The following is a 55982-nucleotide window of genomic DNA, read 5'->3' on the forward strand; positions in this document are numbered from 1 at the left end:
CTGTCTGTCTGCTTCTTCACTGTCACGAGATATTCTTCGTGCTGTTTTTCCAGCCCACTTTTTAGGGTTGTAATATCAGCGAGGCGGGCACGGGCAGGCTCTGAAAAATATTCGCCGAGTTTATCTAGCACGCCGATCAGGCCGATCAGGTTTTTAATGACAGCCTTATCATACTCCGCGCTGACGCGGCTAATCTGCTCGGCCTTTTCACGGGAGTCGCCAGTACAGAACGGACAGCAGCCGTCGGATAGCGCGGAGAATTTCTCATACCCCCGGGTCTGCCACTCGATCCACTCTACGCTGCTTTTACTTTGGATGTACGGCTTATAAGATTCCAAACCGTCGGGAATGTGCTGAAGCTTGTTGCCAGCGGATAAGCCTTTCATACCGGTAGACGTTTTTGCAATCCCGGTACTACTCAGCTTAAATGCGGCGCTGAGTTCCCCCAGGTGCGTGATGAATTCTTCAAGCCCGACGTTATCAGCAAACTGCTGCCGTATGGCCACGACCATGGCTTCGATTTCGCGTTCTGTCTCGTGATACGCTTCACTTTTGATGAAGATGTCAAAACTATTACTTACTAACTCGTCTGGTTGAAAAGTGAATTGATCGACATATTTTTCATTAAAGCACATGACGTTTTGCAGGCCATCGACACCAGTTACCCTAGGCTGTACTGCATCGGGATTAGAACCACGGTATCTAAACGGAAGCAGGTCGCTGAGACCCTGTTCATCCCCGTTTACCGTACACTGAATCGCGCGGGAAATGGTGCTTTTTCCGGTGCCGTTAGGCGCAAATTTAATATTTAGTTTTTTTTCTGCCAGAGTTATATTTGCTTTATCGATGTTATTACAGCAATTAATTTCAATTTCCATACCTAATCCTTTACGGCAAAGACACTGAGCAGGCCCCGTATATTGCAGGCCCGATTAATTATTTAAGCTGAAGCCAGAACATATAAGCACCGTTTCATTTTTGAGTAAAGCACTCCGGGATTCGCCCTTGGTACCGCAGCGCCGGAGCAGTTGTTTTATAGAGCGTATGTACGGCGCTTGTGATGTATGTCCGCTTCGTGCCAAGAGCGGACATTTGCACCCTCAGTACCCGCACCAGACTAAGCCGGCTCAGCAATGTCGGCGTTGCTGATACTGACAGACGTTATGCCGTTTTAAAGCGACGTTTCCGGTGTATCACCATGAGAGCGACAATTACCGCCACCGCAATTGTCGCGGTCCCCCGGAAGACGACTGATGAATCTCCTAGGATGATTTCCATGAATGATGATAAAAACTGGCCGGAGAATATAGCCATAGAAAGCCAGGCAAGGTTACGTCCCCGGACGCGAGCGTGACTCTGCTCGACTGTCATATGATTCACAAGCGGCACCGACAGACCAAACCCACAACTCATTAAAACCCCGCCAGCGATGTAGAACACTACATTATCAGCGAATGAAAATATGAAATGTCCGGCAGCGTAGCAGCTAAACGCCGTGTACAGATTTCCGTACTCACGTAAACGCGCTATGAGGCGCGGCATCATCGCAGCAGCCCCGACGGCGACCAGTGAGATAAACGACAGAAAGTATCCGGTTTCTGCTGCCCCAATAGCCATGCAGCTAAACACCTGCGGAATGATGATAATGCTGGTGAAGAAGCAAATCATGGACAGCAGGGCTGCAAAAAGCACAGGCGCTAATCGAGTCGCACTCACCGATTCGCTTTCTCCGGCGTTTTCATTCATGTTTTCTGTCCCAGAGGACAATTGTTACGGCACAAACGCCAGCTGCATAACCAGAAGAACCTAGGCAAAAAGATGAAGCAAAAACGGCCACTGCCAGCCAAGGGTTGCAAGTAATCCGCCTATAAACAGAAAAATGACACCGCCCAGCTCAATCAACATTCCCTGCGAAGGTATCATTTTCAGGCAAGCCTGACCGCTATGAAACGAGGAAATCAATCCGGTTCCTGCTGACATGACGATGGCGGTATCTGACTGAAATCTGGATGTATCTTCTTCCAGATCTACTTAAAACTCGTTCTGATAACCATACCGAGAAATAACTGTCAATCCATCCATATCTAGGGTTTGATATAGTAAAATTACCTATATATAGTTTTTTTAGTTTTCATCTCACTTGGACGCCATTTCATGAAAAGTCACGAGTACATTGTGATTTGCGGTTTTAACCGCAGTAAAGTCGGCCGATATATTGCCATTGTTGCCTCAGTTATATCGTTCGTTCTGATTTTACTAGCACTCACACTAATCGAATGGCTGAAAAACTTTCACATTAACAGCCACATACCTGCCTCAGTTTTTTCACTTATTAGCGCCGGTGGGATCTACATGGGGTTGTATACATGGTTTGATAAAAATCTCTGGCATAACACCTACCTCGGGAAATTTTTATGTGTGCCAAATCTTGCAGGCCGCTGGAATGTTGAAGGCCATACCCGATCTGAAGGTGGTAAACCCTGGGAAGGTGAGCTGAGAATTGTCCAGTCATGGGACAAAGTCAGAATTCATCTGAAAACTCAATCATCGCATTCGGATAGTGTGACAGCCTCCATCATTCATGACGAGGGAATTGGTTACCAGCTGCTTTATAACTACCGCAACCAACCCAAGACAGGTGAAGAACACCTGACTTCACATGTTGGATTCGCAGAGTTCAGGTTCGACGACGGACTCAAATCTGCTGAAGGCCATTATTTTAACGGTCAAGGCCGGGCTACTTACGGAACAATGACAATCACTAGGATCGACAATGTCTAATTCATTTAGTGCGCGAATTGAACGCATGAAGTCTCGTCGTAAAGGGACATTCGATCAATTAAACGTAGCCAGAGAGTCAATCAGTAACCAGAGGATTGATGGACTGGAAAACTATGCTTTGCTAGAAGGTTTCCTGGATTTAAATGAAAGTTGGGAAACCAGGGGAAAACAAGATTCTGCAACCCGCTATGTTATAGGTGCCATGCAACCGGTTGATAACCGCTATACCGAAATTTCTTTTGAAACTGCCAAGCGTATTGAGAACCAACTGGTAAAGAAATTAGATCTTAATCTGGAGTTTCGTGTCCAAGGCTCTGTACCACTGGATATTCATATTAAAAGTTTCAGTGATGTGGATCTGCTGATTATAGACACTCAGATGCTTATTTATGATAGCGACGGTATTGGCCGCTACACCCCTACGAACAAAAATGATGGGGATGTCATCCTTGAACTCAGGGATGCCGCTAGGGATGCCCTGAAAGCAACTTTCCCTGCGGCAGATGTTGATGACAACAACGCCAAATCTTTGAGAATAACGGGAGGGTCTTTGCAGAGAGAAGTGGATGTGGTGCCAAGCATCTGGTGGGATACCAAAGAGTACCAACATACTAAAGATGTAGATCAACGTGGGGTCACTATTATAGATAAAAACACACGTCAACGTATCTACAACCTACCTTTCCTCCACATCAAACGAATTAAAGACAAATGCGATCAATGTAATGGAGGATTGCGTAAGTCTATTCGTTTTCTTAAGACACTAAAAGCGGATAGTGAAGCTGAGGGTACTAAAATTGAACTCAGTAGTTATGATATTGCCTCGCTGATGTACCACGCAGATGGTAACAATCTCCGACATAGCCAATACTACGAGCTGGCTGTCCTTGTAGAGACTCACAGATGGCTAAATTATCTTGCACAGAACCCTAATGCTGCAATGCTGCTCTACGTTCCAAATGGCACCAGAAAGATAATTGACAAGAATGAAACTTTTGCCGAATTGCTTAAACTGACGGGAATGGTCAATAGTATTGTCACTGAGGTGCTGCGTGAAATAACCGGCCAGCCTACTGAATATTACACACCCGCCAAAGGAATTTTACTTATAAAACAAGCGGTTTACTAACAGGATGCTATCAAGATCCACTTAATAAGTGGATCTTGAATCATCCGCGACTATTTGCCGGACAGCGCTAGTCATTCCGGCTTAAGCGCTATTATGAGATTTATTTCCAGTTTAGTATGAGTCTCCGTACTAATCGTTGATTGAAGAGACATACATGCTGGATAACTCTTAATGGGGTCAGTTTGGATATCGAAAATTATTGTACTATAAGGGCTTCCCCGGCATGTCAACGCCGGTGTTTACGGTTTCTGTCTGCACTATAGTAAAAAAATAAAGGGGAGAGACTGCGGTACTATAAACGGTCATGATGAATCGTCATCGATTCGGACCCTGATGAAAGACGCTCGTGAGGCTCTAGTTCGTTAGTCGGGTACACTTGCCCTGTACAATAAGCAGATATACCTCACGGGGTCTAACCCTTTATCATCAACGAGTTGCAGAACAGATGGTCATACAGCTTTGTACTTTAGCTAGCTGAGTACAACCTGAAATCATCACCGTAATGCAATGATGCCCAGCACAGTCTTGCATTTTTGGCAGCGATGGCAACAACAGCGCGCCAGTATCCTCTGCGTTCGACCAGTGAGCAGACCCAACGACTGAATAAATCAGTCCTTTTCTCCGCCCCGATCAGTACCGAGCGGGCACCCTGAACCAGAAGTGTTCTCAGATACGAATCGCCAGCTTTCGTTATCCTGCCAAGCTTCGACTTTCCGCCGCTGCTGTACTGCGATGGTGTCAGTCCCAGCCAGGCTGCCAGCTGGCGCCCATTCTTAAAATCATGTGCATTACCGATACTGGCGACCAGCGCACAGGCCGTTGTGGGGCCAACGCCCTTCAATTCCATCAGCCGCTGACTGCGATGATCTGTTTTGGCCATGCGGGACAAAATTCGGTCATATTCAGCGATGTTATCTTCAATGCGAGCAACGTGCTCCAGCAAATCATCAACACATTGCTGAACCTGAAGTGGTAAAGAATTCTTCTGCTCAAAAACTATGTGGCGCAGGGCATCTGTACTTTGTGGGGCGATAACGCCGAATTCAGATATCAACCCCCGGAGACGATTATATGTTGCTGTTTTCTCTTCGATAAAACCCTGTCGGGTACGATGCAGACACTGCATTGCCTGCTGGCTCTCATCCTTAACCGGCACAAACCGCATATGTGGGCGACGAACCGCCTCGCAGATAGCCTGAGCATCAGCTGCATCATTTTTCCCTGATTTACCAGCCATGCGGTAAGGCGATACAAATTTAGCGGCCATCAGACGCGGCTCATGACCATACTGCCGAAACAGTCTTGCCCAGTAATGAGCCCCGGAGCACGCCTCCATCCCGATAACACAGGGCGGCAAACCAGCAATCAGCCCGGGAAGAGCTGCGCGGGTTACTCTGGATTTAACCAGAACGGTTTTGCCATTCTGGTCAACGCAATGAACAGCGAACACATTTTTAGCAAGATCGATACCGACAGTAGTAATGGTCATAACGAATCCCTCCGGGGTTGTGTTTACCCCATGATTGCACAAGAGTTAATCAGGCGCATAATCAGGGGAAGTCCCTTCCATTCGTTAAGGCTGATTTTTTGTAAGTACCCCACTTAAACGCCCCATTCTCTTTCAGAGACCCTCTGGCACATGGATTAGGTTTTCCGAAAGCGAACTTCCGCTCTTCGCTCATAGATGCCGGTCAAACATCCCGCATTCAGCATGTGAGGCGGTAGCCTCATCTCTGATGTACTGAATAACAGTAACGTCTTGCTGGTGTGTCTATCCCGGCTTTACCATGACGTATAGCGATAGGGTCAGTGGGTTCGTAAATGCTCAACGGCACTCTCAGTGAGAGTCAGTACCGATTTAACGCTGATGCTTATTCTATCGATAATGGCCTGCCGGGGACCATGACGCCATGCTTCGCTATCATAAAAGGTGTCCTGGGCAGTTTTCAGGTGAGAGAGGCTGTTATAAGCCCTGATCAGATAGTAAGCATCGTCGTCATGTGCTGATATACCATAAGAAATAACATCCATTCCCACTGAACGGTGAAGTGGAACACTCACTTCTTTCATTATTCTATGAAAGTCTTTTCCAGTACCGGGTTTGAGGGTGTACAGCAAAAATTCGACAGTTTTCATCTTCGATATCCTATTCTGTTTTTCTCATCATAGCGAATTATGGCGACGTGTAGTCGTGAAACCGAACAGAAGAACTGGACTGCCAGGCTGTCCCCAGCAGTTATGGCTCTGAATGTCTCATGCGTGCCAGGAGCGGACGTTGCTAACATAGAGATGCTCTAATCTGCAAGGAGCAGCTCCCCCTTTATCAGACAATCTTGTCTGACGCTCCGGACAGAAATATGCTGGTTTTATCTGTTCAGAACACTGAACTATGTTCGGGAAATCACAGAGTCAGGCTAACGGAATAGAATAGTGAGCGGTGTCTTAACCCCTTAAATCGTAAAAGCACCGGTTGATAGCTGATGATGAACGCTTCTCTGATTTAACCAAGCATCGGCATTGAGAATGAATCAAAAAAGTGAAAATATCAAAGGGTAATAGCCTCCGTTTGAACCGGACACCTCACCAGTAAGACATAGTCATAGAGCTATGTTTAAGGAGTGTCCTGTGCAAAGAATCGAAGTGATCACTGGCGAGCAAAAACGCCGTCGTTATACTCCTGAAGAGAAAGCCCGTTTTGTTGCGCTCGCCATGCAGCCCGGCTACACCGTCTCACTCGTTGCCCGGCAATATGACATCACACCCAGTCTTCTTTTTAAGTGGAAACGGCTCATGAACGAGGGTGGAAAGTCTGCGATCGTCGCTGGCGACGAGGTCGTCAGTGTCTCCGAGGTCCAAGCGCTGGAGAAAAAAGTCAAACAGCTTGAACAAATGCTGGGCCGCAAGACGATGGAAGCCGAAATCCATAGGAACGCGCTTGAGATAGCCTAGGCAAAAAAGTTGATATCGCGCATGCCATTGCTGCCACCGGACGATACCTCCTCATCCGAATAGCAGAAGTGCTCTGCGTATCGCGTTCGAATCTTTATGAACGGCTGCTAAAGAAGCGCCAGCAGCGGCCAGCCCGCTATAGCAAAGATGATGACGCCCGACTGTTACCGCTTATCCGCCAGATATGCAGCGAGCGGGCGACAAACGGCTACCGTCGCGTGACGGCACACCTCAATCGTGCGCTGAAGGAACAAAACTGGCGGGTTAACCACAAACGCATTTACCGGATCATGCAGGCGAATAACCTGTTGCTGGCAAAATCTGGCCATAGAAAGCCAGAGCACAGTCATACCGGCAACGTCGTGACACTCAAGCCGGATACGCACTGGTGTTGAAATCCGCTGCTTGAATCGGGAAGTCGTGCGGGTAGTGTTCAGCCTTGACTGCTGTGATCGCGAAGCCATCTGCTGGTCGGCGACAACAGGTGGAATAAACAGCGTTATGGTGCAGGATCTGCTGACAGAGAGTGTGGAAAAGCGCTTTGGCAATACGCTTTACCTGCCACATGCCGTTGAGTGGCTGACCGATAATGGCTGTTGCTACATAGCGGACTCAATAAGAACGTTCGCCACCTCACTCAGGTTCATCGTGTGTACGACGCCAGTGCGCAGTCCGGAGAGCAATGGGATGGCTGAATCGTTCGTTAAAACGTTCAAGCGTGACTACGTGTATGTTAATGACCTGCCGGATGCCATGACAGTGATGTGAAAACTGACGGAATGGATGGAAGACTATAATAACTGGCATCCCCATAAAGGGCTGAAAATGCAGTCACCAAGGGAATACAGAAGTTCGCTGCTAGCTATAAATTAACCGTGTCCGTTTTAGCGGGGGCAACTCCACAAAGAGGACGTGGAGCTAAAATATTTGCACGGATAAAAAACCATACTTAACTATTAGTATTACATTAAAAAAATACGGACTCTTTATCAGCAGTCCGCTAAAGTCTATTCAAGGAAAAAACATGTGGCATATCAAGCATTAAAAATTAGTATATAGTGGCAGATTTTATCAAGGTATATATTCCTATAGATACCCTAAAATGATTATCTATTAATCCCCTAATTTAGCGGTCATATGCACTCGATTACCAGTATACGCAGAGAGAATTTTGTATGACGTTTGTGCTTCTTTTGCTTTAGCAGCAATTTTTGCTTCTGCACTGTCAAGAGTGGAAGCAGTTACGCTGACCGTCTGCGCCATACCAGAGAATGAGACAACAGAGAGAAAACCAGCTGCTGCGAGAAGTTTGATATTTTTCATAGTGATAACCCTAGTAAAGTTAATGTTCATCATAAGAGCATACTGCTCGTTTCCTGTTGATGAGCATTAAAAACCCTGCAACTACTATAGGGTCAATACTTTTTATTGTATTTTTTATATAGCGCTGACTGTCTTGAACATCCACTTATCGAGAAATTTTTCTTAAACAATAAAATTCACTCATAATCAATAAGATATGGCAATTTTTATATCGTTTTACACTGAAGATATTTTTTCTTACCCCATTTATATAGGTTTCAAAATATGTCTTTGCAGGTAATTGGAGGCTGGAACTCACGCATTCCTATCCCCTTCCCTTCAAACAACTCTAGCTTTACTCTGATCAAAAGAATAAATACCCAGACATTAAATCACGTGACATGAAATGCCAAAACTGTCTAAATAAACTGGACTGACCCCAGGATTAGATATAACCTTCAATTAGTAATGTCGGTTGGTTTTTCTTCATATTTCCCGTTTCGCCAGCCTGCTGGAAATTCAGCTGGAGTCTGGTAATCCAGCGATGAATGTGGACGGCACTCGTTATAATCCTGCCGCCAGTCATTAATCGTTTTCCTGGTGTGAACTGATCCTACCCACGTAATGTGGACACGGCCCTAAGCAAGGTTCTGGTTTTCAAATTGTTCAGGACTGAGCCCACCACAGGCACTGTGGCGACGCCAGCGATTGTAATCGCACTCAATATAATTAAATACAGTTGTTCTCATCATTTCCCGGCTGATAAAGCGTTCACCGTGGATGCATTCCACTTTCAGCGAGTGGAAGAAGCTTTCCACACACGCATTGTCGTAACAGCAGCCTTTCGCGCTCATGCTCCCGCGCAGATTATGCCGCTTCAGCAACGCCTGATAGTCCGCTGAACAGTACTGGCTGCCACGGTCAGTATGAACAATGACATTTTTCGGGCGTTTACGCCGCCACAGCGCCATCTGCAACGCATCGCAGGTCAGTTGTGCCGTCATTCGCGGTGCCATTGACCAGCCGATGACAGCTCGCGACCACAGGTCAATCACCACTGCCAGATACAGCCAGCCTTCATCGGTGCGTAAGTAGGTGATGTCTCCCGACCACTTCTGATTCGGGCCGCTGGCGTAAAAGTCCTGCTTCAGCAGGTTCTCAGACACAGGCAAGCCATGCTCACGATAACTGACCGGGCTGAACTTGCGGGCTGCCTTTGCCCGAAGCCCCTGGCGACGCAGGCTGCCAGCTATCGTTTTGATGTTGTAGGCCGGGAGCTCATCCGCAAGCCGTGGCGCACCATACCGTTGTTTTGCATCAGTGAATGCTCTGAGAACCGCGGCATCACAGGCCAGACGGAACTGCTGTCGCGTGTTTATCTGATGACGCCGGGAGCACCAGGCATACCAGCCGCTACGGGCCACGCGCAGCACCCGGCACATGGCTTTGATGGTGAACTCAGCCTGATATTTTTCGATAAAAACATACTTCATTTCAGGAGCTTCGCGAAGTATGTCGCGGCCTTTTGGAGAATAGCCAGCTCCTCTGCCTGCTCCGCAAGCTGGCGTTTAAGCCGGGCATTTTCAGCATCCAGTTCGCTTTCGCGTGCAGATGATGTCAGTTGTTGCTGTTGTTTTTTTCGCCAGCCATAGAGTTGCGATTCATACAAACTGAGTTCGCGGGCAGCGGCAGCGACGCCAATGCGTTCAGCAAGCTTCAGAGCTTCCTGGCGGAATTCGGGAGTGTGCTGTTTACGCGGCTTTTTACTGACGGTTACTGATTTAGTCATGTGAGCTACCTCTGGTTGAGAGTTTACTCACTTAGTCGCGTGTCCACTATTGGCGGGTATCTGTGCCAACAGCTCTCAGGCCAAGGGCCGCGTTAAGCGCGCCAACCTGACGCTGCAGGAGCGGCTGGTTAAGGAGATGTGCCTGGAGAATATCACCTGCATTGATGCCGCCAACGCCTGGATCGAAACGTTCATCAGCGACTTCAACCACCGCTTTGCCAGACTGGCAAAATACCCGAAAAACCTTCACCGCACGGTCTAGAGAGCCACCTGGAACTGGACGACATTTTCGCCTGGCAGACGCTTCGGACGCTCTCAAAAGCACTGACTTTTCAGTATGAAAAAATCCTTTATCTGGTTGATCCCACTGACGAAAACTCACGCATAGTCGGAGAAGAAATCCTCGCTTTTGATTATACGGACGGTACGCTCAAATTCCGCCATGGAAACAGAACACTGAAATATCAGATGTTCGATAAGCTGGACTGCATCAGTCAGGGGCGCATCGTTGATAACAAAAGGCTTGACGCGGTGCTGAAGCTGGCGAAGGAAAAACAGGATGAGCTTGAAGCCGCAGGAAAAAGAAAGGCGCAGCCAGAGTATGCCTAAAAGGCGGGCACAGATTCAGGCTCAGCTCAGAGCCATCAATCCGGTTCTGGGTAAGCGTCGTCTGAGTACCGTCTGGTCCCGAATCCAGGATCCTGTAACTTAAGCACCCACTTATTTTGCAGGTGGACACCTCATGCGCGCTAAAGAAAGACTTCCCCGGAAACACTATTCCCCTGAATTCAAAATGGAACTGGTCAGGCTGGCTCTTGAAGAAGAAGGCAGTATTGCCGCACTGGCCCGGAAACATGACGTCAATGATAACCTGCTCTTTAAATGGATAAGGCTCTGGCAGCGTGAAGGGCGGGTCTGTCGGCCCCGAAAAAACTCATCGTCGCTTCCTGCCCTGATACCCGTGCAGCTTCAGGCGGGCTCTTCTCTCCCAACCTTCGAACTACCATCCTGCTCTCCTCCCGCTACCTGCCACATAAAATGTCGGGGAGGAGAAATAACACTGACTCATCCCTCTGCTGAACTCATGAGCACTGTCCTGCGCGAACTGATGCGGGGGCCGGTATGATAAATCTTCCCGCAGGCACAAAAATCTGGCTGGTTGCCGGTATCACCGATATGCGCAACGGCTTCAATGGCCTCGCCGCAAAGGTGCAGACCGCGCTGAAAGATGACCCGATGTCCGGCCACGTCTTCATCTTCCGGGGACGCAGCGGCAGTCAGGTAAAACTGCTCTGGTCCACCGGCGATGGTCTGTGCCTGCTGACAAAGCGACTGGAACGTGGTCGCTTCGCCTGGCCCTCAGCCCGCGATGGCAAAGTGTTCCTGACGCCGGCGCAACTGGCGATGCTGATGGAAGGTATCGACTGGCGACAGCCAAAGCGGTTACTGACATCCCTGACCATGTTGTAGCGCTCTTTATCCTGGTTGTCGCAGAATAAGCCTGGTAAAATACAGGCTTATGAACGATACCTCTTCTGACGACATCCTTCTGCTGAAACAGCGCCTGGCCGAACAGGAAGCGTTGATCCACGCCCTGCAGGAAAAGCTGAGCAACCGGGAACGCGAAATAGACCATCTGCAGGCGCAACTGGATAAGCTGCGCCGGATGAACTTCGGCAGTCGTTCCGAAAAGGTATCCCGCCGTATCGCGCAAATGGAAGCTGACCTGAACCTGCTGCAGCAGGAAAGCGATACGCTGACCGGCCGGGTGGATGACCCGGCAGTGCAGCGCCCGCTGCGTCAGACCCGCACCCGCAAACCGTTCCCTGAGTCACTCCCACGGGATGAGAAGCGGCTGCTGCCGACTGAGCCGCGTTGCCCGGAGTGCGGTGGTTCGCTGAGTTACCTGGGTGAGGATGCCGCCGAACAGCTGGAGCTGATGCGCAGCGCCTTCCGGGTTATCCGGACAGTCCGTGAAAAGCATGCCTGCCGTCGGTGCGATCGCATCGTTCAGGCCCCGGCTCCTTCGCGCCCCATCGAACGGGGGATCGCCGGACCGGGGCTGCTGGCCCGAGTGCTGACCTCAAAGTATGCAGAGCACACACCGCTGTATCGCCAGTCGGAGATCTATGCCCGCCAGGGTGTAGTGTTGAGTCGTTCTGTACTGTCGGGCTGGGTGGATGCGTGTTGTCGTCTGCTGGCACCGCTGGATGAAGCCCTTCAGCACTATGTCCTGACCGACGGCAAACTCCATGCTGACGATACGCCTGTCCCGGTGCTGTTGCCGGGCAATAAGAAGACGAAGACCGGGCGCTTATGGACGTACGTTCGAGACGACCGCAACGCCGGATCAGCGCTGGCCCCCGCAGTGTGGTTCGCTTACAGCCCGGACAGAAAAGGTATCCACCCTCAGACCCATCTTGCAGGCTTCAGTGGCGTACTGCAGGCTGATGCCTACGCCGGGTTCAACGAGCTCTACCGCGACGGCCATATAAAGGAAGCCGCGTGCTGGGCCCATGCCCGCCGAAAAATCCACGATGTTCACGTCCGTACCCCGTCAGTCCTGACGGAGGAGGCGCTGAAACGGATCGGCGAGCTGTATGCCATCGAGTCGGAGATCAGAGGTAAAAGAGCAGAGGAACGGCAGGCAGTCCGGCACCAAAAAGTGCTGCCGCTGCTGGCGTCACTGGAGGGGTGGCTGCGGGAGAAACAGAAAACCCTCTCAAGGCACTCAGAACTGGCGAAGGCGTTCGGGTATGCGCTGAACCAGTGGCCGGCGCTGATCCGCTATGCAGAAGATGGCTGGGTGGAGGTGGATAATAACATTGCCGAAAACGCCCTACGACGGGTCAGTCTGGGGAGAAAAAACTGGCTGTTCTTCGGCTCGGATCATGGTGGTGAGCGCGGTGCGTCACTGTACAGTCTTATCGGGACGTGCAAATTAAACGGCGTGGATCCGGAACGCTATCTGCATTATGTACTTGATGTCATCGCCGACTGGCCTGTGAACCGGGTGGGTGCTCTGCTCCCGTGGCGGGTTACTCTGCCTGCCTGACCAGCTTCACTTCGTCAATACGGTTCTCACTGCACGCTTACGGTTCTGGCTGAACCCTCTCTTTTCAAATCAAGCCTGAAAAAATGAGCTCACTGCCCTTTTTTCTTCATCAGAAATCAGCAGAAAGTGACATTTAAAACCGGGAAATCAGGGTGACATTATCAATAAGGAAAGACAGCGAGTATAATAGTTGTAATATCCGCACCTCCCCAGAACATCTGAATTTGTCTTTGACAGAAAGAACCGCGCTTCCGGCAGGAAGCCGGCCCCCTTGAAAACTCTCTTATCCTGTTAAAAAGCCTGATATGGTTCGGAGTTAGTCGGTGTTTCCTCCGGCAATAGTGCAGTTGGCTTCACAACAGCGTACATTATCACATCAGATTTATGCCAAAACGGCGTAACGCACTGGCCCACAAAAAGAAAATAAGGACGGTTACGACGCAGCAGCTACCCAGCGTGATCCAAAAGCCAAATCGCTGACAGAAAACAGGGAATAGTAAAAACATAGGTAGTGTCGGCACTACATACCAGAATGTATACCACGCATGATTGGCTATTTTTTGCTGACTCTGTCCTTCCAGCTTCATCCACACGAGCACAAGCACAGTAACCAGGGGAAGCGCGGCGACAAGACCACCAAGCCGATCACTACGCTTGGCAACTTCAGAGATAAAAACAACCATTCCGGCGGTGATCGCGTACTTAATCAGTAGCCATAACATCATAAACCCTCACTAATCCTGTAAGTTAACGGCCCTGCACCGACCTATCTCCCCAGCGCAATCCCGGTTTCGCGGTGTCTGTTACGGCCGTATTTTCTCATGCCTCGTCAGCCACGGTGAGGCTCTTTCAAGAGCTGGGTTGTATGAAAACGAAAAAACACAGCCAACAATAATTTACAAAATAACTTATTGACCCTGTATTTACTACAGGGTTTTTAATGCACATCAACAGGTGAGACGGCGATGATGCCGGTATCACCAGATGACCAGATAACCCAAGGAATATGACCATGAAAAATATCAAACTGCTTGTTGCTGCCAGTATGCTCTCCGTAGTCTCTTTCTCTGGCTTCGCCCAGTCAGTCAGTGTTACTGCTGACACACTCAGCAACGCGGAAGCGAAAATTGCCGCTATCGCCAAGGAATCCGGTGCTTCGTCCTACCGCATCACCAGTGCTGACCAGAACAACTTTGCCCGCATGACTGCAGTCCTAGATAAGTAACCCGGGACTGTACTACCCTGAACCTGACCAGTTAACGCAAGAGATGGTCGCAGAGCAAATAGCCGGACTGGCTGTCCCCCAGTGGGATGCATCTGGTTCCGCTGGCGACCTCACACGCAATCCCTCACTGTAACGTTTTCTGATCTCACCACGCTGGCCATAACAGATTGCCCTAGCCACTGCATTACGACCTTCTCTCCGGTTAAGCTGAGTCAGGATACGTCGGCGATAATACTCATCATAAATATAATTAAGAAGGTATAAATTGCTTCATTCGGCGCACTATTGTAAACGTTTTTGGCGGGACAGGATGTACTTGTGTGTACGAAACCGAGGGCCAACAATAAATATTGATTTAATGCAAAGGCCCATATAAGATTGATTTACAAGGTGATGGTGCTCCACCTTTCCCAACCGCCGGTTTTTCAACACCGGATGATGGCGCCTGATATACAGATGAAGTTGTCCTCTTATAGGCATGTATGTCAGGTATAGCTATGCAAAATAAAACCACATTACCGCTTACCGCAGAATCTCTCTCTTTTCAAAGAGATAATCCGATTTATGTCTTCGGTCATCGAAATCCTGACAGCGATGCTATTTGCAGCGCGCTGGTTGTGGCTGACTGGCTTAATTACACCGGTCGTCCCGCAACGCCCTGGCGCCTGGGGGATATCACCCCGGAAACCCGTTATATCCTCAACGCTGCGGGTGTTTCACAACCCGATTTACTCACCGTCGATCTGACAGATAAAACCGTATGGCTGGTTGATTTTACGGATGCAGAGCAGGGACCGTCTTCGCTGATGGACAGCAACGTCATCGGCATCATTGACCATCATCGTATTGGTACCCTTGTTACCCGCAATCCACCGGATGTCTGGGTGCGGGCGGTAGGATGCTGCGGAACAGTAATTCTCTCAATTCTCATGCATGACATTCCGATGCCGCTGACTGCCGCTCAGGCTGTGTTGCTGATGGGGGCGATCCTCAGTGATACCGTTGCGCTGACGGGTCCCACCACCACCACTCAGGATCAGGAATCCGTGGCTGTTTTGCGGGAAATCGCCGGTATCGATTATGACCAGTTTGTGACAGGGCTGCTGCGAGCCAAAACAGATATAACCGGGCAATCCGCGTCGGTTTTACTCAATCGTGACGCCAAAAATTACCGGATCCATGATGTGCCGCTGTTGTTGTCACAAATTGAGGTCCGCGACATGGCTGATATTACTCCCCTGTTGCCTGAGCTACTGCAGGAAATGGATAAAACCTGCAAGGACAGCGTGCTGGACATGGTGATCCTGATGGTGACAGACATTACCAGCCGGAACTCCGTTTTGCTTTTTTCAGACAGCAGCCTGACAGGCTCCCGCCAGGTATCGCTGCCCGGCATGACAAGCCGGAAAAAAGAAATCCTCCCCTGGCTGACCAACCGCTTCGCTTCTTATAAGAGGTGATTTATGCAAATTTACCGGCATGCCTTGTTACTTGTACAGAATGAAACCGATGGTCTGCTGTTGCTTGAGCAGGCAGAACGTCTGGCAAAAGAGATGGGCACCCGTATTACTGTCGGGCATCTCAGTGCTGACTATAGGGAACTGGATTATACCAGTGACTCATTAACCAAAGACCGTCAGTCCCGCGAAGTTATTGATGCAAAGGCAATGCTTAGCCGTCTGGTGGAGTCCAGCAGTATTGATATCAACGTCAGGTCCATCGTCAGCATCCATCGTTTCCGGGACGTTGAGGCCGTTGTTCAGCATGAAGATATCGATCTGGTCATGCTGGGGCATGAAAACCGCCTGTTCGGGGTTTTTTCCTCCTTTTCTTTCGAATTCATCAATCACCTTTCTGTTGATGTTCTGATTAAACATATTCCAGCCCCTTAAAAGAAGGTCAAACTTATGAGCTTTGAAATTGAATGTATCATCGCAAGAGAAATTCTGGATTCCCGCGGTAACCCGACCGTAGAGGTTGAAGTGACTTCTGTAGGGGGCAGTATGGCCCGTGCCTCCGTTCCTTCCGGTGCCAGCACCGGCTCCCGTGAAGCCATCGAGCATCGCGATGATGACAAGACACGTTTTGGCGGTAAAGGTGTTCAGGATGCGGTCCAGTGCGTCAATACCGAAATTAACGATGCCCTGCAGGGCTACGATGTACGCCGCCAGAAAGAAATCGACAACTGTCTGATTGCCCTTGATGGCACAGAAAACAAAGGCCGGCTGGGTGCTAATGCGATCCTTGGCGTATCGCTGGCAGTATCCCGCCTGGCGGCACAACTATCCTCTACCCCGCTCTACCGCTATCTGGGTGGCGTCGGCGCGAATCTGCTGCCGGTTCCCTGTATGAATATCATTAACGGCGGAGTTCATGCCCGCTGGCAGGGCGCTGATTTTCAGGAGTTTATGATTGCACCATGGGGAGCCTCTTCCGTACGCGAAGCTATTCGCTGGGGCAGTGAGGTCTACCAGGCCCTGCGTCAGGTCCTGCTGGAAAAAGGTTTATCCGCCGGCGTGGGCGATGAAGGCGGTTTTGCACCGGCCGTTTCCTCAAACCGTCAGCCGCTGGAGCTTATCGTGGAGGCAATTAGCAAGGCGGGATACCGCCCAGGCGAAGATATCGTTATTTGCATGGATCCGGCCTCCAGTGAATTCTACGTCGATGGGAAATATACCCTGCGTACCGAAAATACCCGGCTCAGCGCCGACGAAATGACCCGCTACTATGAGCAACTGGTGAAGGATTTCCCGATAGTCCTGATTGAAGATGGCCTTGCGGAAGACGACTGGGCCGGCTGGCAGCTCCTGCACCGCGCGCTCGGCGATAAAGTTGAGCTGGTTGGCGATGATATCTTTGTGACCAATGTGAAATATATCCAGCGAGGTATCGATGAAAACCTGGCCAATGCCGCATTGATCAAACTGAACCAGATAGGCACCCTGAGTGAAACCATCGAAGCCGTCCAGTTGTGTCAGGATAACAACTGGGGAACCTTTATTTCGCACCGGAGCGGGGAAACCGTGGACAGCTTCATTGCAGATATGACCGTCGGCCTGCGGGCTGGTCACCTGAAAACCGGTGCACCCAGCCGTGGGGAGCGCATTGAGAAATACAATCAACTGATGCGTATTGAAGATGAATTAGGTGATGCCGCCATCTTCGCCGGTAAAGCCGCCTTCAAAAAACGCTGATTCCGTCACCCTTCCCGTATGCTCAGATACGGGAAGGGGTAGGGTGGTTCTGTGAACGGAAAAATACTCATACTGTAACAGCAACGGGGATCCAGGCAAACTGTCTGGTTTTCCTGATCGCTGATGCCTTTTTTAATATACTGCCGGATGATACCAGTGCCGTTGTAATCGCGCTGTTCATCGGGAGCGGTGCCCATCTTCTGATGCGTCACCTCCTTGACCGGAGTCCAGGTAAATCCGGGTAATCAGTACAAACAACTCAACGGGTTCAGGTCCTTCCGGTTCAGTTGTGGGTGACAGACAGGTAGTTGTTATGGGGAAAATTATTTTACTCCGCCATGGCGAAAGTTAGTTGAATCGCAAAATCGTTTTACCGGATGGGAAAATGTCCCGCTGATGCTGAAAGGAGTGGAGGAAACCCGGCGCGCAGCAAACCTGATAAAACGGTCCGGAATCAGTGTGCCACTACAATCATAGATGGAGCCTGCACATCCGTTCTGAACCGGGCAATTCATTCGCTCTGGCTGATAATGGAAGCGCTGAATCAATTGTGGTTACCGGTGGACAAATCATGGCGGTTAAATGAACGTCATTACGGTGCGCTTCAGGGAATGAACAAAGATGAAGCCACTCAACAGATTGGCCAGAAAATCGTTTATCACTGGCGGAGGAGCTATCGTGGTATCTCCCCTCCGTTGCCGGATGCACCTGCTTCACTTCATCGTGAGGCACGTTATCGTCATGTGTCCCTGACGGATTTGCCGGGGGGAGAAAGTCTGGAAATGACGCAACGAAGGTTGTTGCCTTACTGGCACCACGTCATTGTCCTGCGCGTCGCCAGTGGCGAAACCATGTTGCTGGTCAGTCATGCTAATACACTGCGTGCGCTGACCATGTTTATTGAGCAGATTGATGAAAATAAGGTTCCCGATCTGCATGTCCTGACGGGAATCCCCGTACTGTATGAAATGAATGAAAAACGGGCCATCACCGCACGTTATTCCCTTGAATGACGGTCTGATGGTGCCCTGATTTCAGCGAGGTGGTATGTACAAATCATTATTCGCGGTGGTGATAGGCGGATCGATCGGCTGTGTGATCCGCTGGATACTGTCCATGCGTCTCAATGCACTTTTCCCCAATCTTCCACCTGGTACCCTGGTGGTTAATCTGGTTGGCGGATTTATCATCGGTATGGCACTGGCCTTTTTTGTCCGGCAGCCTCACCTTGATCCCGCCTGGAAGTTTTTTATTACCACCGGCATATGTGGCGGTATGACAACCTTTTCCACCTTTTCTGCTGAGGTGGTGGTGTTACTTCAGAATGGCAATTATGCATGGGCTGTCATTTCCGTACTGACGCACGTAACTGGCTCGCTTCTGATGACTGCCACTGGTTTCTTTGTGATGACACTGCTGTAAAAGCATATGCGCCATACACTTAACCGCGCCATGTCTCCGGCAGATTTTCATTTTATCGCCATAACAACATACCTGACCTGCCGGGTCAGGTATTTCCGGAGAAGGGTGTATGGAGATGCTCCCTGAGAATATCGTGAAGGGACTTTCCGAAGCCGAGGTGCAGACCCGGCTGGGTCAATGTGGCTATAACGAAGTGCGTGAACAGCCTCCGGACCAGGTGCGTGCTATCCTCAAACGTCTGCTGGGTCCCATCCCCTGGATGCTCGAAATTGCGCTGGTACTTGAAGTGGTTCTGGGAAAGACGACTGAACCAGTGCGCGCTCAGACAACGACGAACCATCCATTCACCTCATTCGGAGGTCACAGATAGTCGCTGTCTCACACGCCGAATCCCCTCCTGAGTTCACCACGATCCAGCAGGTCATGGCGGCGTCCGGCGCCATGATCCTAGCAGTCGCAACCGGCAGCGACGGTCATCCCCATATCCGCGGGTTGCAATCATTAGTCGAAGCACTAGGCGATGATACGGCAGGACTCGTCAGGGATACGGTTTCCAGTGAAAGATTAGACTTATTGCTGCCGGCAGTAGTGTCAGCGTTGCCAGTGTGGCTGAAAGCAGCCCACCAATAATGGCAAATGCCATCGGTCCCCAGAAAACATCCCGGGCAATCGGCAGCATCCCGAGAATGGCCGCCGAAGCGGTCAGCATGATGGGGCGTGAACGGTGCAGCGCGGCGACTTTGATCGCCTCATCCGCAGTGAAACCATTTTTCATCCCCACATCCACTTCGCTAATAAGAATGACGGCATTACGGATGATCATCCCGGCCAGTGCAATGATCCCCAGCAGCGCCACAAACCCCATCGGTATGCCAAAAGGCAGCATAGCCACAACTATCCCAGGCAAACCAAACGGTGCCATCAGCAGGGCCAGCAGCATCGACGAAAAGCGTTGTAACTGAATCATCAGCAGTAACAGCATCACCATCAGCGTGACAGGCAATACCGCATACACTGAGCTGTTTCCTTTCTCCGATTCCACAACCACTCCACCTTCCTCCACACTGTAACCCGGCGGGAGACTCTCCCGGAAACCGGCAACCACCGGAGAGAGTGCCGATGACACGGTCTCTGCACGAACGCCGGGCGCGGTATCCGACTGAACCGTGATAAACGGCAACCGCTGCCGACGCCAGATAACCGGATCATCCAGCGTCCATTCTGGCGTGGCGACCTGTCCCAGGGGAACTTTATTCCCGGTCGATGATGTCAGCATCAGAGCATTCAGTAACGCCGGGTTTTGTCGTGAGGCTTCATTTCCCCGCAGCACCACATCAATCTGGCGGTTACGGTCGCGCAGGGTGGTCACGGTGGTTCCGGAAAACAGCGTGGCAAGCGTTCCTGCCAGTGACTGAGACGTCATGCCGGTGGCACGCGCCTGCGTCTGATCCACCCGCAGACGGATGACCCGCTCCGGTTCACCGGACGTCAGATTGACACCCCGGGTATCGGGATTGCGGGCAATCATCCCTGCCAGTTGCGTGGCCAGTTCACGTACACGGGTATTATCCGGCCCGGATACCCGGTATCTGACCGGCCAGCCCACCGGAGGGCCCAGCTCCAGTGTGGATACCCGGGTTGTGAGCGTACTGAAATCTTTCGACAGGATCTGCTCAAGCTGTTTCTGCAGCCGGTTTCTCGCCGCTTCATTTTTCGCCACTACGACCAGCTGGGCAATGTTCTCTTTCTGCAGCAGAACATCCATCGGCAGATAAAAACGCACAGCGCCGGAACCGATGTAGCTTGAGTAATGGTCAATATCAGGATTATCGCGCAACTTCGCTTCAAACTTCAGGACGTCGCGGTGCGTCTGTGCCTGGCTGACATTCTGCGGCAGAGTCAGGCTCACCAGCAGCTCCGGGCGATCGGACGCTGGGAAAAACTCACCCTGCATCAGCAGGGCTCCGCCCCCGGACAATATCAGTATCGCCAGGGCACAACCGAGTGTCTTGCGCCGGTGCTGCATCACCCGGTCGAGCAGGCGGGTATAATGACGGTGAAAGAAACTGTGCTTATGTGACTGATGTGAATGCTGTTCCGGCAGTAACCAGACGCCGGTAAGCGGCGAGAAAAGAACCGCAACCAGCCATGAGCTCAGCAGCGCTGTCAGTACCACCACAAACAGGGAGTAGCAGTATTCTCCTGCGCTCGATGCCGCAAATCCCACCGGTATAAATCCGGCAATCATCACCAGTGTCCCCGTCAGCATCGGGAACGCGGTGGTACGAAATACCTGCGTGGCGGCCACACTCAGGGCATCGCCAGCCTCAAGCCGCGACACCATGGCTTCTACGGTGATCATGGCATCATCAACCAGCAGTCCCAGTGCAATGATCAGGGCACCGAGGGAGATTCGCTGTAGCCCTATTCCGGCCAGTTCCATCCCGGTAAATGTCATGGCCAGCACCAGCGGAATGGCCACGGCGACCACCAGACCTGCCCGGCTGCCCAGCGAAACAAAAGAAACGGCCAGCACAATAATAACGGCCTCAACCAGCACCTGGACGAATCCTCCCACCGCGTCACTGACTACGGCCGACTGGTCTGCCACCTTCTCCACACTGATCCCGTAAGGAAGATGCGTGCGGATCCTGTCCATCGTCGCGTTCAGCGCCCGACCAAAATCAACAATATTTCCACCGCGAGCCATCGAAATCGCCAGCCCGAGTGCTGGTTTACCGTTAACCCTAAACTCCGGTGAGGGCGGATCTGCCTGCTGCAGTGTGACCGTGGCCAAATCGGTGAGTGGGATAAAACGGTTTCCGGTATGCAGCACAATTTGCCGCAGGCTGTCCACGGATGTGAAGGCGCCACTGACTTCCACCGACATATTTTCCTGTGATGTCCGGATACGTCCGGCGGGCGTGACGGCATTCTGTGCCTGCAGAGCCGCCGTCACCTGCTGAAGATCGAGTCCCATTCCCGACAGTTTCAGTGGATCAAAAGCAATCACCACCTGTTGTTCGCTGTCACCCAGCAGCGTAACTTTCCCTGTTCCCGGAACAGCCAGCAGAGATGTCCGGATATCATCGACGGTATCGCGTAACTGCCGGGGAGTGAAGCCGTCCGACGTGAAGCCATAAATTGTGCCGTATGTATCATCGAATTCATCATCCACGGCCGGGGTGGTGGTGCCGTCCGGCAGGGATGCCCGGATGTCGTCCATCTTTTTCCGCACGCTATACCAGATACCCGCAACCTCTGACGGCGGTGTGTCATCACGCAGGTTCACAAAAATCACCGACGAGCCCGGACGCGTGTAACTCTCGATATAATCCAGATGTGGGATTTCCTGGAGCTTCTTCTCCAGCGTGTCGGTGACGAAACTGACGGTATCTTTTACCGTTGCGCCCGGCCACTGTGCCGACACCACGGCGGTCTTAATGGTAAACGCCGGATCTTCGCTGCGCGGCAGATTTAGAAAGCTCATGACGCCTGTCACCGTGACCATCAGCATCAGAAAAGCCACCAGTTGTCGGTGGGCCAGTGCCCAGGCAGAAAGATTAAAACCGCCGGAAGCGTGCATAACATTTTTCATTTTTGGTTCTCCGTCAGCACGTTTTCCCCGTCACGTAACTGACTGACCCCGGCAGTGACCACCTGTTCACCGGCTGTCAGCCCTTTGCGGATGAGCACCGAATCGGTCATATAGGCCGCAATGTCAACGGGTGTCAGGCGCAGGCGATTTTTGCCGGTGTCCACCACGAACACTGCCGGTTTCTGTTCTTTCCTCGTCAGGGCAGATGCCGGTACCTGAAACACTTCACTGCCGCCCAGGGGTAATGACCCGGTGACCGTCGCCCCCATAGCCATTACCGCGGGTGCATTCTCAAGGTCATAGCGTACCCGCCAGGTCCGGGTCTGTGTGTCGGCCTGCGGGCTGATGTCACGCAGCGTTCCGGTTACCGACACCGACGGGTTATCCGCCATACGCAGGGTGAGTGTCTGCTGCTGTTTCAGGGTGTCAGCCAGAGCCCCCGGTACGCTGAAGACCGCATCACGGGCCCCTGACTGCGCCACCCGCAGGATTTCCTGTCCGGTGGTCACTACCTGTCCCGGACCGGCGCTGACGGTGGTGACCACCCCGGTAACCGGTGAGAGCAGTCGCGCATACCCCAGACGGTCCGCTGCACTGCTCAGGTCGGCCTGAGCGCTCTGCAGTTTTGCTGTTGCCGTGTCGCGGTTTGTGCGGGCCTCGTCAAGCTGAACCCGGGCAACCGCACCCTGCGGGGCAAGCAGCGTCATGCGTCGCAGGTTTATCTCAGCAAGCCTGGCGCTTGCCTCGGCTTCCTGTACTGCCGCCTGAGCACTGCGGTACTGATTACGCAAATCGGTATCATCCAGTTCAGCCAGTACCTGCCCGGCAACCACTGACTGCCCCACATCCGTGAGTCGTTTCACCATCCGGCCATCGGTACGGAAGCCGATAATCGTCTCTTCATGGGGCAATATTTCACCGGTCATCAGCGTCTGTCCGCCATGATTGCCGGCAGATACCTCCGTGGTCATCACCGGTCTTGGTGGGACATGGCGGGATACCGGCTCATTATCACAGCCGGTCAGTTGCAGGGCGAGGGCGAAAACCAGGGCTGAGCCCCGTCGCCAGAAAAGCAAAGACGCTATCAGGGGGATGAATGAATATGATGGCATGGCAGCCTCCGGAAAAAATGCTGCCATGAGTAAACCGCAGGTGTGTCCAGATACGTTCGACGAACCATCAAGATTTGGTCAAGAAAAGTGAAAAAGAAAACTCATACGGGCAGTTTCACCCGAAACAGGAGTCCGTTCCCCTCTTGCGGGATACTGGCGGTCAGCGTTCCGCCGTGAGACTCACAAATGGCTCTGGCAATCGACAGACCCAGTCCACTGCCTCCTGAATGACGGGAACGGGAAACATCAGAACGGGTAAACCGGTCAAACATCACCGGCAGAAAATCCGGTTCGACGCCCGCGCCGTAATCCCGGAAGGAGAACGTCCAGTAGCCTGACTGAACGGAACCCTGTATCGTTTGCTTCCCGCCTTCCGTCGCGTAACGCAGTGCGTTCTCCATTAAAATGGTAAAGACCTGTCCGATTCGCAGCGGGTCCGCACAACATTCTCCCGGAGGGATATCCGTGTCGTAACCGAAATGCCCGGCGGTAGCCTGTGGCCGTAGCCAGGCAATCTTTTCCTGCAGTAATCCGGCGGGTGAGAAGCGTTGTTTATTCAGCGTAAGCTGCCCTGCATCAGCCAGTGAGAGCAGGTGCAAATCATCAATCAGACGGCTGAGGCTCAGGAGCTGGTTCATCACCATATTCATCTGCGCTTTATCAGCCGGGAATACGCCGTCCATCATTCCCTGTAGACGGCCCACCGCGGCCGTCAGTGGAGAGCGCAGTTCATGCGCGGCTGCAACATGAGATGCCCGTAATTCCCGGTCATAACGTTCAAGTCTTTCGGCCATGGTATTGAAGTTCTGCGTAAACAACATCAATTCAGAGGGCGCACTTGCATCCATTTTTGAGCGAGTGGTAAAACGCCCCTGCGCTATCGCTGCGGAGGCTCGCGTCAGCAGACCGAACTGCCGGGCGAGAGGCCGGGCGGCCAGCAAACCGAGCATAATTATCAGCGGTGTCACAAACAGGACCAGCCCTCCCAGCGTCAGCCAGTCTGTTGACGCAATGGACGGATCTGAGAACTGCAGTCCGTACCAGTCATCAATAATTTCATGGTAACGGATGCGATTAAGATCGGGATTTTCCCGCAGATGCAGAAATTCCTGTCGTACCGCCTCCGGCATCCGATGCTGTACCCAGGCATCCAGCAGGGCAAAACGCAGCCACATGCACAGGGCGATAAGCACGACACTGCCGGCCGCCAGCGACAACACCCTGACGCAAATCCAGCGCCATAATGAACGGGACTCTCTTTTTTTCATGGCTGCAGATACCGGTAACCGATCCCTCTCACGCTGGTCAGCACACCGCTGACCCCCGCTTTTTCCAGTTTGCGGCGTAGGTTATAGATGTGTGTATCAACCACCCTCTCCAGCGCATCACTTTCCGGCAGGCAGTGTTCAAGCAGCGTCTGACGGGAACAGACGCTCCGGGGGCGGGTCATCATCATGTCCAGCAGTGAAAACTCGGTGGGGGTCAGCTCAAGGTGCACCCGGTTTTCATCGTGAATAACAGCGACTGACATGGTGTCCCGGTTGAGTTCAACGGCCCCCACCCGGCGATAATTTTCAGCGCTAGCATGCGCTGCCGCCCCACGCCGTAACACCGCCTGCACCCGGGCCACGACCTCACCCGGATCATAAGGTTTGACGACATAATCATCCGCACCGAAGCGTAAGGCCCCGATACGGTCCGGGGCCTCGCCCATTGCGGTGACCATTATCACGGGAACATCGGATTCGCGGCGCAGCCGGCTGAGTATTTCTGTTCCGGTCATACCCGGCAGCATGATATCAAGCAGAATAAGTGCAGGATGCTGGGTAAGGGCGGCTTCAAGTCCTGCTTTTCCATCATGGGCCAGTATGACCCCGAAGTTTTCACGGCGAAGATAGGCTTCGAGCACATTCGCCGCATCCCGGTCGTCCTCGATAATCAGAATACGTTTTGTGTTCATTCATTCTGCCTTGATGGTTTCTTGATGGTTTCCACGCTGAGTCTTGATAAAGCATCGTCATAATCCACTGCGGGTGGCCGGGCGGGTCACAGCTTACCGTAATGCATAAACATAAAACGAGGGATATATGATGGCAACGTATTCGTCTGTAACAGGGTGTACAGTGATCCTGCTGGCAGCGACCTGCGGGTCCGCTATTGCCGACAGCGGCAATCAGGATGGAGTGACGGTGGGGATAATGGGAGAAAACGCCCCCCGCTACAGTGGCGCGGATAAGCAGCACTGGACAGTGATGCCTTCCCTGCAGGTCCGTAAAGGCGCGTTTTTCTTCGACTCAACAAAAGGTATCGGTTATGACCTGCAGACGGATAATGGCCTCTATTTTGAAAATGCGTTCGGATACAGTTTTGGCCGTGCCGATCAAAATTCATCGTGGCGCGATGGTTCTGACAAACTGAAAGGAATGGGAAACATCCGTGGTGCACTGAACACGCAGGTTGCTGTTGGCTGGCAGGTGAACAGCTGGTTTACCCCGGAAATCCGTGCAACTCTGCCGCTGACGGATTCACAGGGGGTACAGTACCAGGCCTCGCTGACGCTCGTGCCCTGGCAGAACGACACAGATACGGTTGCCCTGCAGGGCGCGGCACTTTTTGGTGACGCCCGGTACATTAACACCTGGTACGGCGTTAATGCTGCCCAGAGCCGCACAACCGGTTTCCGGGAATACAACCGTAGCGCAGGATTTTATGCTACGCAGACTACCCTGAGCTGGCAGCATCAGTTTAATGAACACTGGGGCACCCTACTGGGCGCTTCATATGCCTGGCTTGCGGATAAAACCAGTGACAGTCCTGTTGTGTCAGCGCGAGACAATATCAGCGGTTTTGCTGGTATCAACTGGACATTCTGACACGCCAGGAACTGGCAGAGTCTCCGAAAAGTGGACTATCAGAAACATATATTTGAATGTTGATATCAGATGATGTTTTGCGAGTCATCTACTGGCTTGGAAATGGCTTCAAGCCCTGAGTGATATATCACCGGAAGATTACGAGCAGGAGCATGTACTATTACACTTTCAGTGGAGTGGATTATAAGCGCAGGATAATAGCATATGAGGACAGCATTAAAATTCATTACATTCCCAAATCCTTTATCTATATTCTCGCTAGTATAAAATCATGTATAGCGAAAGAAAACCCTAGCACCTTAAATAAGACCGCACCGACAGTCTTTTGCGCCGAGGTTCTTCTCCCCCCCATAAACAATGACCACGAAAATATCAGGAAAACTACGACATCACATGTCAGATGGGCCGAATCCCAGCTTAACCAGAATTGACGAATGAATACTTGAAAAATTTGACATAAATTGAATATCGTCATTCCATAATAGTATGGGCATAGTACGAACTGCCAGCTAGTTTGTTCCGTCCGTTGAGTCTCTAACTGACTATTATTTTAAGACTAACATATCAGTCTCTTTGATTTTTAGATAGCAATAATATTTGCTGATATTACTTCATTGAGTACTTCTACCGCCATACTGGCATCAAGATTCTTGACCGACACATAGACCTTTATATGAGCCTCCACGCTATCGAGAATTATCTCGAACGTACGGTCAAGCTCTTCTGGATAGTAGTTCATCACGCTGTCGAACACGCTATTGTACGATGCCCTGACAATCCCATTACATACCGTAAGGAATAAGGCGATATTTCTCATTCAGAACTGAATCACATGCGGTAGCAGGAGGATGAAAATCAGCTACTGAAGAAACAGGTGGCTGGCCTGAGTGTGGACAAGGAGATGCTTCAGGAGATGCTGAAGCAAAAGTTCTAAGGCCGGCACAGAAATACCAGTCGGTGCATTCTCTGCGGGAAGCATATCGTATCAACGCCTACCGGGGACGCGGGTTACTAATGCAAAGCAGAACTGTTTAACCGCCGCTATCGGACATAAATACTGGATTTTAATCTATTTAGAACTCAGAATGAGGTACGGGAGAATTACATTATGCTGGCTGAGGTAATACAATAACGAGCGGCCTCATGAATCTCTGAATAACCTGATACAGGAAGAGGTATCGGCTGATGACTGAAAACCCGGAGCTATCAAGAAGTGCATGGAACAAAAATGGCATGCTTAAACTTACAGCGTTTGGTTTACGTATACTTCGCTCTTCTTACTTTTTATGATGATAAATTTGGCATACCACCCTGTTCTTAATATATTTAAAAAAAACCAAATACTCCCTCCACAAATACTTGACGTCACATGATACATTAATGAGGCCTTAAAAGAAAAAACCGATGATTTAGTAAATCACACATAAATATTGAACACAATACATTTAACATAGAGAAAAAATTAGTGAGTTAAGTAATAGACATATTAAATCAAAACTACAACTCAAGACATCTAAACACCCCACCATGGTGCATAATAATAACAGAAATACTTCTAACCGTAAGGATACATGATAAAAAATGGTTACCACAGCGGGGAGGTAACCATTTTTAGTTAACTACTCTCTCGGAGGAAAACCTGCCTCACGTAAAGCATTAGCAACTTGTTCAGTAGATAAAGAAGTTTTCACTTCGATCTTACGAGTCGGTGGATCAGTTATGATACTTGCCTCAGGATCAATATTTTGAATCACTTTAGTCACTGTCCGGGCACATCCGCCGCATGTCATATTTTCTAGATGTAATTGCATATATATATCCTATTTAGTTGTAGTAACTTCAATGATAGAACTTGCCACCGTTGTAAGGTCAAGCCCTATCGCCAAAAATTTTCGTGCTTATATTCTCTGACTAAGCGTTTCACCTGAGGTGGGGATATATACTGCCCCAAAGTATTTCAAGTAAACCGTTCAGTTGTGCTTTCTGCCGGCTGTCGGGCAACAAGACGAAGACGTAGCAGTCCTCGCAGTAAAAGAAGTGGTTGCCGCGCCGTAACCCCTTATCCCTACGACAATGCAATACGCGGGCGGTTTTATCCCTCCACCCACGTATTGCCGACCTTATCGCCAGACAGTGGCGTTAACCTGCCCGGAGAGTTATGGCTTAGCCGGAGAGCTTTCTGTCCATCCGCCCCCCAGCGCTTTATACAAATTGACCAAATTGCTCATTCGCGCCAGTCGGGTCTGAACCAGAGTTTGCTGTGCACTGAACAGCGCTCGTTGCGCGTCAAGCTCCGCCAGATTATCGTCAATACCGGCCCGGAAGCGCTGTGAGGCCAATTCATAGTTAGCCTGGCTGGCCTGCACCAACAATTGTTCTGAACGGAATTGATCGTCCAGGGTTTGTCTGCCCGCCAGGCCATCAGCCACTTCGCGGAAGGCAACCTGAATCGCCTTCTCGTAATTCGCAATTTCGATGCGCTTTTGTACCTGGGCTAGGTCCAGATTGGCGCGCAGAGCGCCTCCCCGGAAAATAGGCAACGAGATTTGCGGAACAAAACTCCAGGCCGCTGACCCCGGCTCGAACAACCCGTCCAGACTCGAACTGGCCGTACCAGCCGATCCTGTCAAACTGATTGCCGGGAAAAATGCCGCGCGAGCGGCCCCGATATTGGCATTGGCCGCACGCAGTTGCTGCTCTGCCGCACGGACATCCGGACGACGCACCAGCAATTCTGCCGGCAAGCCCGCCGGCAACGCGGAAGGGATGATGTCATCGGGCAAGGTATTCGCCTTATCCAGGCTGGCCGAGAGTTCGGCCGTCAATGGCTGCCCTAAAAGCAAAACCAGTGCATTGCGATCCTGCGCCGCCACCCTCGTATAAGCAGCCTGACTGACTTCCGCAGTACGCAACGCAATCTCTGCGCGCCGCAAATCAATTTGCGTTGCATTACCCGCATCAAACAGCGCCTGGGTCAATGCGTAAGTCCTCTTTTGCGTGCTCAGCGTATCGTGAGCCAGTTGCAGCAACTCCTGATCCGCACGCAACGTCAGATAAGCGTTTGTCACCTCAGCGAGCAGGCTCAGCCTTGCCGCAATCCGTGTTTCATCCAACGCCAGGTACGTTGCCAGCGCCCGATCGCTGAGGCTACGAACCCGTCCCCACAAATCCAGCTCCCAGGCTGACACCGCACCATTAACGTCATAACTCCGCGTTATCTGCGTTGTACCACTCGGGCTGACATCTGCGGGCAGACGCTGCACGGTAGCGCCCGCATCCACATTCAGTGTTGGCAACATATCGGCACGACGGATCCGGTACTGAGCCCGCGCGGCCTCAACATCCAGCACCGACTTGCGCAGATCGCGGTTGTTTGCCAACGCGACCTCAAGTAATTGTTGCAACAACGGATCACGATAGAAATCGCGCCAACCGATATCAGCCACGGCAGTCTGAGCCGCTGAAACTGTTCCCTGAGCATAAGCCGCTCCCGAAGGATAGCTTGAGCTCGTTGGTGCAGAAGGCCGTTCGTAGTCCGGCGCCATAGTACAACCGGCCAATACCAGCGCCATCGCCAGCACCGAGAGTTTATTAATACGATGGTTCATTTCATACTCTGCTTTCATTATTCTCTCTCCGCCCGTCATGGCCGTGAATCACTGATTGCCCGCTGTGCCTGCTTGATTTCCCGGCGAATAACCAGCTTACGGACCACGACATAGAACACTGGCGTCAACAAGAGTCCGAACAGCGTCACCCCCAGCATCCCGGCAAACACGGCAATCCCCATGGCATGACGCATTTCCGCACCGGCACCGCTCGCGATCACCAAAGGCACAACCCCCGCAATAAATGCCAACGAGGTCATCAGTATCGGGCGCAGACGCAGGCGAGCGGCCTCCAGCACAGCAGCCAGAGGATCGACGCCTTCACTCTCTCTGGCGCGAGCGAACTCGACGATCAGGATTGCGTTTTTCGCCGCCAGTCCCACCAGCACCACAAAACCAATCTGCGTGAAGATGTTGTTATCTCCATTCGATAGCCAAACCCCGGCGATCGCGGAAAGTAATGCCATTGGGGCAATTAACAGCACCGCAAACGGCAGCGACCAGCTGTTGTATTGTGCGGCCAGGATCAGGAACGCCAGGAACACCGCCAACGGGAAGATATACAGCGCCGAGTTGCCAGTCTGCTTCTCCTGGTAAGTCAGATCGGTCCATTCGTATGTCATTCCCTCAGGCAGCGTTTCACTAACGATCTTCTCAATAGCTGCCGTTGCCTGTCCGGAGGAGTAGCCAGGCGCTGCGCCACCGGTAATATCCGCCGACGGATAACCGTTGTAACGCATAACACGGTCTGGTCCAGAGGTACGGGTAATGTTCACCAGCGTTCCCAGTGGGATCATGTCACCCGCGGCATTACGCACTTTAAGCAACCCGATATCTTCAGGCTGCATACGGAATTGCGCATCCGCCTGAGTGATCACCCGATACGTACGACCGAAGCGGTTAAAGTCATTTACATACAGCGACCCCAGATTCACCTGCAACGTATCAAAGATATCGGTCAGTGCGACGCCCTGAGACTTGGCTTTGACGCGGTCGATATCAACCTGCAACTGAGGTGCGTTGGTCTGGAAACTGGCCATCATCCCTGCCAGTTCAGGAGCCTGCATGGCCTTCGCCATAACCATCCCTTGAACACGGGTCAGCTCTTCAAAGCCAAGCCCTGCCCGGTCTTCGATCTGGAGTTTAAATCCTCCCATGCTGCCCAGCCCCGGTACCGGTGGTGGCGGGAAGATCCCGACAAAACCGTCAGGTATCTGGCTAAATTTCCCCATCAGGCTACCGGCAATAGCCTCGGCAGACAGCGAAGGATCCTTACGTTCACTGAAGGGTTTCAGCATGGTAAACATCAATGCGGAGTTAGGCATGTTAGGGCCGTTTACCGACAACCCAGGAAACGCCACGACGCTTTCCACTCCAGGTTCCGCCAGCGCAATTCGGGACATCTCTTTCACTACGGCTTCCGTGCGATCCAACGAGGCGCCGGAAGGCAATTGAGCAATCCCAACCAGATAGTATTTGTCCTGAGCGGGCACAAAACCGTTAGGAACCTGCTGGAACCCCAACAGTGTCAGGCCCAGGAAACCGGCATACAGCACCAGCACGATGATACTGCCGCGTACGGCCCGGCGGACTGCGCCAACGTAGTTGTTCGACAATCTATCGAAGAAAGCGTTAAAGCGACGGAAGAAACCACCGAATACGCGATCCATGATGCGCGTCAACCTGTCGGCCTGCGCCATATCCTGATGGGGTCTAAGCAGAACCGATGCCAGCGCCGGCGACAACGTCAACGAGTTGATCGCAGACAAGATCGTCGAAATGGCGATGGTCAGCGCGAACTGGCGATAGAACTCCCCCTGCAATCCTGACAGGAACGCAGAAGGAATAAACACAGCAGCCAAAACGGAAGTAATGGCTAAAATAGGGCCAGTCACCTCGTCCATGGCCCTTCTTGCCGCTTCTTTCGGAGAACGGCCCTGTGCAATATGCCGTTCGACGTTTTCAACCACCACAATGGCATCATCGACAACGATACCAATCGATAACACCAGACCAAACAACGACAGCGTGTTGAGCGAAAAGCCGAACAAATACATGAGGGCGAAAGTACCGACCAACGAAATAGGTACCGCGACCAGAGGGATGATCGAAGCCCGCCAGGTTTGCAGGAACAGCATCACCACCAGTACCACCAACACCGTCGCCTCCAGCAACGTCATTGCCACTGATTTCAACGAGGCGCTGACAAACACTGTCGGGTCATAAGCGATACGGTATTCGATACCTTCCGGGAAGTTGGCCTGCAGCCTCGCCATCGTCGCCCGAACCGAGGCAGAGACGTCCAGCGCATTGGCGCCTGGCGTCATAACGATGTGCATACCCACGGCATTTTTATCGTCCAGCAGGCTGCGCAGGGAATAGTTGTCCGATCCCAATTCCAGACGCGCAACATCGCGCAGGCGGGTAACCTGCCCGTCAGCGCCAGCTTTGATCACGATATCGCCAAACTGCTCAACGGTGGTCAGACGCCCCTGGGCATTGATACTGACTTCGAAGGCTGAGGAGCTGTTCGGCTGTTGACCGACAGAACCGGCCGCGACCTGGACATTCTGCTCACGAATTGCTGCGGTCACATCACTGGCCGTCAAACCGCGGGAAGCGACTTTGGTCGGATCCAGCCAGACGCGCATCGCGTATTCACCCTCGCCCCCAAGCGTGACGCTGGCAATACCTGGCAAGCGTGATAGCTCATCACGCACGTTCAACATGGCATAGTTGGAAACATAAAGCGGATCGTAGCGATCGCCCTGTGCAAATATATGCACAACCATGAGGATATCCGGTGACGTTTTCTCCGTCACGACACCGATCTGCTGCACCTCAGTCGGCAAGCGCGGCAAGGCCCGAGAAACCCGGTTCTGCACCTGAATCTGCGCAATATCGGGGTCGGTTCCCTGCCGGAATGAAATCGTCAAGACCATTCGACCGTCGGCAGACATCTGGGAACTCATGTACAACATGCCTTCCACCCCGTTGATTGCCTGTTCCAGTGGAGCAGCAACGGTGTCAGCAATCACCTTAGGGTTAGCACCAGGGTAGCTTGCCGAAACCTGCACGGTAGGCGGTGTTACCGATGGGTATTCACTCAGCGGAAGCTGAAAGAAAGCCAGAGCGCCAGCTATCAGCATAAACACCGATAACACAATCGCGAAAATAGGCCGCTGGATGAAGAAGTGTGGGAATTTCATTATTGGCCTCCCCCTTCAACGGAGCCGGCTTTTTCCCCCTCGCTAACCGACGCGCCAGAAGCCTGCATCGGGGTCAAACGCGGCGTCACCGCCATACCGGGACGCACCAGCCCCTTGATAATAATGTTCTCACCGGCTTTCAGGCCACTCTTGACCACGCGCAAACCATCAACCACCGCGCCCAGCTCAATCGGGCGATACTGCGCCTTATTATCCGCACCCACCACCAGGACATAGTTGCGTCCCTGATCGCTCCCTATCGCCTGATCGTCAATCAGAATCGCCTGATGTGCCGCACCGGTGGCCAGCTGCACGCGGGCAAAGGCACCTGGCGTCAGTTTCCCATCGTCGTTAGGGATTACGGCACGTACCCTGACAGTACCGGTACTACGATCGATCTGATTCCCGACAAAATCGAGCGTTCCCTGATGCGGGAAACCTTTTTCTGTCGCCAGCCCAACATGCACGGGTAAACGCTCTTCCACCTTGTTAACTGCGTCAGGACGTGCCTTGCTGACTGAATTAAGGAACGTCGCTTCGTCAATATCAAAGTAAGCGTATAGCGGATTGACGGAAACAATCGTTGTCAATAGCGTCGCAGATCCCGTACCACCGCCGCTGACCAGATTTCCCTCAGTCACCAGCATGCGATCCACGCGGCCGGTAATCGGTGCCACCACGCGCGAATAAGACAAGTCCAGTTTCGCCGCCGCAACCTCGGCCTTTGCAGCCTGCACCTCAGCCTGACGAGCATGACGTGTAGAAGCGGCGTCATCGTAATCTTTCCGGGATACCGCGCCATTGTTCACCAGCCGACCAACTCGTTCAAAATCGCGATTGGCCTGGATAGCCAGCGCTTCTGCCTGCTTGAGTCGTGCTTGCGCGCTGTCAAGAGCCACCTGGAATGGACGAGGATCAATTTGGAACAGCAGCTGCCCCTGACGCACCATGCTGCCTTCAGGTACGCTGACAGCGTCGATGGTACCGCCAACGCGTGGGCGTAGCTCTACGGTTTTTGGGGCCGCCAATGAACCGGTAAACTCTGCCGAAGGGACTATCTGACGCGAGAGCACTTCGGCTACGGGAACCTGGGGAGCCATAGGTGCGGCCGCTGCGGCCGGCTCATCGTTGCCGCCACTATCCCGGGCAAACGCAATCCCGGCAGTGGCGATGATTGCGGCCGACACAATCAGAACCCCAATTTTCATTTTCATAACAGTGATCCTTTCATACGCCACAGGCAGCCCCGGCCCATCCGAAAACGGCGCTGTAGCAATTTCTTACAAGGCTAAAGGTTGATGTTACTGGAAGGTCAAGCACACCAATTAAAAAAAATGAAAAACATCCAATCAGGCTTAATTAATATTTAATGTGTAAGCGTTAAACGAGCGCCGTATTGACGATTATTTATCGGGAAGAACCACGTTCCATGGAAGTAGTTCGGCCACTTTGTTGCTGGACTACTCCGGTAGTATGCTCAAGATATGGCGAAGGTAGTGACCCATGCAGCAATTGAGCTCACCGCTGAAGACTCACGCCAGACCTTCCCCCTTCTCCCGGGATAGCCGCCTGCGGCAGCATGTCATTCGTCATCGCGCTGCCAACCTGACCATTCAGAACCAGCGGCACAACATGCCGCATTTCTTTACGCAACTGGCTGATTTGCTAGCGCGGGACCAGCAGATGATTGGTAGGTGCTTGGCTGTCCGCGTGTCTCCGGGGTCAGACACTGACCTTTACTGACAGCTGGCGGCCCCCATTAAGGTCGGAACCACAGTACTTGGCGGGCTGTGCTGCAGGCGCTGATACTGCCCCAGTACCAGTTCGGCGCTGTTCAGAACATTTAGCATCCAGAACGGGGACATGTCTGCCATGCGCTCGTTACTATAGGGCAGGATCGTCTACCGGGGTGGGGTCAGTCCATCAACGGCTCGGAAGTGTCTAGATTACCCGTGGCGATTCAAGAAGGTTGAATATGATTCCCGACTCATTAATGGAACGCTGCATGATGTTATGCATTACGGGTTGACATTACGATGTGACGGGCCGGGTTAGCTGTATGGAGCCTGTACACAAGTTTGTGTAATTGCCTGATTTTGATATGTTCAATTCAACATCAAAAGCAGGTTACTTTATGGACGAAAAACAGTTGTAGGCTCTGGCTAACGAACTGACCAAAAATCTCAAAACCCCTGACGATCTCAACCAGTTCGATCGCCTGCTGAAAAAAATCAACGTTGAGCGCCGCCTCAACGCCGAAATGCTCCATCACCTCGGCTACGGTAAACATCAGTCTAAACCGGGTGCCAACTCCCGCAACGGCTATTTCACAAAAACCGTTACCACCGGCGATGGCCCGCTGGAACTGCGTACGCCGTGCGATCGTGACGGCTCCTTCGAGCCCCAACTGGTGAAGAAAAACCAGACCCGGATCACCGGGATGGATAACCAAATCCTGTCACTGTACGCCAAAGGGATGACCACCCGTGAGATAGTGGCTGCGTTCAAAGAGTTGTATGACGCGGATGTCTCACCGACGCTGGTAGTCCTTCATGCTCCGGAAGGTCAGACTGATGTTGTCTTCACTGCCATCATCAGCAAGCGTGTTTTTAACGGTAAGATTGACTTTTGGGGAATATTCAGAAATGACAGAATCACAATTATTTTTATTCAAATCAACTTTTTTGCGCTCAGACAAGGGGCAGACTCCTGACCATTACTGAAGTCGCCCGCCACGAGCAATTTCAGGGGGAGCTCCGTTTTCTTGCTCGCACCACCGGTATGCAAATCAAGTTTTAAATTAATACGCGCTTTAGGGATTTCGGACTGAAAGGAAGAATTAGACATGGCTGTCCCTGTTCTATGGAGTGATAGAAACGGTCAATGCCAGTGAAAAATAAATAAGAAAAAATTACCCAGCCAGAACAACTTTCCGGTTCGCGTCATCCGACGTAAATAAAAATCCCGGAACCAAAAAAAGCGGGCGCATTCCATCCACCAGCATGTCGACACTGTATTTTCTGGGTATTTGTCTGAAATGAAAAATTTCGGATAAGGCCCAATGGCTGGAGTTTGGGAACGTTCCCTGCCAGATCGAAAATGAAAAAATGTAACAAAGATTTACATTCCTGGCTTTTAACAAAAAAAATATCATCTTTCTGATTTATAAAAATTTTACACCATAACCCTTCAGGCCCCGCGGGATAAGGATGTACAGAAAATGATCAATTTGGCTTAGGGTGTATATTTGTACAAAATATCACCAGTCACGTGAAATATCTGATTTTGTACTTTTATCAGAAATTGAGAAGCTGGACGTGACTGAGCATGTGAAAAACTGGCGACAGTTTCAGGTTTCCATCATTTCTTATTATTCACGTAAACCGGGCTTATTTATTTTTTTTCAGATTAAAGGAATTGCAACGCCCGGACTTTACGCATATCTCATACCTGTACCAGCGATATGAATATCTCAGCCGCCGGTGCATTAGCGCGACCAGGAACAACACCCGTTCGGTTTACAGAAAGACAGACGTGGACAGTGATGAGCTTTGCTGCGGGTTGAGAACGGTTGTTTTACTGCTCAAGGTTGTAACACGATCCGATTCGACTCCAGCATGACAGCCGACAGTGTATGAGCCGCAAAAACAGCCATACAGGCTGACAAGTCGCCATTCACAAGAAACTCAACCGGCGCAACGAGTTTCCCTCCATCCGAAAATCCGCAGGTCAGTGCCGACTTCCTTACCAGCAGTGCATTCGCATCGCTGTATTCCAGGGCCAGAAGCGTTTCATTGTCCCAGTCCCTGTCACTCACCGCTGCATTGACCCAGCCCCGCGATTTAAGCTGTTCAATTGCGTACGTCAGCCGATACAAATCCGACTGCGCTGACACCGGTCCGGTGCACGAAGACCACAGATATTCCAGACGACTGAATAAGCTGGCGGCAAGGCCTTTGTTACGCCCCAGCGTCAGCAATCCCTCAATATCAGATGCGATTGCACGTGGAAACCGTTTTTGCTTATACGCCACCGTTAACCAGCGCAGTATAAATGCATGCGTGCTGAGTGGCGACAATGCCTGACCATCCTGCTGAGCGGTACGTAAGGCGACAAGGGCGCACCAGGCGAAATGCGCAAGTGCTGTGACGGTTTGTTCCGGGGGTAAGGTATCGTGAGCTTTTTTCATTCAGGGATTATATCGGCGCTGCAGACACCGGGGAAGACCTGGATAACTCCCCCATTAATTAGAGAAGCTATTACTTTCACGGACAAATCATCCCCGTTCTGGCCGTTGCTATTGGCTCTGACATGGCCTTAACATGCACGGTAAGCTGGTTAAAGGGTGTTGCGAAGACTCCCTGAGCGACGCGGTTAATAATGATCTGCGTCATACTCGTTACACCGTCAGTGCAGGCGGTACCGGTCACCTTTTGCCATGCGTCGGCGATGATGGCGTTAAGCCCCGGAGGCGCACTGTCGGTCAGTTGCAGGTTTCGCCCTGTACCCAGCGTATCGAGATTGAGCAGCAGCACCATTTTGCACTCCGGTGCGCTGGCCGTCTCCCATATCCAGCGTAACAGCGTCGGGAGTGAACGATGTCGTGCCTGCTGACGCTGGCGCGAATATTCGCCGGTGCGCTGCCAGACTTCAGAGTGAAAACGCAGAATCAATGACCGGTATTCGCTCATGGCTTCACGATACGGTAGCGCCAGCGTAAAGCTGAATGCCGCCAGTCGCGGGTAATGGTCAACGGCCTGTTGCAGAAATGCACGCGTGCTGACGGCATCCGCGCTGACAGCATCAGACGCCCGTATGTAAGAATGATTCATAATGCAGACTCTCTTTAGGTTAAATCAGGGAGGACACCGCCTCTACGGCGGTATCTGGTTCATAAAGACGGGGAACTATCTGGTACTGCAGCAGTAGTTTCTCTGCCAGTGCGCTTCTTCGATGCTGTAGATACCAGTCAGACACCGGGGACAGTGCTTCACGCCCTGGTAATGGTCGCCGCACCACACGCAGTACCAGGAGAGCACCATTACCGTCGCTTCCAGCCCGTTGATGAGACTGCGCAGCTTTCGGTGCCGGGCTTCGGTTTTCACTTCCGGGTCAAGGTGGGCGCAGGCCATCAGCACATGCCGGGCCACGCTCTGCTGGTCATGTTCAAACCACGGCGGCTCCCCGTATGTCCCCGCATGGAGCACCAGTCGACAGCCGCAGGACGCGCAGCTCCATATCTGCCCCGGCGCACTCACGGCCTCCCCGGCTGTCGCGAAGTGGCCTTCGCGGTCATTGGCCAGATAACATTTCAGCATGCGCATGCCGTCACTTCCTCTATCCGGTTGGTATCAGCACGCACATCACTGTGCTCGCCCGTCCGGCAGGTGAGGCAGTAGCGCTCACCGTGGTAATCACTGCCGCAGCCGTGACAGTGCCAGTCTGCGTAGAAAACCAGGGGACGGGCTTCCGGTACATAAGACTGCAGTTGCCGGATATGGCGGGTCTCCCTCACCCCGGGCTTTACATACGGGCAGTGCTGTCGACCGTTCTCCGAAAGCTTTGCTGCATGATGTTCAAACCACGGACGTTCGGTGTCGTATTCAGGATGGTACTGCAGGGCACTGGCACACAGATGGCAGCTGTAGCGGTCATACGGCGCGGTCTGCGCGGTTATGGCTCCCGTGAGACGGCCGTTGCCGTCCAGAGCCATAAACGATTTTGCATACATAGTGGTACTCTCCTTACCGCCAGACGACACGCAGGCGTCAGCCGTCCCGGTACGGGCAGCGTGGCAGGGTGAATGGCGGTTCAGTTATGCGTTAGCGGGTCGGTACGGTTGGTGGTCGGCACCGGAATACAGAAAGGTTACGGTTGTGCAGGTGCGTCGGTGGGTCTGAAACAAACGGGACAGGGTCTGGCGCCACAGTACTGTCGCCGGCAACGGGGACACGTCCAGCGAACCGGGATGGCCTGTGGCTGAGTGCGGCGTCGTTTTTCCATTCAGATATCCTCCCTGCTCAGACGCCACGGGAATCAGCAATACGCTGCTGCATCCAGGCTTCCACCTCGCTTCTGCGCCAGCGGGAGCTGCGCCCCAGCTTGATGGGTTTCGGAAACAACCCGTCGCCAATCAGTTTGTAAAACCATTTGTCGGTCATCCCGGTAAACGTGGTGATAAAGGTCATGTCGATAAGCGGGTCCTGAGCTGAAAGCAGTGTGTCAGGGCTGGCATTAATATTCGTATTCAACGTGGTCATGGTATTTTTCTCCCTCTGAGGATATGGCTATCGGGAGACGTCCGGTGGTGGTTGAATCATGGGGTTACCGGTTCTCCTCAGAGGATAGGGGAACGTTGTAAAAAATTACCCGGCCCGCACAATCAGGCCTGATGAATCGAGATATGTCTGGCTCAGCCACGGCTGCAACCGAAGTTACGCTCACCGTCACCGGTGATTTTGGTCTCCAGCTTGGCTAAATAGGCCGCCTGCGACAGGGCCTGTTGCAGTTGAGCACCATCGCCACGTGTCAACCATGAGACTGGACTCGCCGGGAAACGAGCCAGAACGGCATGCGCCTGTGCATCCACCTTCAGGGCGCTGCACCACGCTTGTTTAATCATACCTGCAAGCGAATCCGGGTCTTTGTAATCTCCCGGTCCGCACCACGTATCGCGGTTCAGCAACAGCACCGCGTGGTAATGCTTCTTCCCTTTGATTTCACCAAACTCCCGCGCCCAGATAAAACGCAGCGTGGTCGGCCAGACGCGTTTGCCCTCGCGACGTTGACGCGTCTGAAGGGCATCAATCCGGGCTTTCAGGGAATCGGTGAAGCGGGAGATAACAGCAGCATCGGTGGCCGCTGGCGTATCCGGCAGACGGAGGTCAACACGCAGGGCCAGTAAGCGGGTGTAAGCGTTAAGAGCGCAACTGAAGGTATCAGCGATGCGTTGCTGCCAGTAAGGGTCGTATGTGTAACTCATTAAAATGGACTCCGGTGGGTTATCGTTCATAACCATTACCGGTGCTGTTAAAAAAAACTTATTGCCTTCAGCGAGTCCGCCAGTCGATCCCTCAGAGACGGCTGGCTTCAGTAAAATATCGTGGCTGGCAGAATGATTGCGTAAAGGGTAATCGCCTCTCAGAAATCGGTTCTAATGCCGGGTGACCCGAAGGCTGCGAAAAAACAGTCTTCCCGTTAGACGATGGCGGGTACGCTTGACATAAGCGGCGTCAACGAGTTCATCGGGTGGCAAATCACGGGTGATATTACAAATCGTCGCCAGTGCTGTATCGGAGAGTTTAAAACTCCGTGACAAGGCGTAGTAATCCCCGGTTTTTTGGTTACTGATGTTATCGAATAACGCTCTGAAGAAATCCGTCTGTGAAGGTCTGCGGGCGTTGATAATTGCCTCTGTCGCTTCATCCCTAAATGTTACCTCCACCTCTTCCATCCCCAGTGAGCGAATGATCCCGGCAATGTCAGGCCAGTAGCGAAGATCGAAACTGTTAAGTCGCTGCAATTCTGGCTTACAGAAGCAGCTGAAGATTGCGATGCCCTTGTATTGACCTGGACCCAAAATAGGTTGTGGTTACCCTGAAAAGCAAATATTACCCCAGAGGGATGTATATACCCGGGGCAAGAGCCCCTGTACCAGTCCCTCATTGCTGTCATGATATTATTACCCCGTTCAATAAGCCCGATAAATAATCGTTATCGGGACTACTGCTAAAACGCCCTGTAACGCATCAGGAGCGCCATATTCATACTAACCACAGATTTCCACTATCGTGTTATTCAATGCGCTTATGCAGGCTCACAGGAAGCTATGGCGGTATAAGACACTACAGCGCTCAATTACTTATTAAATAGCTTGCGGTGATTACCAGGATAATCACCCTATTCCACGTCACCTCAATCGGGTTATTCTGTTTACGATACAATCATGACTATTATCACCAACACGGATAATGCCCCGTTTACAGTCGTTACCAATGGCCTTGTTTACACATATCAAAAAACTTTCAGGGATAACGGGTCACCGTAGTATCTGTAACTGACAGGTATTGTAAGCGTCAATATCAGGCAGACAGAGCAATACCGACAGGCTTACTACAGGTTAGTTCACTGACTGAGCATTTAACGCTCATCACTAATACGCAGACCAGTAATAAACCATTGATACTCACCTGCTGATTTTCAGGCATGACCATTCACCCAAAACGTTACTGTTAACCAGTAACCACCCTGTCGTTATGATTATTAGATTACTGATGTTAATCATCTTCACTTTTATCCTGACGAGGACTAGTCAATGGTAATATCGACTCAATTCAATTCTGTTTTCTTAATGATAGATTTTTAATGAGTGCTAAACATTCAGGTTGTGACTACATTGAATGGTGTATTTCTTACCTGATGGCAATGATTGCTCAATGGATACCATCCAATAGTACTATCCCCTTAGTGAATACCTTCAGATAATAATACCTCCCAGGCATAACCCACTTACTGATAACACATCATCGATTACTGTTACAAATGATAAGACCCCTTCTTTAATATATTAATACCAATCCAACACGCCAGGCATAACAATAGCTATGAAGATAACCACGCCAGACAGCACTTACCTACAACAAACGCCTGCATCAGTTACTCTGGAATTATCTTTTTTCAATAACATGAAAATAGACACCACGTCATATCAAATAACCTCAATCAAATTAACCCCGTATCATCACTGCCCGCAGAAGCCCTCAATCCTGATTATGAGCAACAAAATGGAAATACCTCATGGCAGCCCGACCTGATACCAGAAATGCCCCCTGAAGCGAACCAGGCACCATGATGGGGATGAAAACGAAAGCATGCAGGAGAACAAGATAACCTATTGAGACGATACTCATCCAGTAAACAGAGAAGCATCTGAGAGATAAACAAAGAAAATGACAACTTTAAAACCATGGTAAAACCTTGTCAAAACCAGTATAAATCAACAATAAAACCTCACGATGACTACCAGATGTGTTTTTAAGTGACGATAAAACCATCATCGTGATACTGTGTAGCTACAACAATCACCACCATAACCACTACTATGTAGTTTACGATTACAGGTATCCACAATGGTTGTACATTACGACAATGGCAGACAACATCTTATAAAAACCCGTGACCTGAGAGTCTGTGCTTTTTATGCCGGGTGGCTGGGTGTTAATAAAATAATTAACACCCGTGACATTCCTCACCAGGATGCAGAAAGTTGTCGACAGGCACTCAACAAACTGATTAATCAGTTCATACCGAATGCAGAACAGCGGGCAAGACTTTTTTCTGATATGGAAACAGCCCGTGATGAAAACATCCTTCCGCTGGAAAGTTTTGACTGGCTAGAACAGGATGAACGGGCAACATTCTGGTTATGGGCGTATATTTGCAAGGCCGGAGACTACGAACTTGGTATTGACAAACCAGCAAATGCAGAGTTCGGAAAGAACTGGTATCAGCGAATGAATCTGAGTGTATCTCCGACAAGCCACCAGGAAAGAATTAATATTATCATCTCTTTTTTCGACAACATTATTATTCCGACCCCACCGGTAAATCATCTCAAGCGCCAGGTCATGGACAGGCTGAAAGACCAGTGGAAAAATATTTACAGCAAACCAGCTCCGCTGAAATGGTTACCTAATGAAGAAGACGCGGTACTGTGGGCATGGAACAGCCTCAAATCGCTTCAGGAAGAAAGAAATGCGCCCACTATCGGGCTCTCATTAAATATTTCAACGCCAGGAATGAGTACCTGGTTTACCCCCCTGAGTCATTCTGAACGCAATTTAGCCCTGCGCACGGCGATCGACTTATGGGACGATGCACCGGATACAAAGCGTTTATTCCTTCTGAACCTGAATAAAGCCTGGAACCAGCAAAAATTACGTCAGTCCCGTACCGATAAAAAAGCACTCAATACGTACCTGAAGAACGAAACAAAAACTCGACTGGACTTTATGGCAGAACGTAGCGGAGTTCGCATCAGTGATATGCTGGAAATGCTGATTAATGACCATTACCGAAAAACCTGTGGTGGTGAGTGAGGGCTTTGCGCTAAAAACAAGGTGAGCGGAGGCAGTAATACAGACCAGAAATGACATTCAAAATAATTTCAGACCTATATTACCGGTGTGAGAACGGCAGCAGAAGTGCTGCCGTTTTGTTATTTCACTCACGGAGGTTAATGTGTCCAGTAAGAACAAACGGGGTCCCGATACCCTGTTACCGTCGTTATTCCTTCTCCCGGGTCAACTGTCCCACAAAATACCCGTGCGTATGCTTCTCGCGCTAAGTCACAGCTATGCTTTCTGTTCCGGTACCCAGGTCTCTCTGATACACGGTCCGCCAGCTCATGAAGGCGGCTATTTATTGCCAGTAATAAGGGAGAAAGAAATGCATTGTCCGAATTGCGGTTCGCAAAACATACGACTGCGCCATGTGGGTAAAAAGACGGGTGGGGTCATTGGCGCAACAGCCGGAGGCATTGCCGGGCTTGAAGGAGCCTCCACCGGTGCGCTGATAGGTTCAGTCATTCCGGTTGTCGGTACGATAGCCGGAGGCCTCATTGGTTTTCTGTCCGGCGCCTGTGCTGGTGCGGTGGCAGGCTCTCTGGCCGGAGAACAACTGGACGGTACCGTCTTTGATGAATACGGCTGCACGCAGTGCGAGCATATCTTCAGTGCACCGTAACGTTAATAAGGGTCAGCCCATCCTGCACAAAGCCTGAGCCGCTGACCGTACTCGCTACGGCACGACTGATGACAGGGCGTGTCAGCATGCTGTCGTCATTTCAGCTACCTGGCACTAACCCTTTGTTAATTCTCCTGTTTACTGAAAGATGAATTTTACTTTTTCTTTTCCGCCATTACGGGGGATGGACATAACGTGTCCCTCCCCGCCCGCATAATAACCGCATGAAATATCAACCTATTTATCGCACACGGAGCGTCCATGCAACGACCCGATGAAGAGGCCCGCTACGACCGGCTGGCCGTCAGATTGTCGGTCATTATCAGCCGGTTAATGGCCGGAGAAACGCTGACCCTTCAGACACTGTCCGGTGAGTTTGGTGTATCGATACGCACCCTGCGTCGTGACTTACATCAACGGCTGGTCCACCTCGACATTATCGGGGAGAACGGCACGTATCGGCTCAGTGAGAGCGCCACGCGTGATCACTCTCCGGGGGCCGTTTCCTTTGCCCGCAGTACCGGTATCGCACGCATTATCCCGTCGCAGAACCGGCAACTGATGCACCTGCTGATGAATGAAACGGGCACCTCACCCTGCTTTATCTGGCACGACTTACCGCCAGCATGGACACAGGCTGACAGTTTTCATCGTCTGGCCGAAGCCATTTGTCATCACCGGGTGGTCAGTCTGCTGGTCGGCGGTGTCCGTCACGATGAGCAGGAGCCTTACCGCCTGATTTACCGGCATCAGCACTGGTATCTGGTCGTCTGTTGCCGGGGGAGCCTTCGGGTGTTCCGGCTGGAAGACATTATCTCGGCCTCACTCTCAGAGCAAACCTTCCGTCGCCGGAGCGAAATCAGTTCGCTCATTACTGAAGAGGGATTTATCAGCGCACTGCCCCACTTTCGCTTTATCAGTGATGTCATTCACACCTTCAGGGAACAACACCCTGAACATCCATCCAGACCCAAAGGAGTCAAATCGTGAAACCTGTCGAAGGCCCTCTGCTGCTCTTCACCCTGATGTTGTCTGCCGTAACCCTGAGCGGCTGTGGCGACAAAAATGAACGCGAGTTTATCCGGGGATGCAAATCAGGCGGCGGTACTACCGCCGTCTGCGGATGTATCCGGGATGACCTCAAAACGAAATATACGCACGGGGAGCTGGAGAAAATGAACCAGCAATACGGTTATGTCCCCCCGCGCTTCATGGACAACATGCTGAGCGCTGCTCAGCAGTGCAGAAAATAAGGAAATCTGAACATGGCGCTTGTCATTAAATATTTCGCGATTGCCTTCGCCATCGCGCTTGTGGTCGTGCTGTTTAACGTGTTCGGGAGTACCGGCGAGATACGCAGTTTTGGTCAGGGAATGGAATATCTGTTCTGGATGACGCTTGGGCCCGGAGCCGGTATGACGGTCGGTGCTGCTCTTCGACAATGGCTGATGCCGGATGCGGTATACACCCGCGAAGGAATGACCGGATTACTCAAGGCCCGTCTGTTCTGGCTTGTGGGCCCACAGTATATCGGCTGGCTGGCCGGACTTATCGTCGTGGGTAAACAACTCATGTAACACGGCTGCCCCCCAACAACATTTTTGACTGAGAAGGAAAAATACCATGCGATTCATGCACGCCATCCTGTCAGCAGGATTACTGACCTTTGCCATCACGGCACAGGCGGTCCCCAATATGTGGAGCAGTGGCTTCGGTATGGGCGTCACCGAGTACATCATCACCAGCCCGGAAAACGTGATGATGAACCTGAACTGCACCGGCAACCCTGACGACCAGAATATCCTGCAGCATCACGTCATGCTCACCCTGCCTGACGGCAGCGGTGCCGATTCACAGGATGAGAAAACCGCCATCACCGTCGTCACGGATGACCAGACGTTCCCCCTGCCGTCCTCTCTGGGCTGGCGTAACGGCGACAACGCCTGGCTGTCGTTCATTGATGCCATCAGAAAAGCAACGTCGTTTGAGATTTACGTCAACGACAAACAGGTGGGGCACTTTACCCCTTCGGCTGGAAACGTTCACAAGGTTCTGGCTGATATGCCCGAATGCACGACACTGACCGCCGGGTAACCCGGCGCATCCCCGGTTTACAGCAAAATCAATCAAGGACAATACGATATGACCGACATTTCGACACTCAGCCAGCGACTGACGACGCCAACCCTGCATTTTGTTCTACTCACCGTCGCCACCTGCGGCATCTGGCCGTTACTGTGGCTGTACCGAAAACAGCAGATTATCAGCGACACCACCGGATATCCGGTTTGCGGCAATCTGTTTATCATCTGGCTCGCCGTCTGTTTTGGGCTCGGACGACAGTTCGGCGTGATGGCCTCACCGGACCTGGCGGGCTACTACACGGGCAGCGATACACTGTTGGCCTTAAGCGGCATTCTGTCGCTCACCTGCGGCGTGATGTACATCGTCTGGGCCTTTAAGGCCAGAGCAGCACTGCGACACTATGCGCTGAACACCTTCCGGTTTGACCTGAAGATGAATGCGTTTTATACCGTGGTGCTCAACGTCTTCTACATTACATACTGCATCAACGATATGCCGCAGGCACTGGCGAAGCACCGCATTATTCATGGTCAGGCCCCTGTGCCGCCGGAGTCTCCGTCACCGCAGTAACGCAGCTCTCCTCTTATTATCCGGCCGGGGCATTCCTGTGTGCCCCAGATTCATCCGGATCCCCCCTCTGAGATTTGACCCAATGACATTACTGAAAATCGTGCTCAACACCCTGCGTCAGGTGCTGACGTGGTGCGCCAGCAGCCGGGCGCAGCAGTTTGTGGAAGACCACTTCCGCGAAGAAGGCTATGACGAAGACAGTATTTACATCGCCAGACAGGCGGCAACCCTGCTCGCAGGTGCCTTAATCACAGCGCTCATGGAACAGATACTGCAGCTTATTGCCACACACTTAACCCACTGATGCCCTGCTCACTGAGCGGGGCATTTTGTTTTATGCCATTCATCAGGAACTGAATATGCAAGTCACTGACGATACGTCGTTACCGCCAGGGCAATTCACCCGCCGACAGGCTGAAGCCGTGGTCACGCTTTACCACAACGTCACTATAGAAGATGACCAGGGTACGCACTTTCGGCTGGTTATTCGCGACAGCGAGGGGACGTTAATCTGGCGGGCCTGGAATTTTGAAGCCAGTGCCGGGGAATGGCTTAACCGCTATCTGCTCAGCCACGGGATCCCCAAACACTGACACACCACAGCTTAACCCAATAGCGACCACACAAAAAAGCCATGCTCCCACAGGAGCATGGCTGTTTTGTTTATGCCGTTAAATCAACAATAAGGAATTTACCATGAGACTAGCCAGCCGCTTTGGACGGACAAACCAGATCCGTCGCGATCGTCCGTTAACCCGCGAAGAACTGATGCAGGTCGTTCCCAGCGTATTCAGTGCAGATCGCCACGGTTCCAGGAGCGAAAAATACGCTTACATACCCACCATTACTCTGCTCGAAAATCTTCAACGCGAAGGCTTTGAACCCTTCTTCGCCTGCCAGTCACGCGTACGCGACCCTGACCGCCGGGAGCACACCAAACATCTGCTGCGCCTGCGTCGTACCGGTCAGATAACCGGCCAGCAGGTTCCCGAAATCATTTTGCTTAACTCGCACGATGGTAGCAGCTCATACCAGATGCTGCCGGGGCTGTTCAGAGCCATCTGCACCAACGGGCTCGTCTGCGGACAGTCGTTCGGTGAAATTCGTGTACCGCATCGTGGCGATGTGGCCGGGAAAGTGATTGAGGGGGCTTATGAAGTGCTCGGTGTCTTTGATCGGGTGGAAGAAAAGCGCGAGGCCATGCAGTCACTTCGACTACCAGCACCCGCGCAACATGCCCTGGCGAACGCCGCACTGACATACCGCTTTGGTGAAGAATATCAGCCGGTGACCGCAGCGCAGATACTGACACCGCGACGGTATGAGGACCATCAGGACGACCTGTGGACCGTTTATAACCGCATTCAGGAATCGTTGCTGAAAGGCGGGCTGAGCGGACGCACCGCACAGGGTAAACGTACCCACACTCGTGCGGTTAACGGTATCGACGGGGATATCAAACTCAACCGCGCGCTCTGGGTGATGGCCGAAGAACTGCAGCAGGCACTGAGCTGATGCAGCACATTCCTGCAAATACCCGTCTGACGGCTGTCTGGCCCGTTTCCCTGCAAAACCAGTCCGGCTGCCGTTCCATCTCCGACGATGACCTCTGCGCCTGGTGCAGACATCTTTGCTACCGTCCCGGCGAGCTCAGCCTGTGCCGACTGTCTGTATCTGACAGCATCTGGCCCTCACGGTGCGATGAAGATGGCTATGCGCAGTCCTGCCCGTCACTCCTGCTGAACCAGCATCCCCAACCCGATAAATAAACAAGGAAAAACTAACATGACCGACATTATTAACCTTCACGATACCCTTCCGTTACCGCCACAACCTGCCGGTTCTGCGCCAGCGCTGACCGCCACCCTCGTACAGGACGAGCAGCGCATCGGCTTTTGGCCGCAGTACTTCGGCAGCATACCGCAGTGGATAATCCTTGAGCCGACGGTCTTCGCGTGGATGGACCGTTTCTGCGCCGACTACAACGGCGGTATCTGGAATTTTTATACGCTCAGCAACGGTGGTGCGTTTATGGCCCCGGAAGCGGAGAACAATGGACCGTGGTCGCTGTTCAACACTATGAACGGCAACGGCGGTGAACTCAGTGCCGACGCTGCGGGGATTGCCGTCTGTCTGATGACTTACAGCCACCATGCCATGCGCACCGAATGCGATGCCATGACGGAGCACTACTACCGCCTGCGGGATTACGCGCTCAGTCACCCGGAATGCAGCGCCATCATGCACATCATCGACTGAGCATCCCGCCATGTCGTATGAACTGTCTCACCTGAATACCCTGTGGGATGCGCTGGGGAAAATAACGGTCAGGGATGAGGACGGAGACGTTGTGACCGACGAACTCTTCCTGCATTTTCTGACGGGCACCTCTCTCTTCCCTATCTGGTCATGGTTTGAATCCCAGCACGACGAGTTCGTCGTTGCCGTGAAACTGTACAACACATCAATCCCGGACGGGTCAACATAAAGGAAAAGCCAATGAATATAACCCCTTGCCCCCCCGACAGCGGGGGAATATCTCCCGCCGCACAGCGCACTATCCGACGTGCGCTGACCCTGCTGGAACGCCAGTTACGCGAGCCCGGCGCCTCCTTTACCTCCACCACCGCCGTTCGTGACTGGCTGCGTCTGCAACTCGCCTCACTGGAGCGTGAAGTATTCACTGTACTCTTCCTCGATAACCAGCATCGTCTGATAGCCCACGAAACGCTCTTCACCGGCACCATCAATCATACGCAGGTCCATCCCCGCGAGGTGGTTAAGGCCGGTCTGAAGCATAACTGTGCCGCTGTCATTGTGGCGCATTGCCACCCGTCAGGCCTTGCCGAACCCAGCAATGCAGATCGTCAGGTCACTACGCGTATTCAGCAGGCGCTGGAGCTGGTTGATATCCGACTGCTTGATCACCTGGTGGTGGGCGGCATGGAGATCGTCTCGTTTGCTGAGAGAGGGTGGCTTTAAGGAGAGAATAACGATGAAAATCATCAGCAAACGCCAGGCGATGGCGATATACCGCCAGCATCCGCAGTCCCGGTTGTTTCGCTTCTGTGCCGGCAAATACACATGGTCCGGCAGCATCTGCCACTACGCAGGTCGGGAAGTGCAGGATATCAGCGGCGTGCTCGCCGTCTTCGCAGAACACCGTCAGGACCGCAACGGCCCGTACGTCGTATTACGCAGCGTTACGCTGAATTAATTCACGTTTAAGGAAGGCTAAAATTGTCGAATACAATACCGCCTGTAAACCACGATATCGCCGCCCCTTGGTGGGGGCTTAAACGCGATATCACCCCCTGTTTTGGCGCACGTCTGGTGCAGGAGGGCAACCGGCTGCATTACCTGAACGACCGCGCCAGCATCACCGGCACCTTCAGCGACGCGGATTTACGCCATCTCGACCAGGCATTCCCGCTACTGCTGAAGCAACTGGAGCTGATGCTGCTTTCCGGTGAGCTGAATCCCCGTCATCAGCACTGCGTCACGCTGTATGCAAAAGGGCTGATATGCGAGGCCGACAGCCTCGGCTCGCACGGGTACGTCTATCTCGCAATTTACCCGACACCTGCAACAACAGAATAAACCTCCCGGCAGTTTTCCTTCGTTTAACTCACCAGTAAAGGTTTCCATTATGCAAACACAACCTGTTCCTCCGAAACGGGAGGTTTCGCCACGCCCGTCACCCGTGGCGATCTGGCAGCGCCTCCTGAGTCACCTGCTGGACCGTCACTACGGTCTGACGCTCAACGACACGCCATTTGGCAAAGATGGTGTGATCCAAGAGCATATCGATGCCGGTATCTCACTGTGCGACGCGGTGAATTTCATCGTGGAGAAATACGACCTGGTACGCACTGATCGTCGCGGTTTTAACGCGGAAACTCAGTCGCCGCTTCTCACCAGTATCGATATTCTCCGCGCCCGCAAAGCCACCGGGCTGATGACCCGTCATAGCTACAGGGCCGTTACCGACATCACCACCGGCAAATACCGTGAGGTGCAACCATGAAGCTGTCCCTGACGGTGGAAGCCGATGCCATCAACGTACTGGCCCTCAACATGGGCCGGATCGTCGTAGACATTGACGGTATTGAACTGACCGACCTGATCAATGTGGTGAACCAGAACGGTTATTCGCTTCTCGTTGCTGACGAACCGGGGAAATTGATTGTTGAAGATCCAATTCCGCCCGTTGCCCGCCTGAACGGCATTCAGTGCAGCACTGCACATATCACGGCGGAAGACAATGCTCTGCTGTTTACCCTTTCACACCAGCATGAAGACTTTGGCGAGTCTGAATGGATTAGTTATACCGGCTCGGGTTATCTGCTCCACCTGGGCGCGTGGTCGTTTCCGGTCTTACGCCTCAAACGCCTCGGTCTGTCAAAAGCCTGCCGTCGGTTATTAGTGACGCTTATGCGTCGCTACGCCGCTGGCATTGTTCATCTGGATGCCTTTGGCGAAGTGCTACCAAGTTTTACAACCTTTGACTGGTAACCCCACCTCAATCACCACAAGGTTTTTACATGCCGGAATTAACCACCGAAGTGGCTCTCAACATTCTGATTGGCTGGCTGCAGGACAACATCAGTTGCAACACCGGCATTATTTTCGACAACGACGAAGACAAGACGGATTCAGCAGTGCTGTTGCCCTGGATTGAGCAGGCGCGAAACGATGTTCGTAATCTCCGCCATCTTCAGCTTCTGCAACAGACCAGAACCTGTTAGCCACCGAACCATACTCACCACACACCTATAAGCCCCAGCCCTTACCGGCTGGCGCTTTGCTTTATATAAAGGAAATTAAAATGTCAGATCTTACCCTCACCGAACCTGAAGTGTTAACCGGCCATACCGATGTGATTTGTTCTACCAGTATTGAGCGCATCATCACCGGACGTAATTTCGCGATTGCACAGATTGAAACGCTGATACAACAACTTGACGATATCTCGACGCTGACCCGCAGCATCGGCGGTGGTAAAGCGAATGAATAGGGAATGCGGCAATACAGCTACGACTGCTGGCTGATGGAGGATACTGATACGGCCATGAAAGCCATTACTCGCAATATCGATCGTGGTATATGGCGGGATCTGATGCAACGCTCGGGAATGCTGGCGCTCATGGACGCACAGGTCCGCGACGAGTGGTACAACAGCCTGGAGAAAGACGATATTCCGGCTATCAGTGAAGAGAATATTCTCAACACATTCGAACAACTGCATCTGAATAAAGGTGAGGTGTTTGAACGAGGTGTGATTAACGTGTTTAAAGGTCTGAGCTGGAATTTTAAGACAAACAGCCCCTGTAGGTTTGGCGGGAAAATCATCGTGACGGGGCTTGTCAAATATGACCGGTGGGGATTTGGTCTGAACTGGGGCTGGCAGCGTGACCGGTTAACGGACCTTGAGCGCATGCTGATGCTGCTGGATGGGAAGGCCATCCCCGACAATCGCGCCGACGTCACGCGCCGGTTAAGCGACCATATCCATGAGAACAGGCATAGCACCCGTTATGAGGATGAGATGTCTGTGATTAAGTATTTTCAGAAGGGAACTGTCCATATCACGTTCAGGCGATCGGAGCTGGTCGATAAGCTGAACGACATTATCGCGAAACACTATCCAGGGGCGTTGCCCACTAAACAGTAAGGAACCAAATTATGGTATCATTTTCAAACATGGATGGTGCTCACTGCGATTCCGTAGTAGATCACTATACCTTGCCATCAAATAGTATTCAGATGGATGTAAAAGTTCCTGTTCAACCATCAAATTTTGACCCTTTGCAGAAGGGGGCCTTAATGGGGGCCTCAACGTTTATGGAACAAGATAAAAACCATTCTAATCAATGCAATTACAAAACAAAATCCATTCCGAGTCCGGGCACCACTATTTAGAAGAACCCGCCTATGGCGGGTTTTTTGCTTTCTGGGCTCCGCGAGATTTCTTATCGTTCTGACCACAGAAACTCCTACCCCACCTCATCACGACAGTTAAACCTTTCACTGGAACCACCATAGTACGGCAAAAAATATAGCGGTATCAGACACACCTCTTTGTCTGGCGTGCTTAACCGTAGGCTAAATTTGAGTAATTTATCTGAACAACCTTGGGCACAATACTGTTGCGGGTGCGCCAGGTCGCGCCGCATTTCATTGATAAGCTCGCTGAAGGTCGCCCCCCTCTTCCAGCTGGCGTTGTAGGTTACGCACATTCATCCCCAGGGGCTGGAGCTGGTGTGCCGCCTCGACATCTGAAGCAAACGCCAGGGAGTAAATACCAACCTTCATCTACAATTGCCATCATACCGAGCAAATAATGAGTCAACGAGGAACCTGGATGGTGAAAACAAGAGTCATACAGTCAGCGCAGGGAGCCCATGCCTATCCGCTGCTGATCAAGAGCTTGCTGCTGTCGGGTGGGCGTTCTCATCCCGAGCGAGAAATCGTCTACGCCGACAAGCTGCGTTACGACTATCGCACCCTCAAACAGCGCATCCATCGCCTGGCAAACATGCTGACAGCGGCCGGTGTCATGCCTGGAGACACCGTCGCCCTCTTAGATTGGGACAGCCATCGCGCCCTCGAGTGCTTCTTCGCGGTGCCTATGATTGGTGCCGTGCTACACACGGTGAACGTCCGCTTCTCGGCGGACCAAATCGCTTACACCATGAATCATGCCGAGGACAACCTGGTACTGGTGCACGACGACTTCTTGCCGGTTGTCGAGTCACTGGCAGAGACACTGACCACTGTCCGGGGATACATCCAGCTTAGCGACGAAGAATCGAAGGCAACCAGCCTGCCGGTGCTGGGGGAATATGAGCCCCTTCTGGCCGCAGCGGGAGATCGCTTTGACTTCCCCGACTTCGATGAAAACTCGGTAGCGACCTTGTTCTACACCACTGGAACCACGGGCAATCCCAAGGGGGTCTACTTCAGCCATCGTCAGCTGGTCCTGCACACGCTCAATGAGCTGGGCCTCCTGGCAGCCCACGAGGGACAGTCGCTGCTACGATCGAACGATGTCTACATGCCGATCACTCCTATGTTTCACGTGCACGCCTGGGGCGCTCCCTATGTCGCAACAATGCTTGGTGTGAAGCAGGTCTACCCCGGTCGTTACGAACCCAACAAGCTGGTGCGGTTCTATCACGATGAGGGTGTAACCTTCTCGCACTGTGTGCCAACCATCTTGCAAATGATCCTCGAGTGCGACGAAGCCACACGGACCGATCTGTCGGGATGGAAGATGTTGCTGGGTGGCAGTTCACTGTCCCTTGGACTGGCGACACAGGCCCACCATAAGGGCATACGCATTCACGCTGGCTATGGTATGTCTGAAACCTGTCCCCTGCTCTGTATGACCCACTTAAGCGATGCCGAGCTGGCCCTTCCCATGGATGAGCAGTTACCCTTGCGGATTCGAACCGGCCTGCCTGTTCCGTTGGTGGATCTGCGTATCGTTGATGGCGAAGGTCGGGAGGTAGTGCACGACGGCGAAGCCCTGGGTGAAATAGTGGTGCGAGCCCCTTGGCTGACTCAGGGCTACCTGAAGGAACCCGAGAAAGGAGCTGAGCTATGGAATGGCAGTTGGCTGCATACCGGCGACATTGCCTCTATCGATCCCCATGGGATAGTGGAAATAAAGGATCGCATCAAAGACGTAATCAAGACGGGCGGTGAGTGGATAAGCACGCTGGAGCTGGAGAGCCTCATCAGCTCACACGCGGCGGTCAGGTCGGTAGCCGTCGTCGGGATACCTGATGAACAGTGGGGCGAACGCCCCCTGGCTCTGGTGGTTTGCAAGGAAGGAGAAGACCTGGAGCCGCAGGCCATAGCGGCACATCTGCAAGGATTCGTCGACCGCGGCCACATCACTAAATGGGCGATCCCACGACAGATAAGGATAGTCCCGGATATTCCCAAAACCAGCGTCGGTAAGATCAACAAGCGCTTGATCCGCGAGCTCGAAGCCAGCAATGGGAAGGAAAGCATTTAAGCGATCTGTCGCATTCATAGCGTAAGGTTAACAACAGTCACACTGCTTATATTTCAGGTAGCATGTCGGTATCAATGCTCTGCCGGGGATCTCACCGTCCCCGCGCGGATGCTGATCGCCCTTTAGCAAATGGGTGCCTGGGCATGTTCATCGCCACAGGCACCTCGGGACCGGCGTTATGTTGATTCGGCAAAATCAGTTTACGGGCTGATTTCCTTGCTTTGTGGATTCCGGTCAATGTCAGGTCCTGCTGGACGAAAAATCCGCCCCCAGACCTTCCATCCAGCCTGATCACTTACCTAAATCTGCATTATTCAACAACGCCAGATTCACCCTCACTCATGCTTTCTTTGCTTTGAATGAACCGGAGCGCCAAATAAAGGTCTGGTGCCAGAATCATGTCGTCATCTTTCATTGTCGGTCGACTCTCCTTAAACCAGCGTGTTAACTCCGTTTTTCGGCCCGCAAGAATTAACTTAATCTGCCGCCCCTTCAGGTCCCGTTTTAACTCATTAATGGTTGCCAGAACGCTGATATCTGAATAGGTAAAGCAAGAAACGGCGTCAATGACCACCCATTTAGGTTGTAGTACTGCACCATCGACTAAATTCAAAACGCGGCGCTTAAAATAGGCCACATTAAAATAGGTCAGCGGTGAGTTAAATCGGTACATCAACACGCCAGGGATCATTTTCACATCAGTTGAATTACCTAATGAGTGAATCATTCCATGTTCGTCAATTCCCAATAAGTGTTCAGTAGGACGAAAAACTGTGCGCAGGAACTGCAACAGACCCAGCAATACCGCAAGGCCAATCCCCTGAATAACACCAATAATCAGAACACAGCCAAAGGTGAAGAACGCCAGGCGAAATGCGGGTTTATTTCTTCGCCTCAGGTTCCAGAGTCCGCGTAAATCAATTAATGACCACGATGCATAAATTAGAACAATGCCTAATGCAGATACCGGAATAAATTGTAATGGCTGCGTGAAAAATACCACGACGATTCCGATGATTAAGGCAGCAACAACGGAAACAAGCTGGCTTTTCCCTCCAGAGGAATCATTTACCGCAGTCCGGGAATCGGCTCCGCTAATCGCAAACCCCTGAGATAAGCCAGACATTAGATTCGCGACACCCAAAGCCCTGAACTCAGCATCAGCATTTATTTCGTATCCGTTTTTTGCGGCAAAACTGCGAGCGGTTAGCATCAGGCTAACAAAACTGACTAACGCCAGGTTCAGCGCAGGGATCAATAAATCACGCGCCAGACCAGGCTGAAACGATCCCCAGTGAACGACGGGCAAACC

The 55982-nt window shown here is 51.9% G+C and carries 59 protein-coding genes, 8 pseudogenes and 1 riboswitch (2 of these 68 cut by a window edge); of the genes and pseudogenes, 39 read left to right on the top strand and 28 right to left on the bottom strand.

Annotated elements, in window-relative coordinates; all coding sequences use genetic code 11:
- Together JQN59_RS21470 and JQN59_RS21475 are read right to left on the bottom strand one after the other, a co-directional pair.
- Window positions 1-878: the 5' end (the start) of an AAA family ATPase gene (locus JQN59_RS21470; protein WP_009654821.1), read on the bottom strand. It extends 1261 nt beyond the left edge of the window; 878 of the gene's 2139 nt are visible here — the first part of the coding sequence; the start codon lies at window positions 876-878; its stop codon lies beyond the left edge, outside the window.
- 283 nt (window positions 879-1161) lie between these two features.
- Window positions 1162-1746, bottom strand: a complete 585-nt coding sequence (locus tag JQN59_RS21475) for an MFS transporter (protein WP_009654820.1) — start codon at window positions 1744-1746, stop codon at window positions 1162-1164.
- A gap of 408 nt (window positions 1747-2154) precedes the next feature.
- Here JQN59_RS21475 and JQN59_RS21480 point away from each other — a divergent pair, with 408 nt between their 5' ends.
- Both JQN59_RS21480 and JQN59_RS21485 read left to right on the top strand, forming a co-directional pair.
- Window positions 2155-2781, top strand: a complete 627-nt coding sequence (locus JQN59_RS21480; RefSeq protein ID WP_016154438.1) for a Cap15 family CBASS effector — start codon at window positions 2155-2157, stop codon at window positions 2779-2781.
- Window positions 2774-3910 carry a hypothetical protein gene (locus JQN59_RS21485; protein ID WP_009654824.1) on the top strand — a complete coding sequence of 379 codons (1137 nt, stop codon included), beginning with the start codon at window positions 2774-2776 and terminating at the stop codon, window positions 3908-3910. The genes JQN59_RS21480 and JQN59_RS21485 overlap by 8 nt, the downstream gene beginning before the upstream one ends.
- Window positions 3911-4376: 466 nt before the next feature.
- Here the strand turns inward: JQN59_RS21485 and JQN59_RS21490 are convergent, their stop codons facing one another.
- Window positions 4377-5399, bottom strand: coding sequence for an IS110 family transposase (locus tag JQN59_RS21490; RefSeq protein WP_001567660.1), 1023 nt, complete (start codon window positions 5397-5399; stop codon window positions 4377-4379).
- A gap of 317 nt (window positions 5400-5716) precedes the next feature.
- Complete coding sequence (locus JQN59_RS21495; protein WP_016154439.1) at window positions 5717-6046, bottom strand: NIPSNAP family protein; 330 nt, start codon at window positions 6044-6046, stop codon at window positions 5717-5719.
- A 489-nt stretch (window positions 6047-6535) separates the two neighbouring features.
- Here JQN59_RS21495 and JQN59_RS21500 point away from each other — a divergent pair.
- Window positions 6536-7732, top strand: a pseudogene (locus tag JQN59_RS21500) (IS3 family transposase).
- A gap of 240 nt (window positions 7733-7972) precedes the next feature.
- Here the strand turns inward: JQN59_RS21500 and JQN59_RS21505 are convergent.
- From JQN59_RS21505 to JQN59_RS21515, 3 genes and pseudogenes are all read right to left on the bottom strand, one after another.
- Window positions 7973-8182 carry a YdgH/BhsA/McbA-like domain containing protein gene (locus tag JQN59_RS21505; RefSeq protein WP_032443218.1) on the bottom strand — a complete coding sequence of 70 codons (210 nt, stop codon included), beginning with the start codon at window positions 8180-8182 and terminating at the stop codon, window positions 7973-7975.
- 437 nt (window positions 8183-8619) lie between these two features.
- Window positions 8620-8769 (bottom strand): annotated as a pseudogene (locus tag JQN59_RS21510) (integrase core domain-containing protein); the annotation flags it as partial.
- A 30-nt stretch (window positions 8770-8799) separates the two neighbouring features.
- A protein-coding gene (locus tag JQN59_RS21515) for an IS3 family transposase (protein WP_085954962.1) occupies window positions 8800-9950 on the bottom strand; the annotation gives its coding sequence in 2 pieces (ribosomal slippage) (window positions 8800-9689 and window positions 9689-9950; 1152 coding nt in all).
- Window positions 9951-10008: 58 nt separating this feature from the next.
- Between JQN59_RS21515 and JQN59_RS21520 the strand changes: the two are divergent.
- The 4 genes and pseudogenes from JQN59_RS21520 to tnpC form a co-directional block, all read left to right on the top strand.
- Window positions 10009-10662 (top strand): annotated as a pseudogene (locus tag JQN59_RS21520) (ISNCY family transposase); the annotation flags it as partial.
- Window positions 10663-10692: 30 nt separating this feature from the next.
- Window positions 10693-11076 carry an IS66-like element accessory protein TnpA gene (gene tnpA / locus JQN59_RS21525; protein WP_001201739.1) on the top strand — a complete coding sequence of 128 codons (384 nt, stop codon included), beginning with the start codon at window positions 10693-10695 and terminating at the stop codon, window positions 11074-11076.
- Window positions 11073-11420, top strand: coding sequence for an IS66 family insertion sequence element accessory protein TnpB (gene tnpB / locus JQN59_RS21530; protein ID WP_000609174.1), 348 nt, complete (start codon window positions 11073-11075; stop codon window positions 11418-11420). Before tnpA ends, tnpB begins: the two co-directional genes overlap by 4 nt.
- 49 nt (window positions 11421-11469) lie before the next feature.
- Complete coding sequence (tnpC, locus tag JQN59_RS21535) at window positions 11470-13005, top strand: IS66 family transposase (protein ID WP_032430836.1); 1536 nt, start codon at window positions 11470-11472, stop codon at window positions 13003-13005.
- Window positions 13006-13376: 371 nt separating this feature from the next.
- Here tnpC and JQN59_RS21540 read toward each other — a convergent pair whose 3' ends face one another.
- A complete protein-coding gene (locus JQN59_RS21540; protein WP_016154441.1) occupies window positions 13377-13727 on the bottom strand; it encodes a DUF3147 family protein in 351 nt (116 codons plus the stop codon).
- Window positions 13728-14017: 290 nt separating this feature from the next.
- On the opposite strand from JQN59_RS21540, the gene JQN59_RS21545 reads away from it, so the two are divergent.
- On the top strand, window positions 14018-14230 hold the full coding sequence (locus tag JQN59_RS21545) for a YdgH/BhsA/McbA-like domain containing protein (protein WP_009652456.1): 213 nt from the start codon (window positions 14018-14020) through the stop codon (window positions 14228-14230).
- A gap of 120 nt (window positions 14231-14350) precedes the next feature.
- On the opposite strand, the pseudogene JQN59_RS27280 reads toward JQN59_RS21545, so the two are convergent.
- Window positions 14351-14494, bottom strand: a pseudogene (locus JQN59_RS27280) (Tn3 family transposase); the annotation flags it as partial.
- A gap of 116 nt (window positions 14495-14610) precedes the next feature.
- Window positions 14611-14685: riboswitch (Fluoride riboswitch) on the top strand.
- A gap of 42 nt (window positions 14686-14727) precedes the next feature.
- Here JQN59_RS27280 and JQN59_RS21555 point away from each other — a divergent pair.
- The 6 genes from JQN59_RS21555 (at window position 14728) to JQN59_RS21580 (ending at window position 19216) form a co-directional block, all read left to right on the top strand.
- A complete protein-coding gene (locus JQN59_RS21555; RefSeq protein ID WP_009652407.1) occupies window positions 14728-15690 on the top strand; it encodes a DHHA2 domain-containing protein in 963 nt (320 codons plus the stop codon).
- Window positions 15691-15693: 3 nt separating this feature from the next.
- Window positions 15694-16122, top strand: coding sequence for a universal stress protein (locus tag JQN59_RS21560; RefSeq protein ID WP_009652460.1), 429 nt, complete (start codon window positions 15694-15696; stop codon window positions 16120-16122).
- Between the two features lie 15 nt (window positions 16123-16137).
- Entirely contained in the window at window positions 16138-17424 is a 1287-nt protein-coding gene (gene eno / locus JQN59_RS21565) for a phosphopyruvate hydratase (RefSeq protein ID WP_009652415.1), read from the top strand.
- Between the two features lie 377 nt (window positions 17425-17801).
- Complete coding sequence (locus JQN59_RS21570; protein WP_223175621.1) at window positions 17802-18437, top strand: 2,3-bisphosphoglycerate-dependent phosphoglycerate mutase; 636 nt, start codon at window positions 17802-17804, stop codon at window positions 18435-18437.
- 34 nt (window positions 18438-18471) lie between these two features.
- The gene (gene crcB / locus JQN59_RS21575) at window positions 18472-18846 is read left to right on the top strand and encodes a fluoride efflux transporter CrcB (protein ID WP_016154442.1); all 375 of its coding nucleotides are present in this window, start codon (window positions 18472-18474) and stop codon (window positions 18844-18846) included.
- Window positions 18847-18955: 109 nt separating this feature from the next.
- Entirely contained in the window at window positions 18956-19216 is a 261-nt protein-coding gene (locus JQN59_RS21580) for a cation-transporting P-type ATPase (protein ID WP_016154443.1), read from the top strand.
- Window positions 19217-19384: 168 nt separating this feature from the next.
- On the opposite strand, the gene JQN59_RS21585 is transcribed toward JQN59_RS21580, so the two are convergent.
- The 4 genes from JQN59_RS21585 to JQN59_RS21600 form a co-directional block, all read right to left on the bottom strand.
- Window positions 19385-22444, bottom strand: a complete 3060-nt coding sequence (locus tag JQN59_RS21585; RefSeq protein WP_016154444.1) for an efflux RND transporter permease subunit — start codon at window positions 22442-22444, stop codon at window positions 19385-19387.
- Window positions 22441-23556: an efflux RND transporter periplasmic adaptor subunit gene (locus JQN59_RS21590; RefSeq protein ID WP_009652501.1), complete on the bottom strand. Its 1116-nt coding sequence runs from the start codon at window positions 23554-23556 to the stop codon at window positions 22441-22443. The genes JQN59_RS21585 and JQN59_RS21590 overlap by 4 nt, the downstream gene beginning before the upstream one ends.
- A 101-nt stretch (window positions 23557-23657) precedes the next feature.
- On the bottom strand, window positions 23658-24824 hold the full coding sequence (locus tag JQN59_RS21595) for a sensor histidine kinase (RefSeq protein WP_009652412.1): 1167 nt from the start codon (window positions 24822-24824) through the stop codon (window positions 23658-23660).
- Window positions 24821-25516 carry a response regulator gene (locus JQN59_RS21600; protein WP_009652481.1) on the bottom strand — a complete coding sequence of 232 codons (696 nt, stop codon included), beginning with the start codon at window positions 25514-25516 and terminating at the stop codon, window positions 24821-24823. Before JQN59_RS21600 ends, JQN59_RS21595 begins: the two co-directional genes overlap by 4 nt.
- A 127-nt stretch (window positions 25517-25643) precedes the next feature.
- On the opposite strand from JQN59_RS21600, the gene JQN59_RS21605 reads away from it, so the two are divergent.
- Window positions 25644-26429: a MipA/OmpV family protein gene (locus JQN59_RS21605; protein WP_016154445.1), complete on the top strand. Its 786-nt coding sequence runs from the start codon at window positions 25644-25646 to the stop codon at window positions 26427-26429.
- Window positions 26430-28048: 1619 nt separating this feature from the next.
- On the opposite strand, the gene JQN59_RS21610 is transcribed toward JQN59_RS21605, so the two are convergent.
- The 5 genes and pseudogenes from JQN59_RS21610 to JQN59_RS21630 all read right to left on the bottom strand — a co-directional run.
- Window positions 28049-28240, bottom strand: coding sequence for a heavy-metal-associated domain-containing protein (locus JQN59_RS21610; RefSeq protein WP_016154448.1), 192 nt, complete (start codon window positions 28238-28240; stop codon window positions 28049-28051).
- 345 nt (window positions 28241-28585) lie between these two features.
- Window positions 28586-30055: an efflux transporter outer membrane subunit gene (locus JQN59_RS21615; RefSeq protein ID WP_009652383.1), complete on the bottom strand. Its 1470-nt coding sequence runs from the start codon at window positions 30053-30055 to the stop codon at window positions 28586-28588.
- Window positions 30056-30072: 17 nt separating this feature from the next.
- On the bottom strand, window positions 30073-33246 hold the full coding sequence (locus tag JQN59_RS21620) for an efflux RND transporter permease subunit (RefSeq protein WP_009652455.1): 3174 nt from the start codon (window positions 33244-33246) through the stop codon (window positions 30073-30075).
- The gene (locus tag JQN59_RS21625) at window positions 33246-34460 is read right to left on the bottom strand and encodes an efflux RND transporter periplasmic adaptor subunit (RefSeq protein ID WP_009652401.1); all 1215 of its coding nucleotides are present in this window, start codon (window positions 34458-34460) and stop codon (window positions 33246-33248) included. Before JQN59_RS21625 ends, JQN59_RS21620 begins: the two co-directional genes overlap by 1 nt.
- Window positions 34461-35006: 546 nt before the next feature.
- Window positions 35007-35132 (bottom strand): annotated as a pseudogene (locus tag JQN59_RS21630) (hypothetical protein); the annotation flags it as partial.
- A gap of 272 nt (window positions 35133-35404) precedes the next feature.
- Here JQN59_RS21630 and JQN59_RS21635 point away from each other — a divergent pair.
- Window positions 35405-35791 (top strand): annotated as a pseudogene (locus JQN59_RS21635) (transposase); the annotation flags it as partial.
- Here JQN59_RS21635 and tssB read toward each other — a convergent pair.
- The 5 genes and pseudogenes from tssB to JQN59_RS21660 form a co-directional block, all read right to left on the bottom strand.
- Window positions 35789-36093: pseudogene (tssB, locus tag JQN59_RS21640) on the bottom strand (type VI secretion system contractile sheath small subunit); the annotation flags it as partial. The pseudogenes JQN59_RS21635 and tssB overlap by 3 nt on opposite strands.
- 736 nt (window positions 36094-36829) lie before the next feature.
- On the bottom strand, window positions 36830-37435 hold the full coding sequence (locus tag JQN59_RS21645) for a DUF2913 family protein (protein WP_009652485.1): 606 nt from the start codon (window positions 37433-37435) through the stop codon (window positions 36830-36832).
- Window positions 37436-37511: 76 nt separating this feature from the next.
- Window positions 37512-38078 carry a YagK/YfjJ domain-containing protein gene (locus tag JQN59_RS21650; RefSeq protein WP_009652434.1) on the bottom strand — a complete coding sequence of 189 codons (567 nt, stop codon included), beginning with the start codon at window positions 38076-38078 and terminating at the stop codon, window positions 37512-37514.
- 75 nt (window positions 38079-38153) lie between these two features.
- On the bottom strand, window positions 38154-38570 hold the full coding sequence (locus JQN59_RS21655; protein WP_009652429.1) for a putative zinc ribbon protein: 417 nt from the start codon (window positions 38568-38570) through the stop codon (window positions 38154-38156).
- On the bottom strand, window positions 38558-38977 hold the full coding sequence (locus JQN59_RS21660) for a putative zinc ribbon protein (protein WP_016154451.1): 420 nt from the start codon (window positions 38975-38977) through the stop codon (window positions 38558-38560). The genes JQN59_RS21655 and JQN59_RS21660 overlap by 13 nt, the downstream gene beginning before the upstream one ends.
- Before the next feature lie 72 nt (window positions 38978-39049).
- Here JQN59_RS21660 and JQN59_RS21665 point away from each other — a divergent pair, with 72 nt between their 5' ends.
- Window positions 39050-39229 (top strand): hypothetical protein, encoded by a 180-nt coding sequence (locus JQN59_RS21665; protein ID WP_131334065.1) that lies wholly within the window; start codon window positions 39050-39052, stop codon window positions 39227-39229.
- A 37-nt stretch (window positions 39230-39266) separates the two neighbouring features.
- Here the strand turns inward: JQN59_RS21665 and JQN59_RS21670 are convergent, their stop codons facing one another.
- The 3 genes from JQN59_RS21670 to JQN59_RS21680 form a co-directional block, all read right to left on the bottom strand.
- Window positions 39267-39506 carry a helix-turn-helix transcriptional regulator gene (locus JQN59_RS21670; protein WP_009652493.1) on the bottom strand — a complete coding sequence of 80 codons (240 nt, stop codon included), beginning with the start codon at window positions 39504-39506 and terminating at the stop codon, window positions 39267-39269.
- A gap of 152 nt (window positions 39507-39658) precedes the next feature.
- Window positions 39659-40228, bottom strand: a complete 570-nt coding sequence (locus JQN59_RS21675) for an inovirus Gp2 family protein (protein ID WP_016154452.1) — start codon at window positions 40226-40228, stop codon at window positions 39659-39661.
- A gap of 171 nt (window positions 40229-40399) precedes the next feature.
- Window positions 40400-40768 carry a hypothetical protein gene (locus JQN59_RS21680; protein WP_009652475.1) on the bottom strand — a complete coding sequence of 123 codons (369 nt, stop codon included), beginning with the start codon at window positions 40766-40768 and terminating at the stop codon, window positions 40400-40402.
- A 1606-nt stretch (window positions 40769-42374) separates the two neighbouring features.
- Here JQN59_RS21680 and JQN59_RS21685 point away from each other — a divergent pair.
- The 21 genes and pseudogenes from JQN59_RS21685 to JQN59_RS21785 all read left to right on the top strand — a co-directional run bounded on the left by JQN59_RS21685 (window position 42375) and on the right by JQN59_RS21785 (window position 52566).
- Entirely contained in the window at window positions 42375-43343 is a 969-nt protein-coding gene (locus JQN59_RS21685) for a hypothetical protein (RefSeq protein ID WP_016154453.1), read from the top strand.
- A gap of 349 nt (window positions 43344-43692) precedes the next feature.
- Window positions 43693-43989, top strand: a complete 297-nt coding sequence (locus JQN59_RS21690) for a membrane protein (RefSeq protein WP_009652512.1) — start codon at window positions 43693-43695, stop codon at window positions 43987-43989.
- A 261-nt stretch (window positions 43990-44250) separates the two neighbouring features.
- Window positions 44251-44979, top strand: a complete 729-nt coding sequence (locus tag JQN59_RS21695; protein ID WP_009652433.1) for a helix-turn-helix transcriptional regulator — start codon at window positions 44251-44253, stop codon at window positions 44977-44979.
- The gene (locus tag JQN59_RS21700; protein WP_009652486.1) at window positions 44976-45242 is read left to right on the top strand and encodes a hypothetical protein; all 267 of its coding nucleotides are present in this window, start codon (window positions 44976-44978) and stop codon (window positions 45240-45242) included. The genes JQN59_RS21695 and JQN59_RS21700 overlap by 4 nt, the downstream gene beginning before the upstream one ends.
- Before the next feature lie 12 nt (window positions 45243-45254).
- Complete coding sequence (locus JQN59_RS21705) at window positions 45255-45566, top strand: hypothetical protein (protein ID WP_009652410.1); 312 nt, start codon at window positions 45255-45257, stop codon at window positions 45564-45566.
- A gap of 46 nt (window positions 45567-45612) precedes the next feature.
- A complete protein-coding gene (locus JQN59_RS21710) occupies window positions 45613-46083 on the top strand; it encodes a hypothetical protein (RefSeq protein ID WP_009652431.1) in 471 nt (156 codons plus the stop codon).
- 48 nt (window positions 46084-46131) lie between these two features.
- Window positions 46132-46644 (top strand): DUF4234 domain-containing protein, encoded by a 513-nt coding sequence (locus JQN59_RS21715; protein WP_009652395.1) that lies wholly within the window; start codon window positions 46132-46134, stop codon window positions 46642-46644.
- Window positions 46645-46726: 82 nt separating this feature from the next.
- Entirely contained in the window at window positions 46727-46948 is a 222-nt protein-coding gene (locus JQN59_RS21720; RefSeq protein WP_009652443.1) for a hypothetical protein, read from the top strand.
- A 55-nt stretch (window positions 46949-47003) separates the two neighbouring features.
- Window positions 47004-47237 carry a DUF905 domain-containing protein gene (locus tag JQN59_RS21725; protein WP_009652474.1) on the top strand — a complete coding sequence of 78 codons (234 nt, stop codon included), beginning with the start codon at window positions 47004-47006 and terminating at the stop codon, window positions 47235-47237.
- A gap of 103 nt (window positions 47238-47340) precedes the next feature.
- Window positions 47341-48159, top strand: coding sequence for a DUF932 domain-containing protein (locus tag JQN59_RS21730; protein WP_009652424.1), 819 nt, complete (start codon window positions 47341-47343; stop codon window positions 48157-48159).
- Entirely contained in the window at window positions 48159-48413 is a 255-nt protein-coding gene (locus JQN59_RS21735; RefSeq protein ID WP_009652519.1) for a hypothetical protein, read from the top strand. Before JQN59_RS21730 ends, JQN59_RS21735 begins: the two co-directional genes overlap by 1 nt.
- A gap of 16 nt (window positions 48414-48429) precedes the next feature.
- Window positions 48430-48903 (top strand): antirestriction protein, encoded by a 474-nt coding sequence (locus tag JQN59_RS21740; RefSeq protein WP_080336072.1) that lies wholly within the window; start codon window positions 48430-48432, stop codon window positions 48901-48903.
- Window positions 48904-48913: 10 nt separating this feature from the next.
- Window positions 48914-49132 carry a hypothetical protein gene (locus tag JQN59_RS21745; protein ID WP_009652503.1) on the top strand — a complete coding sequence of 73 codons (219 nt, stop codon included), beginning with the start codon at window positions 48914-48916 and terminating at the stop codon, window positions 49130-49132.
- A gap of 11 nt (window positions 49133-49143) precedes the next feature.
- Complete coding sequence (gene radC, locus JQN59_RS21750) at window positions 49144-49626, top strand: RadC family protein (RefSeq protein WP_016154455.1); 483 nt, start codon at window positions 49144-49146, stop codon at window positions 49624-49626.
- 13 nt (window positions 49627-49639) lie between these two features.
- Window positions 49640-49861 (top strand): DUF987 domain-containing protein, encoded by a 222-nt coding sequence (locus JQN59_RS21755; protein ID WP_009652392.1) that lies wholly within the window; start codon window positions 49640-49642, stop codon window positions 49859-49861.
- Window positions 49862-49884: 23 nt separating this feature from the next.
- Complete coding sequence (locus tag JQN59_RS21760) at window positions 49885-50244, top strand: type IV toxin-antitoxin system YeeU family antitoxin (RefSeq protein WP_009652436.1); 360 nt, start codon at window positions 49885-49887, stop codon at window positions 50242-50244.
- Between the two features lie 49 nt (window positions 50245-50293).
- On the top strand, window positions 50294-50671 hold the full coding sequence (locus JQN59_RS21765) for a TA system toxin CbtA family protein (protein WP_016154457.1): 378 nt from the start codon (window positions 50294-50296) through the stop codon (window positions 50669-50671).
- A complete protein-coding gene (locus tag JQN59_RS21770) occupies window positions 50668-51159 on the top strand; it encodes a DUF5983 family protein (protein ID WP_009652438.1) in 492 nt (163 codons plus the stop codon). The genes JQN59_RS21765 and JQN59_RS21770 overlap by 4 nt, the downstream gene beginning before the upstream one ends.
- Before the next feature lie 29 nt (window positions 51160-51188).
- Window positions 51189-51392, top strand: a complete 204-nt coding sequence (locus tag JQN59_RS21775; protein ID WP_009652505.1) for a DUF957 domain-containing protein — start codon at window positions 51189-51191, stop codon at window positions 51390-51392.
- Window positions 51393-51472: 80 nt separating this feature from the next.
- A pseudogene (locus JQN59_RS21780) lies at window positions 51473-52318 on the top strand (DUF4942 domain-containing protein).
- Window positions 52319-52329: 11 nt separating this feature from the next.
- On the top strand, window positions 52330-52566 hold the full coding sequence (locus JQN59_RS21785) for a hypothetical protein (protein ID WP_016154458.1): 237 nt from the start codon (window positions 52330-52332) through the stop codon (window positions 52564-52566).
- Between the two features lie 255 nt (window positions 52567-52821).
- On the opposite strand, the gene JQN59_RS21790 is transcribed toward JQN59_RS21785, so the two are convergent.
- Window positions 52822-52959 (bottom strand): hypothetical protein, encoded by a 138-nt coding sequence (locus JQN59_RS21790; protein WP_204528148.1) that lies wholly within the window; start codon window positions 52957-52959, stop codon window positions 52822-52824.
- Between the two features lie 49 nt (window positions 52960-53008).
- Between JQN59_RS21790 and JQN59_RS21795 the strand changes: the two genes are divergently transcribed.
- Window positions 53009-54670 (top strand): fatty acid--CoA ligase, encoded by a 1662-nt coding sequence (locus JQN59_RS21795; RefSeq protein ID WP_103015409.1) that lies wholly within the window; start codon window positions 53009-53011, stop codon window positions 54668-54670.
- 310 nt (window positions 54671-54980) lie between these two features.
- Here the strand turns inward: JQN59_RS21795 and JQN59_RS21800 are convergent, their stop codons facing one another.
- On the bottom strand, window positions 54981-55982 hold the 3' portion of the coding sequence (locus JQN59_RS21800; protein ID WP_008785980.1) for a SulP family inorganic anion transporter. It continues 720 nt past the right edge of the window; the window shows 1002 of its 1722 coding nt (coding positions 721-1722); the start codon falls outside the window, past its right edge — the gene reads right to left on this strand; its stop codon occupies window positions 54981-54983.

The sequence above is a fragment of the Citrobacter sp. B72 genome (assembly GCF_016894305.1).
GTDB classification, from domain to species: Bacteria; Pseudomonadota; Gammaproteobacteria; order Enterobacterales; family Enterobacteriaceae; genus Citrobacter; species Citrobacter portucalensis.

What these genes read in the sequence shown, in the direction of transcription:
- JQN59_RS21475 (WP_009654820.1), bottom strand. Translation starts at nt 1,746, where the DNA reads ATGAATGAAAACGCCGGAGAAAGCGAATCGGTGAGTGCGACTCGATTA.
- JQN59_RS21480 (WP_016154438.1), top strand. Translation starts at nt 2,155, where the DNA reads ATGAAAAGTCACGAGTACATTGTGATTTGCGGTTTTAACCGCAGTAAA.
- JQN59_RS21485 (WP_009654824.1), top strand. Translation starts at nt 2,774, where the DNA reads ATGTCTAATTCATTTAGTGCGCGAATTGAACGCATGAAGTCTCGTCGT.
- JQN59_RS21490 (WP_001567660.1), bottom strand. Translation starts at nt 5,399, where the DNA reads ATGACCATTACTACTGTCGGTATCGATCTTGCTAAAAATGTGTTCGCT.
- JQN59_RS21495 (WP_016154439.1), bottom strand. Translation starts at nt 6,046, where the DNA reads ATGAAAACTGTCGAATTTTTGCTGTACACCCTCAAACCCGGTACTGGA.
- JQN59_RS21505 (WP_032443218.1), bottom strand. Translation starts at nt 8,182, where the DNA reads ATGAAAAATATCAAACTTCTCGCAGCAGCTGGTTTTCTCTCTGTTGTC.
- tnpA (WP_001201739.1), top strand. Translation starts at nt 10,693, where the DNA reads ATGCGCGCTAAAGAAAGACTTCCCCGGAAACACTATTCCCCTGAATTC.
- tnpB (WP_000609174.1), top strand. Translation starts at nt 11,073, where the DNA reads ATGATAAATCTTCCCGCAGGCACAAAAATCTGGCTGGTTGCCGGTATC.
- tnpC (WP_032430836.1), top strand. Translation starts at nt 11,470, where the DNA reads ATGAACGATACCTCTTCTGACGACATCCTTCTGCTGAAACAGCGCCTG.
- JQN59_RS21540 (WP_016154441.1), bottom strand. Translation starts at nt 13,727, where the DNA reads ATGTTATGGCTACTGATTAAGTACGCGATCACCGCCGGAATGGTTGTT.
- JQN59_RS21545 (WP_009652456.1), top strand. Translation starts at nt 14,018, where the DNA reads ATGAAAAATATCAAACTGCTTGTTGCTGCCAGTATGCTCTCCGTAGTC.
- JQN59_RS21555 (WP_009652407.1), top strand. Translation starts at nt 14,728, where the DNA reads ATGCAAAATAAAACCACATTACCGCTTACCGCAGAATCTCTCTCTTTT.
- JQN59_RS21560 (WP_009652460.1), top strand. Translation starts at nt 15,694, where the DNA reads ATGCAAATTTACCGGCATGCCTTGTTACTTGTACAGAATGAAACCGAT.
- eno (WP_009652415.1), top strand. Translation starts at nt 16,138, where the DNA reads ATGAGCTTTGAAATTGAATGTATCATCGCAAGAGAAATTCTGGATTCC.
- JQN59_RS21570 (WP_223175621.1), top strand. Translation starts at nt 17,802, where the DNA reads ATGGGAAAATGTCCCGCTGATGCTGAAAGGAGTGGAGGAAACCCGGCG.
- crcB (WP_016154442.1), top strand. Translation starts at nt 18,472, where the DNA reads ATGTACAAATCATTATTCGCGGTGGTGATAGGCGGATCGATCGGCTGT.
- JQN59_RS21580 (WP_016154443.1), top strand. Translation starts at nt 18,956, where the DNA reads ATGGAGATGCTCCCTGAGAATATCGTGAAGGGACTTTCCGAAGCCGAG.
- JQN59_RS21585 (WP_016154444.1), bottom strand. Translation starts at nt 22,444, where the DNA reads ATGAAAAATGTTATGCACGCTTCCGGCGGTTTTAATCTTTCTGCCTGG.
- JQN59_RS21590 (WP_009652501.1), bottom strand. Translation starts at nt 23,556, where the DNA reads ATGCCATCATATTCATTCATCCCCCTGATAGCGTCTTTGCTTTTCTGG.
- JQN59_RS21595 (WP_009652412.1), bottom strand. Translation starts at nt 24,824, where the DNA reads ATGAAAAAAAGAGAGTCCCGTTCATTATGGCGCTGGATTTGCGTCAGG.
- JQN59_RS21600 (WP_009652481.1), bottom strand. Translation starts at nt 25,516, where the DNA reads ATGAACACAAAACGTATTCTGATTATCGAGGACGACCGGGATGCGGCG.
- JQN59_RS21605 (WP_016154445.1), top strand. Translation starts at nt 25,644, where the DNA reads ATGATGGCAACGTATTCGTCTGTAACAGGGTGTACAGTGATCCTGCTG.
- JQN59_RS21610 (WP_016154448.1), bottom strand. Translation starts at nt 28,240, where the DNA reads ATGCAATTACATCTAGAAAATATGACATGCGGCGGATGTGCCCGGACA.
- JQN59_RS21615 (WP_009652383.1), bottom strand. Translation starts at nt 30,055, where the DNA reads ATGAAAGCAGAGTATGAAATGAACCATCGTATTAATAAACTCTCGGTG.
- JQN59_RS21620 (WP_009652455.1), bottom strand. Translation starts at nt 33,246, where the DNA reads ATGAAATTCCCACACTTCTTCATCCAGCGGCCTATTTTCGCGATTGTG.
- JQN59_RS21625 (WP_009652401.1), bottom strand. Translation starts at nt 34,460, where the DNA reads ATGAAAATGAAAATTGGGGTTCTGATTGTGTCGGCCGCAATCATCGCC.
- JQN59_RS21645 (WP_009652485.1), bottom strand. Translation starts at nt 37,435, where the DNA reads ATGAAAAAAGCTCACGATACCTTACCCCCGGAACAAACCGTCACAGCA.
- JQN59_RS21650 (WP_009652434.1), bottom strand. Translation starts at nt 38,078, where the DNA reads ATGAATCATTCTTACATACGGGCGTCTGATGCTGTCAGCGCGGATGCC.
- JQN59_RS21655 (WP_009652429.1), bottom strand. Translation starts at nt 38,570, where the DNA reads ATGCGCATGCTGAAATGTTATCTGGCCAATGACCGCGAAGGCCACTTC.
- JQN59_RS21660 (WP_016154451.1), bottom strand. Translation starts at nt 38,977, where the DNA reads ATGTATGCAAAATCGTTTATGGCTCTGGACGGCAACGGCCGTCTCACG.
- JQN59_RS21665 (WP_131334065.1), top strand. Translation starts at nt 39,050, where the DNA reads ATGGCGGTTCAGTTATGCGTTAGCGGGTCGGTACGGTTGGTGGTCGGC.
- JQN59_RS21670 (WP_009652493.1), bottom strand. Translation starts at nt 39,506, where the DNA reads ATGACCACGTTGAATACGAATATTAATGCCAGCCCTGACACACTGCTT.
- JQN59_RS21675 (WP_016154452.1), bottom strand. Translation starts at nt 40,228, where the DNA reads ATGAGTTACACATACGACCCTTACTGGCAGCAACGCATCGCTGATACC.
- JQN59_RS21685 (WP_016154453.1), top strand. Translation starts at nt 42,375, where the DNA reads ATGGTTGTACATTACGACAATGGCAGACAACATCTTATAAAAACCCGT.
- JQN59_RS21690 (WP_009652512.1), top strand. Translation starts at nt 43,693, where the DNA reads ATGCATTGTCCGAATTGCGGTTCGCAAAACATACGACTGCGCCATGTG.
- JQN59_RS21695 (WP_009652433.1), top strand. Translation starts at nt 44,251, where the DNA reads ATGCAACGACCCGATGAAGAGGCCCGCTACGACCGGCTGGCCGTCAGA.
- JQN59_RS21705 (WP_009652410.1), top strand. Translation starts at nt 45,255, where the DNA reads ATGGCGCTTGTCATTAAATATTTCGCGATTGCCTTCGCCATCGCGCTT.
- JQN59_RS21710 (WP_009652431.1), top strand. Translation starts at nt 45,613, where the DNA reads ATGCGATTCATGCACGCCATCCTGTCAGCAGGATTACTGACCTTTGCC.
- JQN59_RS21715 (WP_009652395.1), top strand. Translation starts at nt 46,132, where the DNA reads ATGACCGACATTTCGACACTCAGCCAGCGACTGACGACGCCAACCCTG.
- JQN59_RS21720 (WP_009652443.1), top strand. Translation starts at nt 46,727, where the DNA reads ATGACATTACTGAAAATCGTGCTCAACACCCTGCGTCAGGTGCTGACG.
- JQN59_RS21725 (WP_009652474.1), top strand. Translation starts at nt 47,004, where the DNA reads ATGCAAGTCACTGACGATACGTCGTTACCGCCAGGGCAATTCACCCGC.
- JQN59_RS21730 (WP_009652424.1), top strand. Translation starts at nt 47,341, where the DNA reads ATGAGACTAGCCAGCCGCTTTGGACGGACAAACCAGATCCGTCGCGAT.
- JQN59_RS21735 (WP_009652519.1), top strand. Translation starts at nt 48,159, where the DNA reads ATGCAGCACATTCCTGCAAATACCCGTCTGACGGCTGTCTGGCCCGTT.
- JQN59_RS21740 (WP_080336072.1), top strand. Translation starts at nt 48,430, where the DNA reads ATGACCGACATTATTAACCTTCACGATACCCTTCCGTTACCGCCACAA.
- JQN59_RS21745 (WP_009652503.1), top strand. Translation starts at nt 48,914, where the DNA reads ATGTCGTATGAACTGTCTCACCTGAATACCCTGTGGGATGCGCTGGGG.
- radC (WP_016154455.1), top strand. Translation starts at nt 49,144, where the DNA reads ATGAATATAACCCCTTGCCCCCCCGACAGCGGGGGAATATCTCCCGCC.
- JQN59_RS21755 (WP_009652392.1), top strand. Translation starts at nt 49,640, where the DNA reads ATGAAAATCATCAGCAAACGCCAGGCGATGGCGATATACCGCCAGCAT.
- JQN59_RS21765 (WP_016154457.1), top strand. Translation starts at nt 50,294, where the DNA reads ATGCAAACACAACCTGTTCCTCCGAAACGGGAGGTTTCGCCACGCCCG.
- JQN59_RS21770 (WP_009652438.1), top strand. Translation starts at nt 50,668, where the DNA reads ATGAAGCTGTCCCTGACGGTGGAAGCCGATGCCATCAACGTACTGGCC.
- JQN59_RS21775 (WP_009652505.1), top strand. Translation starts at nt 51,189, where the DNA reads ATGCCGGAATTAACCACCGAAGTGGCTCTCAACATTCTGATTGGCTGG.
- JQN59_RS21785 (WP_016154458.1), top strand. Translation starts at nt 52,330, where the DNA reads ATGGTATCATTTTCAAACATGGATGGTGCTCACTGCGATTCCGTAGTA.
- JQN59_RS21790 (WP_204528148.1), bottom strand. Translation starts at nt 52,959, where the DNA reads ATGAAGGTTGGTATTTACTCCCTGGCGTTTGCTTCAGATGTCGAGGCG.
- JQN59_RS21795 (WP_103015409.1), top strand. Translation starts at nt 53,009, where the DNA reads ATGGTGAAAACAAGAGTCATACAGTCAGCGCAGGGAGCCCATGCCTAT.